The sequence below is a fragment of the Pseudomonas nitroreducens genome (assembly GCF_014204515.1).
Classification (GTDB): Bacteria; Pseudomonadota; Gammaproteobacteria; order Pseudomonadales; family Pseudomonadaceae; genus Pseudomonas; species Pseudomonas nitritireducens_A.
This window is the reverse complement of sequence record NZ_JACHLI010000002.1, coordinates 391,953-434,483: the sequence shown is the minus strand read 5'-3', so window position 1 is coordinate 434,483 and position 42,531 is coordinate 391,953. Positions and strand designations below refer to the sequence as shown.

General features: G+C 65.7%; 36 protein-coding genes and 2 pseudogenes (1 of these 38 cut by a window edge). 7 read left to right on the top strand and 31 right to left on the bottom strand.

The window, feature by feature from the left end:
- Both HNP46_RS04785 and HNP46_RS04780 read right to left on the bottom strand, forming a co-directional pair.
- Positions 1 to 387, bottom strand: a pseudogene (locus HNP46_RS04785) (transposase); the annotation flags it as partial.
- 309 nt (positions 388 to 696) lie between these two features.
- The gene (locus HNP46_RS04780) at positions 697 to 1,110 is read right to left on the bottom strand and encodes a flagellar basal body-associated protein FliL (protein WP_184586352.1); all 414 of its coding nucleotides are present in this window, start codon (positions 1,108 to 1,110) and stop codon (positions 697 to 699) included.
- Between the two features lie 158 nt (positions 1,111 to 1,268).
- Here HNP46_RS04780 and HNP46_RS04775 point away from each other — a divergent pair, with 158 nt between their 5' ends.
- On the top strand, positions 1,269 to 2,246 hold the full coding sequence (locus tag HNP46_RS04775) for an NADPH:quinone oxidoreductase family protein (protein WP_184586351.1): 978 nt from the start codon (positions 1,269 to 1,271) through the stop codon (positions 2,244 to 2,246).
- A gap of 944 nt (positions 2,247 to 3,190) precedes the next feature.
- Here the strand turns inward: HNP46_RS04775 and HNP46_RS04770 are convergent.
- From HNP46_RS04770 to HNP46_RS04740, 7 genes are all read right to left on the bottom strand, one after another.
- Positions 3,191 to 4,714, bottom strand: a complete 1,524-nt coding sequence (locus HNP46_RS04770) for a malonate--CoA ligase (protein ID WP_184586350.1) — start codon at positions 4,712 to 4,714, stop codon at positions 3,191 to 3,193.
- Between the two features lie 9 nt (positions 4,715 to 4,723).
- On the bottom strand, positions 4,724 to 6,043 hold the full coding sequence (locus HNP46_RS04765; RefSeq protein WP_184586349.1) for a malonyl-CoA decarboxylase: 1,320 nt from the start codon (positions 6,041 to 6,043) through the stop codon (positions 4,724 to 4,726).
- Positions 6,044 to 6,072: 29 nt separating this feature from the next.
- The gene (locus HNP46_RS04760) at positions 6,073 to 7,530 is read right to left on the bottom strand and encodes an amidase (RefSeq protein WP_184586348.1); all 1,458 of its coding nucleotides are present in this window, start codon (positions 7,528 to 7,530) and stop codon (positions 6,073 to 6,075) included.
- Between the two features lie 159 nt (positions 7,531 to 7,689).
- Entirely contained in the window at positions 7,690 to 8,685 is a 996-nt protein-coding gene (locus HNP46_RS04755) for an extracellular solute-binding protein (protein ID WP_409372400.1), read from the bottom strand.
- Between the two features lie 60 nt (positions 8,686 to 8,745).
- Positions 8,746 to 9,552 (bottom strand): ABC transporter permease, encoded by an 807-nt coding sequence (locus HNP46_RS04750; protein WP_184586346.1) that lies wholly within the window; start codon positions 9,550 to 9,552, stop codon positions 8,746 to 8,748.
- On the bottom strand, positions 9,552 to 10,478 hold the full coding sequence (locus HNP46_RS04745; protein ID WP_184586345.1) for an ABC transporter permease: 927 nt from the start codon (positions 10,476 to 10,478) through the stop codon (positions 9,552 to 9,554). Before HNP46_RS04745 ends, HNP46_RS04750 begins: the two co-directional genes overlap by 1 nt.
- Positions 10,479 to 10,490: 12 nt before the next feature.
- Positions 10,491 to 11,609: an ABC transporter ATP-binding protein gene (locus tag HNP46_RS04740; protein WP_184586344.1), complete on the bottom strand. Its 1,119-nt coding sequence runs from the start codon at positions 11,607 to 11,609 to the stop codon at positions 10,491 to 10,493.
- 252 nt (positions 11,610 to 11,861) lie between these two features.
- On the opposite strand from HNP46_RS04740, the gene HNP46_RS04735 reads away from it, so the two are divergent.
- Entirely contained in the window at positions 11,862 to 12,764 is a 903-nt protein-coding gene (locus tag HNP46_RS04735) for a LysR substrate-binding domain-containing protein (protein ID WP_184586343.1), read from the top strand.
- A 201-nt stretch (positions 12,765 to 12,965) separates the two neighbouring features.
- Here the strand turns inward: HNP46_RS04735 and HNP46_RS04730 are convergent, their stop codons facing one another.
- From HNP46_RS04730 to trxA, 4 genes are all read right to left on the bottom strand, one after another.
- Positions 12,966 to 13,934, bottom strand: a complete 969-nt coding sequence (locus HNP46_RS04730) for a CDP-6-deoxy-delta-3,4-glucoseen reductase (RefSeq protein ID WP_184586342.1) — start codon at positions 13,932 to 13,934, stop codon at positions 12,966 to 12,968.
- Positions 13,935 to 14,178: 244 nt separating this feature from the next.
- A complete protein-coding gene (gene ubiD / locus HNP46_RS04725; RefSeq protein ID WP_184586341.1) occupies positions 14,179 to 15,645 on the bottom strand; it encodes a 4-hydroxy-3-polyprenylbenzoate decarboxylase in 1,467 nt (488 codons plus the stop codon).
- A 221-nt stretch (positions 15,646 to 15,866) separates the two neighbouring features.
- Positions 15,867 to 17,129, bottom strand: coding sequence for a transcription termination factor Rho (rho, locus tag HNP46_RS04720; protein WP_184586340.1), 1,263 nt, complete (start codon positions 17,127 to 17,129; stop codon positions 15,867 to 15,869).
- A 238-nt stretch (positions 17,130 to 17,367) separates the two neighbouring features.
- Positions 17,368 to 17,694: a thioredoxin TrxA gene (gene trxA / locus HNP46_RS04715; protein ID WP_081519510.1), complete on the bottom strand. Its 327-nt coding sequence runs from the start codon at positions 17,692 to 17,694 to the stop codon at positions 17,368 to 17,370.
- A 190-nt stretch (positions 17,695 to 17,884) separates the two neighbouring features.
- Here trxA and ppx point away from each other — a divergent pair, with 190 nt between their 5' ends.
- Positions 17,885 to 19,387, top strand: coding sequence for an exopolyphosphatase (gene ppx, locus HNP46_RS04710; protein WP_184586339.1), 1,503 nt, complete (start codon positions 17,885 to 17,887; stop codon positions 19,385 to 19,387).
- A gap of 227 nt (positions 19,388 to 19,614) precedes the next feature.
- On the opposite strand, the gene ppk1 is transcribed toward ppx, so the two are convergent.
- Positions 19,615 to 21,819 carry a polyphosphate kinase 1 gene (ppk1, locus tag HNP46_RS04705; RefSeq protein ID WP_184586338.1) on the bottom strand — a complete coding sequence of 735 codons (2,205 nt, stop codon included), beginning with the start codon at positions 21,817 to 21,819 and terminating at the stop codon, positions 19,615 to 19,617.
- Between the two features lie 23 nt (positions 21,820 to 21,842).
- On the bottom strand, positions 21,843 to 22,856 hold the full coding sequence (gene hemB / locus HNP46_RS04700) for a porphobilinogen synthase (protein WP_184586337.1): 1,014 nt from the start codon (positions 22,854 to 22,856) through the stop codon (positions 21,843 to 21,845).
- A 233-nt stretch (positions 22,857 to 23,089) separates the two neighbouring features.
- On the opposite strand from hemB, the gene HNP46_RS04695 reads away from it, so the two are divergent.
- Entirely contained in the window at positions 23,090 to 23,650 is a 561-nt protein-coding gene (locus tag HNP46_RS04695; protein ID WP_184586365.1) for a DedA family protein, read from the top strand.
- Positions 23,651 to 23,663: 13 nt separating this feature from the next.
- On the opposite strand, the gene HNP46_RS04690 is transcribed toward HNP46_RS04695, so the two are convergent.
- Complete coding sequence (locus HNP46_RS04690) at positions 23,664 to 24,902, bottom strand: sterol desaturase family protein (protein ID WP_184586336.1); 1,239 nt, start codon at positions 24,900 to 24,902, stop codon at positions 23,664 to 23,666.
- A 127-nt stretch (positions 24,903 to 25,029) separates the two neighbouring features.
- On the opposite strand from HNP46_RS04690, the gene elbB reads away from it, so the two are divergent.
- Positions 25,030 to 25,680 carry an isoprenoid biosynthesis glyoxalase ElbB gene (elbB, locus tag HNP46_RS04685; protein ID WP_184586335.1) on the top strand — a complete coding sequence of 217 codons (651 nt, stop codon included), beginning with the start codon at positions 25,030 to 25,032 and terminating at the stop codon, positions 25,678 to 25,680.
- 135 nt (positions 25,681 to 25,815) lie between these two features.
- On the opposite strand, the gene HNP46_RS04680 is transcribed toward elbB, so the two are convergent.
- The 6 genes from HNP46_RS04680 to HNP46_RS04655 form a co-directional block, all read right to left on the bottom strand.
- Positions 25,816 to 26,286: a YaiI/YqxD family protein gene (locus HNP46_RS04680; protein WP_184586334.1), complete on the bottom strand. Its 471-nt coding sequence runs from the start codon at positions 26,284 to 26,286 to the stop codon at positions 25,816 to 25,818.
- A gap of 74 nt (positions 26,287 to 26,360) precedes the next feature.
- On the bottom strand, positions 26,361 to 28,262 hold the full coding sequence (locus tag HNP46_RS04675; RefSeq protein ID WP_184586333.1) for a cytochrome c/FTR1 family iron permease: 1,902 nt from the start codon (positions 28,260 to 28,262) through the stop codon (positions 26,361 to 26,363).
- A 128-nt stretch (positions 28,263 to 28,390) separates the two neighbouring features.
- Positions 28,391 to 29,020: a LysE family transporter gene (locus HNP46_RS04670; RefSeq protein WP_184586332.1), complete on the bottom strand. Its 630-nt coding sequence runs from the start codon at positions 29,018 to 29,020 to the stop codon at positions 28,391 to 28,393.
- Between the two features lie 245 nt (positions 29,021 to 29,265).
- Positions 29,266 to 30,027: a TerC family protein gene (locus HNP46_RS04665; RefSeq protein WP_184586331.1), complete on the bottom strand. Its 762-nt coding sequence runs from the start codon at positions 30,025 to 30,027 to the stop codon at positions 29,266 to 29,268.
- A 15-nt stretch (positions 30,028 to 30,042) separates the two neighbouring features.
- On the bottom strand, positions 30,043 to 30,609 hold the full coding sequence (locus HNP46_RS04660) for a mechanosensitive ion channel family protein (RefSeq protein WP_184586330.1): 567 nt from the start codon (positions 30,607 to 30,609) through the stop codon (positions 30,043 to 30,045).
- Entirely contained in the window at positions 30,609 to 32,519 is a 1,911-nt protein-coding gene (locus tag HNP46_RS04655) for an ATP-binding cassette domain-containing protein (protein ID WP_184586329.1), read from the bottom strand. Before HNP46_RS04655 ends, HNP46_RS04660 begins: the two co-directional genes overlap by 1 nt.
- A 47-nt stretch (positions 32,520 to 32,566) precedes the next feature.
- Here HNP46_RS04655 and HNP46_RS04650 point away from each other — a divergent pair, with 47 nt between their 5' ends.
- Positions 32,567 to 33,031, top strand: a complete 465-nt coding sequence (locus HNP46_RS04650) for a TIGR02444 family protein (RefSeq protein ID WP_184586328.1) — start codon at positions 32,567 to 32,569, stop codon at positions 33,029 to 33,031.
- Positions 33,032 to 33,256: 225 nt separating this feature from the next.
- On the opposite strand, the pseudogene HNP46_RS04645 reads toward HNP46_RS04650, so the two are convergent.
- The 3 genes and pseudogenes from HNP46_RS04645 to HNP46_RS04635 all read right to left on the bottom strand — a co-directional run.
- Positions 33,257 to 34,261 (bottom strand): annotated as a pseudogene (locus HNP46_RS04645) (AlgP family protein); the annotation flags it as partial.
- Between the two features lie 680 nt (positions 34,262 to 34,941).
- A complete protein-coding gene (gene rsd, locus HNP46_RS04640; protein ID WP_138519790.1) occupies positions 34,942 to 35,409 on the bottom strand; it encodes a sigma D regulator in 468 nt (155 codons plus the stop codon).
- A 257-nt stretch (positions 35,410 to 35,666) separates the two neighbouring features.
- Complete coding sequence (locus HNP46_RS04635) at positions 35,667 to 36,152, bottom strand: disulfide bond formation protein B (protein ID WP_184586326.1); 486 nt, start codon at positions 36,150 to 36,152, stop codon at positions 35,667 to 35,669.
- Between the two features lie 116 nt (positions 36,153 to 36,268).
- Between HNP46_RS04635 and HNP46_RS04630 the strand changes: the two genes are divergently transcribed.
- Positions 36,269 to 37,354 carry a PQQ-dependent sugar dehydrogenase gene (locus HNP46_RS04630; protein ID WP_184586325.1) on the top strand — a complete coding sequence of 362 codons (1,086 nt, stop codon included), beginning with the start codon at positions 36,269 to 36,271 and terminating at the stop codon, positions 37,352 to 37,354.
- 47 nt (positions 37,355 to 37,401) lie between these two features.
- On the opposite strand, the gene HNP46_RS04625 is transcribed toward HNP46_RS04630, so the two are convergent.
- The 6 genes from HNP46_RS04625 to HNP46_RS04600 form a co-directional block, all read right to left on the bottom strand.
- On the bottom strand, positions 37,402 to 38,634 hold the full coding sequence (locus HNP46_RS04625) for a heme biosynthesis HemY N-terminal domain-containing protein (protein WP_184586324.1): 1,233 nt from the start codon (positions 38,632 to 38,634) through the stop codon (positions 37,402 to 37,404).
- A complete protein-coding gene (locus HNP46_RS04620; protein WP_184586323.1) occupies positions 38,631 to 39,743 on the bottom strand; it encodes a uroporphyrinogen-III C-methyltransferase in 1,113 nt (370 codons plus the stop codon). Before HNP46_RS04620 ends, HNP46_RS04625 begins: the two co-directional genes overlap by 4 nt.
- A gap of 27 nt (positions 39,744 to 39,770) precedes the next feature.
- The gene (locus HNP46_RS04615) at positions 39,771 to 40,529 is read right to left on the bottom strand and encodes a uroporphyrinogen-III synthase (protein WP_184586322.1); all 759 of its coding nucleotides are present in this window, start codon (positions 40,527 to 40,529) and stop codon (positions 39,771 to 39,773) included.
- Positions 40,526 to 41,464: a hydroxymethylbilane synthase gene (gene hemC, locus HNP46_RS04610; protein ID WP_184586321.1), complete on the bottom strand. Its 939-nt coding sequence runs from the start codon at positions 41,462 to 41,464 to the stop codon at positions 40,526 to 40,528. The genes HNP46_RS04615 and hemC overlap by 4 nt, the downstream gene beginning before the upstream one ends.
- 113 nt (positions 41,465 to 41,577) lie before the next feature.
- Entirely contained in the window at positions 41,578 to 42,324 is a 747-nt protein-coding gene (gene algR, locus HNP46_RS04605) for an alginate biosynthesis regulator AlgR (RefSeq protein WP_017521347.1), read from the bottom strand.
- Between the two features lie 4 nt (positions 42,325 to 42,328).
- Positions 42,329 to 42,531 carry the end of a sensor histidine kinase gene (locus tag HNP46_RS04600; protein ID WP_184586364.1) on the bottom strand. It continues 868 nt past the right edge of the window, so 203 of the gene's 1,071 nt are visible here — the last part of the coding sequence; its start codon lies beyond the right edge, outside the window; the stop codon is at positions 42,329 to 42,331.

Below are 42,531 nucleotides of genomic sequence, written 5' to 3'. Positions count from 1 at the left end.
AATTCATTGGTCGTCCCCCGGCAGTAAGGGCGAGCGCGCAATCCAATTTTTTGAGCGACCGTACTCCACAGCCTCTCGGAGAATCTCATTCTCCAGCGTCTTCTTGCCCAACACCCGCTGCAGGGCCTGAATCTCCTTCAAAGCCGCTGCCAGTTGAGAGGCCGGAACGACATCCTCACCAGCCTGGACGGCAAGCAGGCTTCCCTCCTGATAAAGCTTGCGCCACCGAAACAGCTGATTGGCGTTGATTCCATACTGCCGAGCCACCAGCGAAACGCTCTTCCCTGGCTCGTAGGTTTCACGCACGAGGGCGACTTTCTCCTCGCTGCTGCGTCGGCGCCGACGCTCGGGACCAAGCAATTGGCCGCCATCACTTCCATTGGGCATACGCTTAAAACCAGTCACAAGACTATCTCCTAGTTTAAGCGTGAGGCCCTGTCCTCAGATACAGGGGGCCAAACCAGAGAGGAAGATCGAAAGCTCAGAGCCCGTGGCGCAAAGCTTACAGCCCATTCACAGTCAATGCGGAGCTTTCACAAGCTTTCGCCATATTTAGCCCCCCCGAGAGCGCGCTTGGAGCCCTCAACAGGTACAGACAGGTAGCACACGAAGAACGGAGATGATTCGGGGATAGAAATAGGAGAAAAAATTAAATTGAATAAAAATCATATTAAAATCAATGACTTATCATAATGCTTAGGGCTGGACGATCAGGTTGTTGAACAGCAGGTCGTCGACCAGGGGCTTTCCCTCTTCCTGCTGGAGCACGGTCTGTACCTGCTTGAGGGCTTCCTGGCGCAGCTTCTCCTTGCCGTCGACGCTACCGAGGGAGTCGTCGGTCTGCTGGGCGAAGAGCATCACCAACTGGTTGCGGATCAGCGGCTCGTGGTGCTCGACCTTCTCGGAGGCCTCCTTGCCGGTGACCTTCAGCGCGATGTCGGCCTTGAAGTACTTCAGGCGCGGGCCACCGCCATAGTTGCCCACCAGCGCCGGGGTGAGGTCGACGAACACGGGCTTGTTGGCATCTTCCGGCTTGGCTTCTTCGGATTCGGAAGCCATGACGAAGGTGCTGAAGGAAAAGGCCAGCAACAGGGCGAGGAAAGCTCTCAAGGCGATGTCTCCGGATTCAATGGGCAAAGGATAGCCACACTCGCGCCGCCGCCCAAGCTATATCGGGGCATAAGCCCAGGCCATGGTGATTTGCCCCTCAGCCACGCGCTCCTACACTGGCCCACTACTCACAAGAATCCCGGAACGGAGTGCTCCCCATGAAAGCCGTGCTGTGCAAAGCCTTCGGCCCCGCCGAAACCCTGGTGCTGGAAGAGGTCGCCAGCCCCGAGCCGAAGAAGAACGAAGTCCTGCTGCAGGTCCACGCCGCCGGGGTGAACTTCCCCGACACGCTGATCATCGAGGGCAAGTACCAGTTCAAGCCGCCCTTCCCGTTCTCCCCGGGTGGCGAGGCCGCCGGCGTGGTCGGCGCCGTCGGCGAAAAGGTCAGCCATGTGAAACCCGGCGACCGTGTGATGGCGCTGACCGGCTGGGGCAGCTTCGCCGAGGAAGTCGCGGTGCCCGGCTACAGCGTGATGCCGATTCCCGACGGCATGGACTTCGCCAGCGCCGCCGCCTTCGGCATGACCTACGGCACCTCCATGCACGCCCTCAAGCAGCGCGCCAACCTGCAGCCGGGCGAGACCCTGCTGGTGCTCGGCGCGTCCGGCGGCGTCGGCCTGGCAGCCGTTGAAATCGGCAAGGCCATGGGCGCCAAGGTCATCGCCGCCGCCAGCAGCGACGCCAAGCTGGAAGTGGCCAAGGCCGCCGGCGCCGATGTGCTGATCAACTACAGCGAAGGCAGCCTGAAGGACAAGCTCAAGGAACTCACCGGCGGCCAGGGCGTGGACGTGATCTACGACCCGGTGGGCGGCGACCTGTTCGAGGAAGCCTTCCGCTCCATCGCCTGGAACGGCCGCATGCTGGTGGTGGGTTTCGCCAGCGGCACCATCCCGGCGCTACCGGCCAACCTCACCCTGCTCAAGGGCGCTTCGCTGGTCGGCGTGTTCTGGGGCTCCTTCGCCCAGCGCCAGCCGCAGGACAACGCGGCGAACTTCCAGCAGCTGTTCGCCTGGTTCGCCGAGGGCAAGATCAAGCCGCTGGTGTCGCAGACCTTCCCGCTGGAGAAGGCCGCCGATGCGATCAATCACCTGGGCCAGCGCAAGGCGGTGGGCAAGGTGGTGGTGACCGTTCGCTGATTGCCTCGTGGGCGCGGATTGCCTCCGCGTTTCGCGGACAGAGTCCGCTCCTACGAAAGCCAGAAGCCCCGCGAGAGCGGGGCTTTTTCATTCCGATGCAACCTGCTGGAGCGCGCCGCACGCCCAGTTGATCGAAGGCATCGAGCTGGGCGGGTTCGCGAGCAGGAACCAGGCATCCCCCTCGATCCTACAGCCACGCCCAACTGCGGAGCGCTTTTCGTAGGAGCGAGCTTGCTCGCGAACATCCGGCCACACCGGGCCATCAGGATCGTAGGGCGCATAACGCTCCAGCGTTATCCGCCGTGTGGCATCGGCGGATAACCCGTTCCGAGTTATGCGCCCTACATACTTGAAGGCTCCGAGTTGGGCGGGTTCGCGAGCAAGCTCGCTCCTACAGGAAAATCATGCGCCCATGCTCAGCTTTGGCTTTGGCTTTGGCTTTGGCTTTGGCTTTGGCTTTGGCTTTGGCTCTTGGAGACTTCCAGAGAAACGTCCAAGCGCTCCGGACGGCCCCGTTCAGGAGGCCTCGTTGAAGCGCAGTTTCAGGGGTTGAGCGACATGGATGTCGCGAGAGCCGCGATGGGCCAGGGATGGCCCTTCGTGGGGGACGCCTAGTTCGGGCCCCTGAAACTGCGCTTCAACGAGGGTATTTTTCGCCTAAGCGAAAAACCGGATGATCGGGGCAAGACCCTTGCCCACTTTGGGTCGTTTGCCAAAGTGGGTCGCCCGAGGGGGCGAAACAAGAAGTCCGCGCGCACGCCGAAGCGGCGCAGGAAGACCCAACCAGAAGCCAGAGCATCGCGGACAAAGTCCGCTCCTACGCGGGATTGATCCCCGCAGAATCCGGTTGAAACGAATGACGGCGAGAAGGATTTCGCGGAGAAGCTCCGCTCCTACAAAAGCAAAATGCCCCGCATGAGCGGGGCATTTCTTACTCCGAGGATTCAGGAGTAGAGCGCCTTGAACTGCTCGCGCAGCACATTCTTCTGCACCTTGCCCATCACGTTGCGCGGCAGCGCGTCGACCACCATCACCCGCTTGGGCTGCTTGAAGCGCGCCAGCTTGCCGTCCAGTGCAGCGAGCACCTGCGCCTCGGTCGGGGCGTCCCCCTTGCCCGCCACCAGCACGGCGGTCACGCCCTCGCCGAAGTCCGGGTGCGGCACGCCGATCACCGCCGACTCGGCCACGCCCGGCAGGGTGTCGAGGATTTCCTCCAGTTCCTTGGGATACACGTTGAAGCCGCCGCTGATGATCATGTCCTTGTTGCGCCCGACGATCTGCACGTAGCCGCGCTCGTCGACGAAGCCGATGTCGCCGGTCATGAAATAGCCGTCCGCGCGCAGTTCCTCGGCGGTCTTCTCCGGCATGCGCCAGTAGCCCTGGAACACGTTCGGCCCGCGCACCTCGATCATCCCCGGCTCACCTTGCGGCAGCAGGGTCGGCTCAGCCTGGGCAGGGTCGGTGATGCGCAGCTCGACGCCCGGCAGCGGGAAGCCGACGGTGCCGGCGATGCGCTCGCCGTCCAGCGGGTTGGAGGTGTTCATGCCGGTCTCGGTCATGCCGTAGCGTTCGAGGATGGCCATGCCGGTGCGCTCGGAGAAGGCCTTGTGGGTCTCGGCGGTCAGCGGCGCGGAGCCGGAGATAAACAGGCGCATGTGCGCCACTGCTTCGCGGGTCAGGCCGCTCTGGTCGAGCAGGCGGGTGTAGAAGGTCGGCACGCCCATCAGCAGGTTCACCTGGGGCAGCAGGCGGAGCATCTGCGCGGCGTCGAACTTGCTGAGGAAGAGCATCGAGCCGCCGGCCATCAGCAGGCTGTTGCAAGCCACGAACAGGCCGTGGATGTGGAAGATCGGCAGCGCGTGGAGCAGCCAGTCTTCGCTGGTGATCTGCCAGGCATCCACCAGCGCGCGGGCGTTGGAGACCAGGTTGCCGTGGCTGATCATCGCGCCCTTGGAGCGCCCGGTGGTGCCGGAGGTGTAGAGGATTGCGGCAAGGTCGGAAGCCGCACGCTCTACATCGGCGAAGCGCCCCGGCTTGCCCAGTACCCGCGCCATCAGCGAGCCGTCGCCGGCATCGCCCAGGGTTTCCACATGGGCTACGCCGCTGACCTTCGCCAGCTCGCGGGCCTGGGCCTCGAAGGCCGGCGCGCAGACGAACAGCGAAGGCTCGGCGTCGTCGAGGAAATAGCGCAGCTCCTCGCCGGTATAGCCGCTGTTGAGCGGCAGGTAGACCGCGCCGACACGCAGCACGGCGAGGTAGAGCATCACCGTCTCGGGGCTCTTGTCGACCTGCACAGCGACGCGGTCGCCCGGCTGCACACCGAGCTCCACCAGCGCGTGGGCGAACTGCGAAGTGCTGCGCAGCATGTCGGCGTAGCTGTAGCCGCCACCGAACGGGGTGCGGATGAAGGGCTTGGAAAGGTCGCTGGGCAGGTGTTTGCCGACTTCGGCGAAAAGGCTCTGGTTCATGGTGAGGTCCTAGCGTTTTGTTTTCGCCGACAGGGTGGCCAGCTTGCGCACCTCGGGTGAGGCGGTGACCGCGCCCTGGTTGGCGTAGGCTTCGTGGTTCTTTTCGATCTGGCGCAGCTCGTAGCGGTAATTGACCATCAGCCCGGCGGCCTGGCGCAGGCCGCTGGCGGACAGGTCGCCGCGCCAGTTCAGGCGTTCCAGGCGAGCGCCGTTGCCCAGGTGGAAGCGCGCCACCGGGTCCAGCGGCAGACCGGCGCCTGTCTTGGCATGCAGGAAGTATTCGGCGGCCAGCGCCAGCATCGCTTGCTCCGTGCGCGGCGGCGGCGGTGCGTCGGGCTTGAGCGCCTTGAGCAGGTCGGCGGCGGCCACGCCCAGTTGCGCATCGTCGCCCAGGCCATCGAGCCAGCGGCGGAAGCCGGGCACCGGCGACAGGGTGACGAACTGGCGCAGGCTCGGAATCTCCCGCGCCAGCTCCTCCACCACCTGCTTGATCAGGAAGTTGCCGAAGGAGATGCCGCGCAGGCCGTCCTGGCAGTTGCTGATGGAATAGAACACGGCGGTGTCGGGCTCGTCTGCCGATGCATCAGCCGGCTTGCCCTCCAGGATCTCTGCAATCGCACCCGGCATGGAACGGGTCAGCGCCACCTCGACGAAGATCAGCGGCTCGTCGGCCAGGGCCGGGTGGAAGAACGCGAAGCAGCGGCGGTCGGCCGGCTGCAGGCGGCTGCGCAGGTCGTCCCAGTCCTTGATGGCGTGGACGGCCTCGTACTTGATGATCTTTTCCAGGATCGAGGCCGGCGTCGACCAGTCGATGCGCCGCAGCACCAGGAAGCCACGGTTGAACCAGGAAGCCAGCAGGTGCTGCAGGTCGTGGTCCACGGCGGCCAGCTCGGGATTGGCCTTGAGTTCCTGCAGCAGCAGGCGGCGCATGGCAATCAGCTCGGCGGTGCCGCCGGGTGCCTGGTTGAGGCGGCGGAACAGTTCCTGGCGCGGTGGCTCACTGGCTTCGAACAACGCTGTGGTATTGGCCGACGATGGCTCGTCGAGGTAGCGCTGGCAGGCTTGCGCCAGCGCGTCGTGGGGCGGTGCGAAGTCACTCAGCAGGGTGTCGAAGAAGGCTTTCTGCTGGTCCTGCGGACAGTCGCGGTAGGCGCACAGCACCTGCTGCGCCAGGGCCACGCCCGAGGCTTCGCCGTGGCTGGAGATGAGCTTGTGGCAAGCCTGCGCCAGCGCCTGGGCATTGCCCGGCGCCGGCTCGCGCGACTCCAGCAGTTGCCGGCCGCGCTCGGTGATGCTTTGCAGCAGTTCCTGGAAGAAGCTGATGTTCATGCGTCCCCCTCAGCTTGTGGATAAAACGATCAACGCTCCGCCAGCATGGGCGGCGGGCAGCGCTGGTACCAGCGCGAGGCCTGCTCGTAGGCGTGGGCCAGTTGCAGCACGGCCATGTCGGCCTGGTGCCTGCCGATGATCTGCAGGCCCATGGGCAGGCCCTGCTCATTGAAGCCCACCGGCACGTTGGCCGCCGGGCAACCGGACAGCGTGGCCGGGATCACCACTTCCATCCAGCGGTGGTAGGTGTCCATGGACTTGCCGGCAATCTCCTTCGGCCAGTCCCAGGTCTTGTCGAACGGGAACACCTGGGCGCTGGGCAGCAGCAGGTAGTCGTAGCGCTCGAACAGCCGGCTGATCGCACGGTACCAGTCGCTGCGCGCGGCGGAGGCGCGGAACACGTCCATGGCGGACAGTTTCAGGCCATTCTCCACTTCCCAGATCGCCTCCGGCTTGAGCAGTTCGCGCTTGGCCGGGTCGGTGTAGGCCGCGCCGAGGGAGCCGGCGACCACCCAGTGGCGCAGGGTGCGCCAGGTGTCCCAGAGGCGCTCGGGGGAGAAGCCCAGGGCAGTCTCCTCGACATGGCAGCCGATGGCTTCGAAGTCGGCGAAGGATTGGCGGCACAGATCCAGCACGCCCTTCTCCATCGCCAGGTGGCCACCCAGGTCGCCGAGCCAGCCCAGGCGCGCGCCCTTGAAATCACGTTCCAGCGAACCGGCGAACTGCTCGCCGCTTTCAGCGATGGACAGCGGCGCGCGGGCATCGCCGCCGGCCTGTACCGACAGCAGCAGCGCCACGTCGCGCACGCTGCGGCCCATCGGGCCTTCGTAGCCGAGCTGGTCGATGAACAGGTCGGCGCTGTCGTCGAAGGGCACGCGGCCCTGGGACGGGCGGAAGCCGATGATGTTGTTGAAGGCCGCCGGGTTGCGCAGCGAACCCATCATGTCGCTGCCGTCGGCCACCGGGACCATCTGCAGCGCCAGGGCCGCCGCCGCACCACCGCTGCTGCCGCCGGCGGTGCGCTCGGGCGCGTAGGCGCAGCCGGTGGCACCGAAGATCGGGTTGTAGCTGTGCGAGCCGAGGCCGAATTCGGGGGTGTTGGTCTTGCCGATGATGATCGCGCCGGCCGCCTTGATGCGCTCGACCATGATGCCGTCGCGCTCGGGCAGGTAGTCGCTGAACAGCGGCGAGCCGAGGGTGGTGCGGATGCCCTGGGTCAGCGACAGGTCCTTCACCGCGTGGGGCAGGCCGTGCATCCAGCCGCGGTAGTCGCCACGGGCCAGTTCGGCGTCGCGCTGGTCGGCTTCGGCCAGCAGCAGGTCGTCCGGCTGCTGGCTGACGATGGCGTTGACCGCCGGGTTGTAGCGCTCGATCTGTTCGAGGTGCGCCTGCATCACTTCGCGGCAGGAAACCTCGCGCTGGCGGATGCGGTCAGCCAGCTCAAAGGCCTGGAGTTGGACGAGTTCGTTGTGCTTGTTCTGGCTCATGGAGCGCGGCCTTTTTTCATCAGGCTTCCGGCAGGTGGAAGCGTCATTCGGGTTCAGCGACCCGCCGTCGGACGGGGTTTTTTGCGTTCTTCGGGCCGAGCGATGCCGTTGCGCCGGGACAGCACACGCGGGCATCGCTCTGCCTTGTCCCGTGAGGGATCAGCGCATCAGGTTGGTCCAGATACGGTCGGCCAGGCGGATCGCGCCTTCACCGCAGGTCTTGCTGAACACCACCTTGGTGCCCTCGGGGATGTGCAGTTCCGGCGCATCCTTGAGGCTGGCGTCGAGGAAGGGTTCCACGCCCTTGATCGGGCTCTGGTGCTTGAGGAAGTTCTGGGTCATCGCCGAGTTCTCCGGCTGGCTGAGGAAGGCGATGAACTTCTTGGCGTTTTCCGGGTGCTTGGCGCCGGCCGGGATCACCAGGTTGTCCACCCAGGCCATCACGCCCTCTTTCGGGTAGAGGTACTTCAGGCTGGACTTCATCTCACGCGCACGCATCGACGAGCCGCCCCAGAACATCGACATGTCGACTTCGCCCGAGGCCAGGTTCTCGCGGATCGAGCCGGCCTTGGAGCTGTAGGTCTTCACGAACGGCTTCTGGTTCTTCAACAGGGTCAGCACCTGTTGCATCTGCTTGGGGTCCTCGCTGCACAGCGGGATGCCCAGGTAGAGGCTGGCGGTGTCGATCACTTCGCTGGCCGAGTCGAACATGTTGATCTTGCCCTGCAGCTCCTTGGGCGGGGTGAACAGCACCGAGTAGCTATCGGCCGGGCCGCTGTATTTCGCGCTGTCGAGCACCACGCTGGTGGTGCCCCAGATGAAGGGCACGGCGTAGCCGCCTTCCGGGTCCCAGGCGGGTTTCTTCAGGTTGTCTTCGATGTTGGCGTAGTACGGCTGGCTGGCCGGCTCGAAGCGCTCCAGCAGCTTCTCCTGGATCAGGATCGGCACGAAGGCGTGGGAGGGAATGGCCACGTCGTAGCCGGCGCCGCCCTGCTTGAGCTTGGCCAGCAGGGTTTCGTTGGAGTCATAGGAATCCACGGTCACCTTGATGCCGCTTTCCTTCTCGAACTTCTCCAGGATCTGCGGGGTGAAATAGCCACTCCAGCTCACCACGTTGAGTTGTTCGGCGGCGTGCACGTTGGCCACCAGCCCCATGGCCAGCGTGGCCCCTACAGCAGCGATCAGTTTGCTCATCTTCTACTCCGGTATGTGGGCTCAGGCCTTCTTCTTGCCGAGCAGGTAGGACAGGGTTACGAACAGCACGGAAACGCCGAGGATCAGGGTCGACACCGCGTTCACATCGGGCGTCACGCCCATGCGCAGCAGGCCGAAGATGAAGATCGGCAGGGTGGTGGTGCCGGCCTGGGAGACCATCATCGAGATCACGAAGTTATCCAGCGAGACGATGAAGGCCAGCATCAGCCCGGAGAAGATCCCCGGCATCAGCAGCGGCAGGGTGACCTTGCGGAAGGTCCGCCAGGGCCCGGCGTAGAGGTCGGCGGCGGCCTGCTCCAGGGACAGGTCCATGTCGTTGAGGCGGGCACGGATCGGCAGGTAGGCGAACGGGATGCAGAACACCGTGTGGGCGATGATCAGGTTGCCGTAGCCCAGCGACAGGCCGAGGGTGGAGAACAGCGCCAGGGTGGCGACGCCGACGACGATCTCCGGCAGCACCAGCGGCAGCATGATCGCCCCCATGGACAGGCGCAGACCCTTGAACTTGGCGCCGCGCGAGGTGCCCAGCGCGGCCAGGGTGGCAATCACGGTGGCGATCACACTGGCGCACACGGCGATCAGCAGGCTGTTGCCGGCGGCCTGGCGCAGGGCCTGGTTGGCGAAGGCGGCGCGGTACCAGTCGAGGCTGAAGCCGGTCCACACGGTGGCGGACTGGTTGGCGTTGAACGAGAGCACCACCAGCACCACGATGGGCGCGTAGAGGTACAGGTAGAACAGGAAACTCAGCGCGCCGAAGCCACGGAAATCCTGCACGCCCAAGCGACGTTTAGTCAGCAGCGAGAGCATCATTCACCTCCCCGGGCGATGCGCAGGCGTTCGGCGCGCATCGCGTAGAACATCAGCACCAGCATTACCGCGCCCATCAGTACCAGCGACAGCGCCGCGCCGAAGGGCCAGTTCCGCGAGTCGCTGAACTGCCGGAAGATCAGGTTGCCGAGCATCATCTTGGTGCCGCCGCCGAGCAGCTCGGGGGCGATCATCGCGCCCAGGCAGGGCACGAAGGTGAGGATGGCGCCGGCCAGGATCCCCGGACGAGCGATCGGCAGGACCACCTTGCGCAGGGTGCGGATACGCCCGGCGTAGAGGTCCTGGGCCGCTTCCAGCAGGCGCATGTCCATCTTCTCCAGGGTCGCGTAGATCGGCAGCACGACGAAGGGCGCGTAGGTGTAGACCAGGCCCAGCAGCACCGCGCCGTCGGTGTAGAGCAGGTTCAGCGGCTGGTTGATTACTCCCAGGCCCATCAGCGTGCCGTTGACCACGCCGGTGCCGCGCAGCAGCAGGATCCAGGCGTAGGTGCGGATCAGCAGGTTGGCCCAGAACGGCACGGTGATCAGGAAGATCAGCAGGCCGCGACGGTGCGCCGGCTGCATCGCCAGCCATACCGCGACCGGGAAGCCCACCAGCAGGGTGATCACCGTGGTCGCCGCGGCGATGCCGATGGAGCGCAGCGCGATCACCATGTACGAATCGGCGAAGGCCAGGCTGTCGTCGAGCTGGCGCTCGAACAGCAGCGAGACGTAGGCGTCGATGCTGAAGTGCGGGTTCACCCCACCGTAGGGGTTGGCCTGCATCAGCGAGTAACCGACCACGATGAAGATCGGCACGATCAGGAACAGCCCGATCGAGACCAGCGCCGGCGACACGCCAAGGAAGCTGCGCAGCGCCTGGCGCCGCTCCAGCGCATTGCCGGTCGGCGTAGATACTTTGTTCATGCTCACCCCCGCTCAGTCCACCAGGACGCTGGCGCTGCCTTTCTCGAACAGCAGCCCGGCGCGTTGCCCGGCTACCAGGCGACCGCGCTGGCCGGCGCTGTTGGGCGCGCGGACCGTCAGGCGGGTGCCGTCGGCGAGGCTGACCTGGTACTGCAGATCGGTGCCCAGGTAGATCTGCTGGACGACGCTGCAGGGCGTGGCGGACGGCGTGTCCTCGGCCACCAGTTGCAGGCGCTCGGGGCGGATCGACAGGGTCACCTCGGCGCCGACCTTCAGGCCTTCGTGAGCGGGGGCCTCGATCAGCTGGTCGCCGGGGAGGCGGTACTGCGCGCAGTCGCCGGTGAAGTTCTCGACCCGCGCCGGGAGGAAGTTGGTCTCGCCGATGAAGTCGGCGACGAAGCGGTTGCGCGGGTGTTCGTAGATGTCGTCCGGACGACCGACCTGCTGCACCTCGCCCTCGGAGAGCACGGCGATGCGGTCGGACATGGTCAGGGCTTCTTCCTGGTCATGGGTGACGAAGATGAAGGTGATGCCGGTCTTGGCCTGGATCGCCTTGAGCTCTTCGCGCATGGCCTGGCGCAGCTTGAGGTCGAGCGCCGAGAGCGGCTCGTCGAGCAGCAGCACCTTGGGATGCGGCGCCAGCGCGCGGGCCAGGGCGACACGCTGCTGCTGGCCACCGGAAAGCTGGGTCGGCTTGCGCTGGGCGAAGCGTTCCATCTGCACCAGGGCGAGCATCTCGCGGACGCGCTCGGCGACCTGCGCCTTGCTCATGCGCTGGCCCATGGGGTGGGATTCCAGGCCGAAGGCGAGGTTCTCGGCGATGGTCATGTGCGGGAATAGCGCGTAGTGCTGGAACACGGTGTTCACCGGGCGCTCGAAGGGCGGTCGGTCGGCGATGTTCTCGCCGTACAGCTGGATTTCCCCGGAGGTGGGGAACTCGAAGCCGGCGATCATCCGCAGCAGGGTGGTCTTGCCGCAGCCGGAGGGGCCGAGCAGGGTGAAGAACTCGTTATCGCGGATGTCCAGGTCGACGCATTTCAGAGCGACGGGACCGCTCGCCGGGTCGCCGTAGACCTTGCGCACGGAGCGGATGGAGACCGCCGCCGTCTGCAGGCTGTGCAGGGCACTCATGGTGAAACCTCCGTACCTTCCCTTCCGCCACCAGCAGGCGGTCGGGGGATCTTGTAGTTGTTCTGGCAGGACTAGAGACGCTGGATCGCAGCGCTGGCCTTGGGTCAGGCCCAAGTTGTGGTGTTGTTGAAGCGGATATTCGAAGAAAGGTGGTTGAGCGGAAAGCTCAATTTTCTTACATTCGATATTAAAAAAAGTAACAGCTAAAAATCTAACAGCTCGGTACACGAGCGTTCGCCACGAGGCCACACCATGTCGATCCAGCGTCTTCCGCCGCTCAATGCCGTCCGCGCCTTCGAGGCCGCCGCCCGGCTGGGCAGCTATGTCGCCGCCTCGAAGGACCTGCATGTGACGCAGCCGGCCATTGGCCGTCACGTGAAGCTGCTGGAAGACTGGCTGGGCGTGCAGCTGTTCGAGCGCACCCCGCGCGGGGTGAGCCTGACGCCAGCCGGGCAGCGCTACTACGCGAAGATATCCACAGCCCTGCAGCAGATCGCCGACGCAGGCCACGAGCTGGCCCCCGGCGGCACCGCGCGCTGGCTGAAGATCCTGGTGGTGCCGGCCTTCGCCAAGCGCTGGCTGATGCCGCGCCTGGAAACCCTGCGCCAGCAGCGCCCCGGCCTGAAGGTGGCGGTGGAGCCGAACCCGACTTTCACCGAAGTGAATGGCAAAAGCGCCGATCTTGGGATCGTCTACGGACTTCCCGGCGTCTATCCGCAGTGCCACAGCACCCTGGTGAGGCCGGCGGTGTTCCCCGTCTGCTCACCCTCCTACCTCGAAGAGCACGGCCCGCTGACCAGCGTGAACGAACTGGCCCGGCACAAGCTGATCCACGTCGACGACGGTGAATGGTGGAACCTCTGGCTGTCCACCATCGGCCTGGACCTGCGGGTGAGTTCCGACGTGCTCTACGTCAGCAACGACCACGCACTGTCCATGGCCGAAGCAGGCCATGGCATCGCCCTGGCCAACCTGGTGCTGGTGAAGCACCAGCTGGCCGCCGGCACCCTGGTGCGGCCGCTGCCCGAGGAAGTGCCCTTGGAGAGCTACCAGCTGCTGCTCCCCACCGGCGCGGTGAGCGCCGATGTGGCCTGGTTCGAGGACTGGATTCGGGCGGCGTTGCAGGAAGAGTTTTCCAGCGGCCAATCTGCCTGACCGCGTGGGTCACGTGGCTATGCGGGAGCCCAAAGCGGCGTAGGACAGTAGGAGATTCTATGTCTACCCCACTCGCTTGCCTGCGAACGTAGGATGGCGTGGAGCGCAGCGATACCCATCGCTTCTCGCGCACCGACAGCATGGGTATCGCTGCGCTCCACCCATCCTACGTAGGTCTTCACCGGCACCGCTCGGATTGAATCATCCGCGTGGAGCGTAGGCGAACACGTCGGCCCGCATCTGATGCGGGTCCATCCCCGCCGCCACCAGCGCATCCAGGGTGCCGTAGACCATCGCCGGCGAACCGCTGGCGTAGACGCGCAGCCCGGACAGTTCGGCGAAGTCCTCGCACACCGCCTCATGCAGCAGGCCGCAGCGCCCCTGCCAGCCGCACAGGTCGCTGACGATCTGGTGCAGATGCAGGTTGGGCACGCTTTCCCACTGCTCCCAGTGCGGCAGCTCGTAGAAGTCTTCCGGGCGGCGCACGCCCCAGTACAGGTGTACCGGGTGGGCGAAGCCGGTGGCGCGGCAGAATTCGATCAGGCTGTGCATCTGCGCCATGCCGGTGCCAGCGGCGATCAGCACCAGCGGGCCGTCCGGCAGGTCGGCCAGGTGCGCATCGCCGAAGGGCATCTGCACGCGGGCGAATTTGTCGCGCTGCAGCTGCGCCAGCAGGTCGATGGCGCTGTTCTCGCGGGCCAGGATGTGCAGCTCCAGGTCACGCCCTTCCTGCGGCGCAGAGGCCAGGGAGAAGGCCGCCGGGTCGCTGCCTTCGCGCTCGATCAGCACGTACTGGCCAGCGTGGTAGCGCGGCGGCTTGCCGGCCGGCGCGCGCAGGCGCACGCGCCAGACGTCGCCGCCCACCGGCTCGCAGAGGGTCAGCTGGCAGGACAGCTTGCGCACCGGCAGCTCGCCGGGGGCGAGCACGCCGTCCCAGTGCAGCACGCAGTCTTCCAGCGGCTCGGCCAGGCAGGTGAAGAGCTCACCGTGGTCGCGCACCTCGCCGTTCTGGCGCACGCGGCCTTCCACCAGCAGCGCCGCGCAGATATGGCAGTTGCCGTTGCGGCAGCTCTGCGGGCAGTCGTAGCCCAGGCGCCGCGCACCATCGAGGATACGTTCCCCGGGCTGCAGCTCGAGCTGGGCGCCGGAGGGTTGCAAGGTCACTTTCAAGCGCTGTTCTCGTTCTTTTGATTTTGCAGGAGCAACTGGCTCTTCCCGATACTCCGTGCCTGCACTTCCACCCCTCACCCCAACCCTCTCCCTCAGGGAGAGGGGGTATTCCGCGCCGGCTGACACCATGGCTTCAGCCGGCACCGGACGGTCCCCTCTCCCGCTTGCGGGAGAGGGTCAGGGTGAGGGGCTTTTGATCTGCCCACTCGATAGTCAGCTCACTCTTGCGAGATCGCCTGGCACATCAATCGATACCCAGGCTCGCCCAGATTTCGTCGACGCGGCGGGTCACCGCCGGGTCCTTCTCGATCACCCGGCCCCATTCGCGGCTGGTCTCGCCCGGCCACTTGTGGGTGGCGTCCAGGCCCATCTTCGAGCCCAGGCCGGAGATCGGCGAGGCGAAGTCCAGGTAGTCGATCGGCGTGTTGTCGATCATCACCGTGTCGCGCTTGGGGTCCATGCGCGTGGTGATGGCCCAGATCACGTCGTTCCAGTCGCGGGCGTTGATGTCGTCGTCGGTGACGATAACGAACTTGGTGTACATGAACTGTCGCAGGAACGACCAGACACCGAGCATCACGCGCTTGGCGTGGCCGGGGTACTGCTTCTTCATGGTCACCACCGCCATGCGGTACGAGCAGCCTTCGGGCGGCAGGTAGAAGTCGGTGATCTCGGGGAACTGCTTCTGCAGGATCGGCACGAACACTTCGTTCAGCGCCACGCCGAGGATCGCCGGCTCATCCGGCGGGCGGCCGGTGTAGGTGCTGTGGTAGATCGGTTTCTGCCGGCGGGTGATGCGCTCGACGGTGAACACCGGGAAGCGGTCCACCTCGTTGTAGTAGCCGGTGTGGTCGCCATACGGGCCTTCATCGGCCATCTCGCCAGGATGGATCACCCCTTCGAGGACGATCTCGGCGCTGGCCGGCACCTGCAGGTCATTGCCGATGCACTTGACCAGCTCGGTCTTGTGCCCGCGCAGCAGGCCGGCGAAGGCGTACTCGGAGAGGCTGTCCGGCACCGGGGTGACGGCGCCGAGGATGGTCGCCGGGTCCGCACCGAGGGCCACGGCCACCGGATAGGGCTGGCCAGGATGCTTCTGGCACCACTCGCGGAAGTCCAGCGCGCCGCCACGGTGGCTGAGCCAGCGCATGATGACCTTGTTGCGGCCGATCACCTGCTGGCGGTAGATGCCCAGGTTCTGCCGTTCCTTGTTCGGCCCGCGGGTGACCGTCAGGCCCCAGGTGATCAGCGGCGCGACGTCGCCGGGCCAGCAGGTCTGCACCGGCAGCTTCGACAGGTCGACGTCGTCGCCCTCCTCGATCACTTCCTGGCACGGCGCGTCCTTGAGGACCTTGGGCGCCATGTTGATGACCTTCTTGAAGATCGGCAGCTTCGACCAGGCGTCCTTCAGCCCCTTGGGCGGCTCCGGCTCCTTGAGGAAGGCCAGCAGCTTGCCGATCTCGCGCAGTTCGGAGACGTCTTCCGCGCCCATCCCTAAGGCCACGCGCTCGGGCGTACCGAACAGGTTGCCGAGTACGGGCATGTCGAAGCCGGTGGGCTTTTCGAACAGCAGGGCCGGGCCCTTGGCGCGCAGGGTGCGGTCGCACACCTCGGTCATTTCCAGCACCGGGGATACCGGCGCCTGGATGCGCTTGAGCTGTCCGCGCTGCTCCAGGGCAGCGATGAACTCGCGCAGGTCGCGATACTGCATGAGGATCTCGATGGCGGCAGGATGATGCGACAGTCTACCGCCTATCCGCGCCGGGCAGAAACACGAAGGCCGGGTTTCCCCGGCCTCGTGGCATTGCAGAAGCGCGCAGAGTCGCTGACAAATCTGAGCGAAGCGGTTCTGGCTAGACGCCTGGCCTCAGACAGTACTTCGTGTACGGCAGGGGCCAGGCAACAACGCCAGAACAGATTTGCCGGCGACTCTTACTTGCTGCGCTTCATCGAGTCGAAGAACTCGTCGTTTGTCTTGGTCTGGCGCAGCTTGTCGAGGAGGAATTCCACGGCAGCGATCTCATCCATCGGGTGGAGGATCTTGCGCAGGATCCACATGCGCTGCAGCTCTTCCTCACCGGTGAGCAGCTCTTCACGACGGGTGCCGGAGCGATTGATGTTGATCGCCGGGAACACGCGTTTTTCCGAGATGCGACGGTCGAGGATGAGTTCCGAGTTGCCGGTACCCTTGAATTCCTCGTAGATCACTTCGTCCATCTTCGAGCCGGTTTCGATCAGCGCGGTGGCGAGGATGGTCAGCGAACCGCCTTCCTCGATGTTGCGCGCGGCGCCGAAGAAGCGCTTGGGCTTTTCCAGGGCGTGGGCGTCGACACCACCGGTGAGCACCTTGCCGGAGCTGGGGATCACGGTGTTGTAGGCACGGGCCAGACGGGTGATGGAGTCGAGCAGGATGATCACGTCCTTCTTGTGCTCGACCAGGCGCTTGGCCTTCTCGATCACCATCTCGGCGACCTGCACGTGGCGGGTCGGCGGTTCGTCGAAGGTGGAGGCGACCACTTCGCCGCGCACGGTGCGCTGCATCTCGGTCACTTCTTCCGGGCGCTCGTCGATCAGCAGGACGATCAGGTGGCACTCGGGGTTGTTGCGCGCAATGTTGGCCGCGATGTTCTGCAGCATGATGGTCTTGCCGGCTTTCGGCGGGGCGACGATCAGGCCGCGCTGGCCTTTGCCGATCGGGGCGCAGAGGTCGATGACCCGACCGGTCAGGTCCTCGGTGGAACCGTTACCGGCTTCCATCTTCATGCGCTTGTTGGCGAACAGCGGCGTCAGGTTCTCGAAGAGAATCTTGTTCTTCGCGTTCTCCGGACGATCGAAGTTGATCGAATCGACTTTCAGCAGCGCAAAGTAGCGCTCGCCTTCCTTGGGCGGCCGAATCTTGCCGATGATGGTGTCGCCCGTGCGCAGGTTGAAGCGACGGATCTGGCTGGGCGAGACGTAGATGTCGTCAGGGCCGGCCAGGTACGAGGAATCGGCGGAGCGCAGGAAGCCGAAGCCATCCTGGAGAATCTCCAGCACGCCGTCACCGGAGATTTCCTCGCCGCTTTTCGCGTGCTTCTTCAGCAGCGCGAAGATGATGTCCTGCTTGCGCGAACGGGCCATGTTTTCCAGGCCCATGGCATCGGACATTTCCAGCAATTCGGCAATCGGCTTTTGCTTGAGTTCGGTCAGATTCATAGAAGGGACGTAAATACGCTGAAAGGGGAAAAGGGAACAAGCGTGATGCTTGAAGAGCCGCGCCGTAGATGACGGACAGGATCGCTTGGAATTCGAATGGGAAGTGCGTCGGCGACGGCTTGCAGGGGACAACGAAACAATCGTTGTGCGCCCGAATTTAACACCCGAGTTTCAGAGCGTCTAGGGGCAATAACGAAAAAACCCCGCGCATTGGCGGGGCTTTTCAGGACTTCTCGACTTAGATGTTGCTGTCGAGGAAGGCAGCCAGCTGCGACTTGGACAGTGCGCCGACCTTGGTCGCTTCGACGTTGCCGCCCTTGAACAGCATCAGGGTCGGAATGCCACGTACGCCGTACTTCGGCGGGGTGTCCTGGTTCTCGTCGATGTTCAGCTTGCAGACTTTCAGCTTGCCCTGATAGTCCTTGGCGATCTCGTCGAGTACCGGGGCGATCATCTTGCACGGGCCGCACCATTCGGCCCAGTAGTCGACCAGCACGGGACTATCGGACTTCAGTACGTCCTGCTCGAAGCTGGCATCGGTAACATTGACGATATGTTCGCTCATGTATTCTCTCCGTCAATCGGATGCGAAAAAGTGTCCGCCATCATATCCCGCCTCGGCCCACACCGAAAGGCGCAGCCGATTGAGTGTATCTATCGCTGCCGCGGTGACTTCTGATCGGTGACAACCCCTTCATTGGCACCACCTGCCTAAAATGGCAGGATGTCTCCCGTATTTGTCCGGACCTCCCCCTATGCCTCATACCCCTGCCAAGACCTTCCCGATGATCGCGGCCATTGACCTTGGCTCGAACAGTTTCCACATGGTCCTGGCGAAGGCCGATCACGGCGAGATCCGCATCCTCGAACGCATGGGCGAGAAGGTCCAGCTGGCCGCCGGCATCGGCGAGGACCGCCTGCTCACCGAAGAATCCATGCAGCGCGGCTACGACTGCCTGAAGCAGTTCGCCCAGTTCATCAGCGGCATGCCGCCCGGCTCGGTCCGCGTGGTCGGCACCAACGCCCTGCGCGAGGCACGCAACCGCGGCGATTTCATCCGTGTCGCCGACCAGATCCTCGGCCACCCGGTGGAGGTCATCTCCGGCCGCGAGGAAGCGCGCCTGATCTACCTGGGCGTCTCGCACACCCTGCCGGACAACCCCGGCAAGCGCCTGGTGGTCGACATCGGCGGCGGCAGCACCGAATTCATCATCGGCCAGCAGTTCGAATCGCAGCTGCGCGAGAGCCTGCAGATGGGCTGCGTGAGCTTCACCCAGCGCTATTTCAAGGACGGCAAGATCACCCCGGCACGCTACGCCCAGGCCTACACCTCGGCGCGCCTGGAACTGATGAGCATCGAGAACAGCCTGCGCCGCCTGGGCTGGGACGAGGCCGTCGGCGCCTCCGGCACCATCCGCGCGATCTGCCTGGCGATCCAGGCCGGCGGTCACGGCAATGGCGAGATCAATCCGGAAGGCCTGGCCTGGCTCAAGCGCAAGATGTTCAAGCTGGGCGAGGTCGACAAGCTCGACATCGACGGCATCAAGCCCGATCGCCGGCCGATCTTCCCGGCCGGCATGGCGATCCTCGAGGCGCTGTTCGATGCCCTCGAACTGACCCGCATGACCCACTCCGAAGGCGCCCTGCGCGAGGGCGTGCTCTACGACCTGCTCGGCCGCCACCACCACGAGGACGTCCGCGAACGCACCATCAGCGCGCTGATGGAGCGCTACCACGTCGATCCGGAACAGGCGGCGCGGGTAGAGACCAAGGCGCTGGAATCCCTGGATCAGGTCGCCAAGGCCTGGGACCTGACCGACGACGGCCACCGCGAACTGCTGATGTGGGCCGCGCGCGTCCACGAGCTGGGCCTGGACATCGCCCACTACCACTACCACAAGCACGGCGCCTACCTGCTGGAGCACTCGGACCTGGCCGGTTTCTCCCGCGTCGACCAGCTGACCCTGGCCCTGCTGGTGCGTGGCCATCGCCGCAACATTCCGGCGGACAAGTTCAACGAGCTGGGCGACGAGGGCGACAAGCTGATCCGCCTGTGCATCGTGCTGCGCTTCGCCATCCTCTTCCACCACATCCGTGGCACCCAGGAGATGCCGGCCGTAGCCCTCAAGGCCTCCGGCAAGGCGCTCAACGTCAGCTTCCCCAAGGGCTGGCTGGAAGCCAACCCGCTGACCCAGGCGGACTTCGAGCAGGAAGCCGAGTGGATCAAGCGCGTGGGTTACTCGCTCAGCGTGAGCTGATCGCCCCCCGAAACGACAAGGCCCCGCCGCGCAAGCGCCGGGGCCTTTTTCTTTAGGCCCCACCCGATCGCGGACGGAGTCCGCTCCTACAGTAGCAGGTGGCATCGGGGTGCCGGGCGTAGGAGCGGACTCCGTCCGCGATCATTTCCAGCCTGCACGCAACTTGCCGGACGCGCAGAAAAAAGCCCTGCCGCGAACGGCAGGGCTTCGATCATGCCAACGCTGGCTCAGCGAACGCTGATCACCGGCGTGCAGAGGCGCTCCAGCAGGGTCGCCTGGGCGTTGCGGGCGTTCTGGTTGCCGCTGGGGCTCTGGCGCACGTAGCTGCCGTCGGACTGCAGCACCCAGGCCTGGGTGTTGTCGGTCAGGTAGGACTCCAGCTCCTTCTTCACCCGCAGCACGAGTTTCTTGCCCTCCACCGGGAAGCAGGTCTCCACGCGCATGTCGAGGTTACGTTCCATCCAGTCGGCGCTGGAGAGATAGAGCTTCTCCTCGCCGCCGTTGAGGAAGTAGTAGATCCTGCTGTGCTCGAGGAAGCGGCCGATGATCGAACGCACCTGGATGTTGTGCGACACGCCCGGCACGCCCGGGCGCAGACAGCACATGCCGCGCACCACCAGGTCGATCTTCACGCCGGCCTGGCTGGCCTTGTACAGCGCGCGGATGACCTTGGCGTCGGTCAGCGAGTTGACCTTGGCCATGATGTGCGCCGGCTTGCCCTCGGCGGCCTGGGCGGCCTCGCGGTTGATCATCTCCAGCAGGTTCTTCTTCAGGGTGAAGGGCGCGTGCAGGAGCTTCTTCATGCGCAGGGTCTTGCCCATGCCGATCAGCTGGTTGAACAGCTTGTGCAGGTCCTCGCAGAGCGCCACGTCGGCGGTCAGCAGGCTGTAGTCGGTATACAGGCGGGCGTTGCCGGCGTGGTAGTTGCCGGTGCCCAGGTGCGCGTAGCGGCGCAGCTCGCCGTCCTCGCGACGGAGGATCAGCAGCATCTTGGCGTGGGTCTTGAAGCCCACCACGCCGTAGATCACCACGGCGCCGGCCTGCTGCAGACGGCTGGCCAGCTGCAGGTTGGATTCTTCGTCGAAGCGCGCCCGCAGCTCGATCACCACGGTGACTTCCTTGCCGTTACGCGCGGCTTCCACCAGCGCGTCGACGATCTCGGAGTTGGCGCCGGAGCGGTACAGCGTCTGCTTGATCGCCAGCACGCTGGGGTCCTTGGCGGCTTGGCGCAGCAGGTCGATCACCGGGGTGAAGGACTCGAACGGGTGCATCAGCAGCACGTCGAGCTTGCCCAGCACGTTGAACAGGTTTTCCTTCTTCTGCAGCAGCTTGGGGATCGTCGGGGTGAACGGCGGCGACTGCAGCTCCGGGTGGCTGGCCAGCCCGGTGACGCTGAACAGGCGGGTCAGGTTGACCGGCCCACTGACGCGGTACAGCTCCGTCTCGGACAGTCCGAACTGCTTGAGCAGGTAGTTGGACAGGTGCGTCGGGCAGGTGTCCACCACCTCCAGGCGCACCGCGTCGCCGTAGCGCCGCGAGAACAGCTCGCCGCGCAGCGCGCGGGCCAGGTCCTCGACATCTTCGGCGTCCACCGAGAGGTCGGCGTTACGGGTCAGGCGGAACTGGTAGCAGCCCTTCACCTTCATGCCGTTGAACAGATCATCGGCATGGGCGTGGATCATCGACGAGAGGAACACATAGTTGTCGCCGGCGCCGGCGACTTCCTCGGGCAGGCGGATGATCCGCGGCAGCGAGCGCGGCGCCGGGATGATCGCCAGGCCGGAGTCGCGCCCGAAGGCGTCCAGGCCCTCGAGCTCGACCATGAAGTTCAGGCTCTTGTTCACCAGCAGCGGGAACGGGTGGGTCGGGTCGAGGCCGATCGGGGTGACGATCGGCGCGATCTCGTCGCGGAAGAAGCGCCGGACCCAGGCCTTGATCTTCGGCGTCCAGTAGCGGCGGCGGATGAAGCGGATGTCGTGCTTGGCCAGCTCCGGCAACAGGATGTCGTTGAGGATGCTGTACTGGCGGGCAACCTGCTCGTGCACCTGCTCGCTGATGCGCGCCAGCGCCTGGTGCGGCAGCAGGCCGTCGGCGCCGGCCTGTTCGCGGGCGAAGGTGATCTGCTTCTTCAGGCCGGCGACGCGGATCTCGAAGAACTCGTCGAGGTTGCTGGAGAAGATCAGCAGGAACTTCAGGCGTTCCAGCAGCGGGTAGGACTCATCCAGCGCCTGCTCCAGCACGCGGATGTTGAACTGCAGCTGCGAGAGCTCGCGATGAATGTAGAGGGCACTGTCGTCCACGTTGATCGCCGGCGCCGCCGGCTCGGCGGGTGCCGGCGCGGGCTCGACGATCTCGGCGACCAGGACTTCAGTCACTTCGGCGGCGGTGTCAGCTTCGATCACTTCGGTTTCGCTAATGCCTTCGGTATTCATCGCAACTCTCATCGACGGAGGGGTCAGCCCCCTTGTTTCAACTGTTGTGCAGCACGTTTGGCGAAGTAGGTCAGGATGCCATCTGCGCCGGCGCGTTTGAAGGCCAGCAGCGATTCGAGGATCACCGCCTCGCTGAGCCAGCCGTTGTTGATCGCGGCCATGTGCATGGCGTACTCGCCGCTGACCTGGTAGACGAAGGTCGGCGCGCGGAACTCGTCCTTGGCCCGGCGGACGATGTCCAGGTAGGGCATGCCCGGCTTGACCATGATCATGTCGGCGCCTTCGGCGAGGTCAGCGTAGATCTCGTGCAGTGCCTCGTCGCTGTTGGCCGGGTCCATCTGGTAGGTGGCCTTGTTGCCCTTGCCCAGGTTGGCGGCGGAGCCGACTGCATCGCGGAACGGGCCGTAGTAGGCGCTGGCGTACTTGGCCGAGTAGGCCATGATGCGCGTATTGATGTGGCCGGTGGACTCCAGCGCCTCGCGGATCGCGCCGATGCGGCCGTCCATCATGTCCGAGGGAGCCACGACCTGGGCACCGGCTTCGGCGTGGGAAAGCGCCTGTTTGACCAGCACATCGACGGAAATATCGTTCAGGACGTAGCCGTCTTCATCGAGGATGCCGTCCTGGCCGTGGCTGGTGAACGGGTCCAGGGCCACGTCGGTGATGATGCCCAGCTCCGGGAAACGCTCACGCAGGGCGCGGGTAGCGCGCTGGGCGATGCCGTCCGGGTTGAAGGCTTCGGCGCCATCGAGGGATTTCTTTTCCAGCGGGGTCACCGGGAACAGCGCCAGCGCCGGGATGCCCAGTTCCACCAGTTCCTCGGCTTCCTTGAGCAGCAGATCGATGGACATGCGCTCCACGCCCGGCATCGAGGGCACCGCTTCCCGCTGATTCTTGCCGTCGAGAACGAACACCGGAAGGATCAGGTCGTTGGCAGTCAGGACGTTCTCGCGCACCAGACGGCGGGAGAATTCGTCACGACGGTTGCGGCGCAGTCGGGTGAAGGGGAAGGCTCGATCGGCGGGAATGAAGCTCACGGCGTACTCCAGGGCCTGATACAGCAGGCACAGTGTGACAGTTATAGCCCTGAATTATGACCGATTGGTAACAGCAGGTAACAGTGACCCTTGGTCGCGGCATCCTGCCGCAGCGGCAGGTCGCCGCTACGGGCCCTTACAGACTTGCTCCAGGTCAGTCGTAGGAATCGAGGTGCCTTCCCCCCAGGCGACAACCGGGTTAGGCTTCGCGTTCATTTCGCTGCGTTGCCTCGATAATGCTCCAACAATTCCTGCAGGATTTCGGCTACTTCGCGCTGTTTCTCGGCACGTTCTTCGAGGGTGAGACCATTCTCGTGCTGGCCGGCTTCCTCGCCTTCCGCGGCTACATGCAGCTGGAGTACGTCATCGCAGTGGCCTTCTTCGGCAGCTACGCCGGCGATCAGCTGTGGTATTTCCTCGGCCGTCGCCATGGCCGCAAGCTGCTCGCGCGCAAGCCGAGCTGGCAGAAGATGGGCGACAGGGCCCTGGAGCACGTGCGCAAGCACCCGGACCTGTGGGTGCTCAGCTTCCGCTTCGTCTACGGCCTGCGCACCGTGATGCCGGTGGCCATCGGCCTGTCCGGCTATCCGCCGGCGCGCTACCTGCTGCTCAACGGCATCGGCGCCATCGTCTGGGCCACGGTACTGGGCAGCGCGGCCTTCTACTTCGGCAGCGTGCTGGAAGGCGTGCTGGGCAACATCAAGAAGTACGAGCTCATGGTGCTCGGCGGCTTCGTGGTGATCGGCCTGCTGTTCTGGCTGCGTCGCCGCTTCAAGGCCAGCAAGGCCGAATAAGCACGCCAGACGCTCAGACCGCCTGGGGCAGGCGCTCGGCGCGGCGCAGGCCCAGCAGCCCGATCAGACTGAGCAGCGAATAGACCGCCAGCGCCCAGGGCGTCCATTGCGGCAACTCGATCCCGCCCCAGGTGGCCAGTGCCGCCACCGCCGGCACGTTCAGCGCCAGTCGCAGCAACTCCATGCGCAATGCCCAGGCGCGGTTCTCCAGCCAGCAGCCGATGGCATACAAGCCGAAAGCCACCCAGCTCCAGCCGATCACCAGCGGCAGCACCTGCCAATGCTCGCCAACGCCCAGCAGCCAGGTACCCACCACCACGTAGGTGACGAACTGCAACCCGGCGTACCACTGCCGGCCGCGGCTCAGCGGCACCTCGAACTTGCGGAAGGCCGCCAGGTCCGGCTTGGCCATGGGATAGCGCTGGGCGACGTCCGCGGGGCGCCAGCCGGTGCGCATGAACCAGATACGCAGTTTGTCCCACAGGCTTTCCGCGCGGCGAGCATCGTTCCACAGGTGCGCATAGACCTGCAGGTTGGCCCACAGCGGGTTCCAGCTGGCCAGCGGCACGGTCACGCCGAACACCACCGGCTCCTCGTCCAGCTCCTCCTGGAAGGTGCCGAACAGGCGGTCCCAGACGATGAACACGCCACCGTAGTTGCGATCCATGTAGACCGGGTTCTGCGCGTGGTGCACGCGGTGGTTGGACGGGGTGATGAAAATCCACTCGAACCAGCCCAGCTTGGGAATGTGCCGGGTGTGCACCCAGAACTGGTAGAGCAGGTTCAGCGCACCGACGGTGAGGAACACCAGTGGCGGCACGCCGGCGATGGCCATGGGCAGGTAGAAGATCCAGCCGAAGAGGAATCCGGTGCTGGTCTGCCGCAGGGCGGTGGAAAGGTTGTAGTCCTCGCTCTGGTGGTGCACCGAATGCGCGGCCCAGAGCACGTTGCGCTCATGGCCCAGGCGGTGGTTCCAGTAGTAGCAGAAGTCGTAGAAGACGAAGGCGAACAGCCAGACCCAGAGGTTCTGCGCAGACAGCTCGAAGAGCGCCAGGTGCTGCCAGGCGATGGCGTAGGTGAGCACCGCCAGGCCCTTGGTCAGCAGGCCGCTGGTGGTGGACAGCACACCGGCGCTGAGACTGTTCAGCGCATCGCTCAGGCGGTAGGTGCGCATGCCGCGCCAGCGGTCGGCGAGCAGCTCGATCGCGATCAGGAGGAAAAAGAAGGGGACGGCAAAGAGGATGTAGTTCATGGCGCAGCCGAGTCGTTATGCTTATGCCCAAGGATCCTAGTCCCTTGCCTGCCGGCGGCCACGGCCGCCGGCGACAGCCCGGGCGGCATATCGCGACAGCCCCGGCCCCCTCGAACAGGAGCAGTCCATGAAGAAAGTTGCGGTAATCCTCTCCGGTTGTGGCGTCTACGACGGCGCCGAGATCCACGAAAGCGTGATCACCCTGCTGCGCCTGTCCCAGCGCGGCGCCCAGGTGCAGTGCTTCGCCCCGGACATGGAGCAGCACCACGTGCTCAACCACCTGACCGGCGAAGAAGTGGCGGAGAAGCGCAACGTACTGGTGGAATCCGCGCGTATCGCCCGCGGCGAGATCAAGGATATCCGCGAGGCCAGGGTGGAAGACTTCGACGCCCTGGTGGTACCCGGCGGCTTCGGCGCCGCGAAGAACCTCAGCGACTTCGCCTTCAAGGGCGACCAGTGCCAGGTGCAGCCAGACCTGCTGGCCCTGGCCAAAGCCTTCGCTGCGGCGAAGAAGCCGGTCGGCCTGTTCTGCATCGCCCCAGCCATGGCCGCGCGGATCTTCGGCGAAGGGGTGGAATGCACCATCGGCACCGACGAGGGCACCGCCCAGGCGCTGACCAGCATGGGCGCCAAGCACATCGATTGCAGCGTGGAGAACATCGTCGAGGACAAGGACCACAAGCTGGTCACCACCCCGGCCTACATGCTCGCGCAGTCCATCGCCGAAGCCGCCAGCGGCATCAACAAGGCCGTCGATCGGGTGCTGGAGCTGGCCTGAGGAACCATCGATCCTGTAGGAGCGGACTCCGTCCGCGAGAGGTCCGCATCGCGCCGGAAGCCATCGCGGACGAAGTCCGCTCCTACGCTCGGCCAACCCAAATGAAAACGCCCGGCGATGCCGGGCGTTTTCAGGTCAGGGCTTGCGAGCTTCCGCTTCGCGCAGCAGCCGCGTCAGCAGCCGGTCCAGGCCATTGGCGAAGGCCTGGCGGTCCTTGTCGCCATAGGGCGCCTGCCCTCCCCCCACCTGGCCCTGCTCGCGCAGGTCGGTAAACAGGTTGCGCACCGCCAGGCGCTCGCCCATGTTCTTCTCGTCGAACTCGCGGCCGCGCGGGTCCAGCGCATCGACGCCCTTCTTCACCAGGCGGTCGGCCAGCGGCACGTCGCTGCAGATCACCAGGTCGCCCGGCTCGGCCTGCTCCACCAGGTAATCGTCGGCGGCGTCCATGCCGCTGGGCACGACGATGAGGCTGACGCAGGCGAACGGCGGCTTGGCCACGGGCTGGCCGGCGACCATCACCACCTCCAGCTTGCGCTTCAAGGCGAACTTCGCCACCAGCTCCTTGGCCGCACGCGGGCAGGCGTCGGCATCGATCCAGATACGCATAATCGGAAAACCAATCTCCAGAAAGCACGACGGCCAGTATCGCACTGGCCGTCGTCTGTCGCTCGGCTATCGCCTCAGGAGGAGGCAACCTCGGTAGCCTTGCGCCGCTCGGAGAAGTAGCTGCGCCCGTAGAGCACGGCCACCGCCAGCAGTGCCACGGCCTGGGCCGACAGCGAGTAGGCGTCTGCCTTGATGCCGAGCCAGTCGAAGTCGAAGAACGGCACCGGACGGGTACCGATCACGCCGGCTTCCTGCAGCGCCACCACGCCATGGCCGGCGAACACCACCGACAGGGCGCAGAGCAGCGCGGCGTTGATGGTGAAGAACAGCTTCAGCGGCAGCTTGGCCGAGCCGCGCAGGATCACCCAGGCGATGCCGATCAGGATCACCACGGCGGTGCCCGCACCGGCGATCACCGCGTTGTGGCCAGCCGGGCCGGCCTGTAGCCAGAGGGTCTCGTAGAACAGGATGACCTCGAACAGCTCGCGGTAGACCGAGAAGAACGCCAGCACGGCGAAGCCGAAGCGGCCACCGCCACCGACCAGGCTGCTGCGGATGTAGTCCTGCCAGGCGGCGGCATGCCGGCGATCGTGCATCCACACGCCGAGCCAGAGCACCATCACGCAGGCGAACAGCGAGGTGAAGCCTTCCATCAGCTCGCGCTGGGCGCCGCCGATATTGATCACGTAGGCCGCGACCGCCCAGGTGGCGAAGCCGGCGACGAAGGCCAGGCCCCAGCCGACGTGGACGCCGCGCACGGCCGACTCCTGCCCGGTGTTACGGAGGAAGGCGAGGATCGCCGCGAGCACCAGGATCGCTTCCACGCCTTCGCGCAGGAGGATCAGCAGGGCCGAGACGAAGCTGATGGAGAAGCTCAGCGAGTCGCCGCTCAGGGCCTTGGCAGCATCCGCCAGCTTGGCCTTGGCCAGCGCCAGCTGCTGGGCGACTTCGGCTTCCGGCAGGCCGTCACGCAGCGCCTGACGGTAGGCCATCAGCTGCTTCTCGGTGGCCTTGCGCAGGTCGGCGTCGACGTTGTCCAGCGAGCTTTCCACCAGCTCGAAGCCTTCCAGGTAGGCCGCCACGGACAGGTCGTAGGCCTGGTCGTGGTCGCCGGAGCGGTACACGGCGAAGCTCTTGTCCAGGGTCACGGTGGTGTAGTCGATCTGCTGCGCCGGGCCGCGGTGCTCCAGCGGCGGATGGGCACGCAGGGCACGGAAGCTCTCGGCCGCGGCGTCACCATCACGCTCGGCGACTTCCGCCGGGGTCTGGGTCGCCAGGGTCGCCAGCGGGTAGGCGTGGGCCGGGTCGGGCTTGGCCTGGCCGGCGCTGAGGCTGGCGACATAGGACGCCAGGTCCCAGCGCTGGCGCTCGTCGAGCTGGTCGGCGAAGGCCGGCATGTCGGTGCCGGAAACGCCCAGGCCGATGACGTTGCGCAGGTCATAGAGACTCAGCTGATCGAGGCGCGCGCGGTCGGTCAGGTTGGCCGGCGGCGGCTCCAGGCCGATGCCCGCCGGGCCATCGCCCTTGCCGGCGTCACCGTGGCAGATCGAGCACTGCTGGGTGTAGACCTCGGCGCCGCGGGTCGCGTCCGGGGTGATCGCCGGGGTCTGTACCACCTGGTAGATATCGGCGACGCGCGCCTCCAGGTGACGGGCCTGCTGGGCGACCTGCTTGCCCGGATGGCGCTGCTCGATGGCCTGCTTGAGGCTGGCAGCGGCCTTTTCCAGGTCGGCGCGTTCGGCAACGGGCGGCAGGGTGATGATCAACGCCTGCAGGTTGCCGACGAATTCGAGCTGCTCCTTGTACTCGCTCTCGTCCACGACCTTGCCGTCGGTGACGGTGGCCGGGTAGTCAGCAGCGAGATAACTGAGCAGGTGCAGGGCTTGGGAGGGGTCGACAGCCGTGTCGGCTTGAGCTCCAAGGCTGAAAAGGCCGACCAGCGGCAACAGCCAGACGCAAAGTTTGGAGGGGCGCATACGGGAAGGTAAATGAGAATGAAAGAGGTTAAATTGTCACCTCAGGTTTCCGTCTATGCAAGGACAATGTCCCGAAGAGTTGCGCCCGGAGTGCTCGGGCGAGCGCTCCGGAACACGCGCAAACGCCCTCAGACCGGGGCGCGGCGCACGGTGGCGAGCAGCCCGGCGGCGCCCACGAAGAGGGTGGCGAAAGTGCGATTCATCACCTTCTGCTGGCGTTGCGAGCGCAGCGCACGCAGCACGCGGGCGGCCAGGCCGGTGTAGCCGGCCATGACGATCAGGTCGACGGTGATCATGGTGGCGCCCATGATCACGTACTGCATCGCCATCGGCCGGTGCGGATCGACGAACTGCGGCAGCACCGCGAGCATGAAGATCACCGCCTTGGGATTGCTGGCGTTGACCAGGAAGCCGCGCAGCACCAGCGACAGCGGCCGGCCGATGGGGCGCTCGCCGCCGGCGTCCATCACCTGGGGCGCGGCGGTCCATTGGCGATAGGCGAGATAGACCAGGTAGACCACGCCGAACCACTTGATCGCGCTGAAGGCGACCGCCGAAGCCGAAAGCAGCGCACCCACGCCGGCGGCGACCACGGCGATCTGCAGGGCCAGGCCGATCTGCAGGCCCAGGGCATTCCAGTAGCCACGCCAGAAGCCGTACTGCAGGCCGCAGGACATCGAGGCGATGGCCCCGGCGCCGGGCGACAGGCTGATGATCCAGCAGGCGATGAAGAAGGCGAACCAGGTACTGGCGAGCATGTCGGACCTCGTGGCGCTCAGGCAGGCGCAATAATTTGTTACGGGCAGCCAGTGTGCCTCAGTCGCGCCGACTCGCCCAGCGTTGCCGACGAACACCGGGCCCCCTGTAGGAGCGAGCTTGCTCGCGAACAGGATTTCCCAGCCACTCCCGTATTGGGGCAGTTCGCGAGCAAGCTCGCTCCTACCTGCACCCAAAGAAAAAGCCCGGCACCAGGCCGGGCTTTTCATTCATCACGACGAACCGATCAGCTCGGAATGTCCTTGCGCAGCTTCACCGGCTCTTCGCCGCCGCGCTTGCGCGCCAGGGCGCCGCGCAGGCGGATGTTGATCGCCTCCACCGCCAGCGAGAAGGCCATGGCGAAGTACACGTAGCCCTTGGGCACGTGGATCTCGAAGGCCTCGGCGATCAGCACGGTGCCGACCACGATAAGGAAGGACAGCGCCAGCATCTTCAGCGACGGGTGCTTCTCGATGAAGGCGCTGATGGTGCCGGCCGACAGCATCATCACGCCGACCGAGATGACGATGGCCGCGACCATCACCGGCACGTGCTGCACCAGGCCGACGGCGGTGATCACCGAGTCCAGGGAGAAGACGATGTCGATGATCGCGATCTGGATGATGATGCCCATGAAGCCGCGCGACTTGCCGCCGCTCTGGCCGCCCTCTTCCGCCCCTTCGAGGCTGTGGAAGATTTCCATGGTGCTCTTGAACAGCAGGAACAGGCCGCCGAAGAACAGGATCAGGTCGCGCCCGGAGATGCCGTGGTCGAACACGGTGAACAGGTCGGCGGTGAGGCGCATCACCCAGGTGATCGACAGCAGCAGCAGGATGCGCGTACCCATCGCCAGCGCCAGGCCGAAGAAGCGCGCCTTGGGTTGCTGGGCGGGCGGCAGGCGGCCGACCAGGATCGAGATGAAGATGATGTTGTCGATGCCCAGGACGATTTCCAGGGCGGTCAGGGTCAGAAAGGCAACCCAGATTTCAGGGCTTGTCAGCCATTCCATAGTGGGGGATGTCCGTTAAGGGGTGGTGGTGGGGAAATTCGGGCCGCGCCAGCGGCGGATGGCCTTCTGGAAGAACAGGTTGTTCGGCACCTGCAGCAGCGCGCCGGGGGTGCCGTCCTCGGCAACTTCTTCCAGCGTGGTGTAGAGCAGGTTGATGGCGATCACCCGGCCCTTCACGCCGGGCTTGTCGGCGGACTCGATGACTTCCACGCGATCACCCAGGCGGAACGGCCCCATGGTGAAGATCATCAGCGCGCAGAACAGGTTGGAGAGCACGCTCCAGATGGCGAAGAACGCGACCGCCGCGACTGCGGCAAAGCCGGTCAGCGCCGCCCACAGCACGTCGGCGGAGACCCCCAGGCGCTCCAGCACCAGCATCAGCGCCGAGCCCATGATCAGCCAGCGCAGGCCGCCGCGCAGCGGCAGCAGCAGTTCCGGCGGCATCGGATAGCGTTCGCCCAGGCGGCTGATGGCGCGCGTCACGAGGCGCTGCACGCCCCAGGCCAGCAGCAGGATGAGAATGATCTGCCCGCCGCGCAGCAGCGGTTCGCTCCAGGCCACCAGCAGGCTGACGTCATCCATCACTCGCTGGCCTCGAGCTGACGCTGCAGCTCTTCGAGGGTTTCCAGGGCCAGCAGCCAGGACTCTTCCAGCTCGCTCTCACGGGTTTTCAGGGTCGCCTGGCGGGCCAGCAGGTCGCGCAGTTCGTCCTTGCGCGAGGCTTCGTAGAGCGCGCTGTCGCCCAGGCGTTGCTCCAGTTCGGCGAGCTGCTCGTGGACCTTGCCCAGCTCCTTCTCCAGCTTGTCGGCCTCGCGCTTGTGCGGGGCGAGCTGCTGGCGCAGGGCCGCGGCGGCCTGGCGCTGGGCACGTTTGTCGGTCTTGTCGCCGGCCGGGGCGCCGGGCGAAGCCGGGGTCTGCCGCGCGCGGAAGTCCACCAGCCAGCGGGCGTAGTCGTCGAGGTCGCCGTCGAACTCGCGGATGCACCCGTCGGCCACCAGGAAGAATTCGTCGGTGGTGCTCTTGAGCAGGTGACGATCGTGGGACACCACCACCACCGCGCCGGAGAATTCCTGCAGCGCCAGGGTCAGCGCCAGACGCATTTCCAGGTCGAGGTGGTTGGTCGGTTCGTCGAGCAGCAGCAGGTTGGGCTTCTGCCAGGCGATCAGCGCCAGGGCCAGGCGCGCCTTCTCGCCACCGGAGAAATTCAGCACCGGCTCATCGCAGCGCTCGCCACGGAAGTCGAAGCCGCCGAGGAAGTCGCGCAGGGTCTGCTCGCGCTCGGCTGGCGCGATGCGCGCCAGGTGCAGCAGCGGGCTGGCCTTGGGGTCCAGCGAGTCGAGCTGGTGCTGGGCGAAGTAGCCGATGGCGAGGTTCTCGCCACGGGCGAGCTCACCGGACAGCAGCGACAGGTCGCCGGACAGGGTCTTGATCAGGGTCGACTTGCCCGCGCCGTTGGGGCCCAGCAGGCCGATGCGCGCGCCGGGCACCAGCTGCAGCTTGACCTTCTCCAGCACGGCTTTCTCGCCGTAGCCCAGCCGCGCTTCGGAGAGGTTCAGCAGCGGGCTGGAAATCTTGTCGGACTCGCGGAAGGCGAAGTCGAACGGCGAATCGACGTGGGCCGGTGCCAGTTCTTCCAGGCGTTCCAGCGCCTTGATCCGGCTCTGCGCCTGGCGGGCCTTGGTGGCCTGGGCGCGGAAGCGGGCGATGTATTTTTCCATGTGCGCGCGCTGCGCCTGCTGCTTCTCGAACGCCTGTTGCTGCTGGGCGAGGCGTTCGGCGCGGGTGCGTTCGAAGGCCGAGTAGCCGCCGCGGTACAGGGTCAGCTTGCGCTGTTCGAGGTGGGCGATGTTGTCCACCACGGCGTCGAGGAAGTCGCGGTCGTGGGAGATCAGCAGCAGCGTGCCGGGGTAGCCCTTGAGCCACTCTTCCAGCCAGAGGATGGCGTCGAGGTCGAGGTGGTTGGTGGGTTCGTCGAGCAGCAGCAGTTCGGACGGGCACATCAGCGCCTGCGCCAGGTTCAGGCGCATCCGCCAGCCGCCGGAGAAGTCGCCGACGCGGCGGTCCATCTGCTCGGAGGTGAAGCCCAGGCCGGCGAGCAGCTTGCGCGCACGGGCGTCGGCGGTGTAACCATCGGCACTGTCCAGCTCGCTGTGCAGGCGCGCCAGGGCGGTGCCGTCGTGGGCATCTTCGGCCGCGGCGAGGTCCGCCTGGATCTTGCGCAGGTGCACGTCGCCGTCGAGCACATAATCGACGGCGAGGCGCTCGAGGGTATCGACCTCCTGGCGCATGTGCGCGATACGCCAGTCCGCCGGCAGGTAGCAGTCGCCGGCGTCCTGGCCGAGCTGGCCGCGCAGCAGGGCGAACAGGCTCGACTTGCCGGCGCCGTTGGCGCCGATCAGGCCGACTTTCTGTCCGGCGTGCAGGGTGAGTTCGGCACCTTCCAGCAAGCGCTGGGGGCCACGCTGTAGCGTAAGATTTTGTAGTCGAATCATGGCGGCGGAGTTTATCAGCTTCGCCTGGCAATCGCTGTGGGTGCTCTATGTCTGATGATGTCTGGTCGTATGCGCTGCAACTCTACGCCCGGCCTGGGATTGAGGCGGCTTGCCTGTCTCTTCAGGAAGGCGGTGCGGACGTCTGCGTGCTGCTCGCTTCGGCGTGGCTGGGAAGGGCCGGCGTGGCCTTCTCGCCGGCTCGGTCGAGCATGCTGGAAAGCACTGCGAAGGAGTGGCGCAAGGAAGTGATAGTGCCGCTGCGTTCGCTGCGTCAGCACTGGCGCGATTCGGCGCAACAGGATGCACAGCTGGCGGTGCTGCGTGAGCAGGTCAAGCAGCTGGAACTGGCAGCGGAAAAGGTGCTGCTGGGGAGACTGGAGGCGGTGGCGCAGGACTGGCCACGGGGTGAAGCAGAAGATCTGGCGCGCTGGCTGGAGGCCGCGGCGGCTGAAGCGGGCGGCTTGCGCCGCGATGCGCGGGAAACCCTGCGCATCGCGGCGAGCCTCTCCTGAGCCTTAGGAAGCGCTGGAGGAGTTGCTGCTGGCCGGAGTCGCCGGTGCCGGAGTAGCACTGGCAGCCGGGGTGGCGGCCGGAGTGCTCGGCTGGGCAGCCGGAGCGCTCGGAGCAGCCGCAGGGGCAGGCTTGGCAGCTGCGGCAGGCTTGGGCGCAGCCGGCTTCACAGCAGGCTTGGCGGCCGGTTTCGCGGCAGGCTTGGCAGCGGTTTTCGCCGCCGGTTTGGCAGCCGGTTTCGCGGCGGGCTTGGCAGCAGGTTTCGCAGCGGCAGCAGGCTTCGCGGCCGGTTTCGCAGCAGCGGCAGGCTTGGCGGCAGCCGGTTTCGCAGCCGGCTTGGCGGCGGCTTTCGCGGCAGGCTTGGCAGCCGGTTTAGCGGCAGCTTTGGCAGCCGGTTTGGCAGCGGCGGCAGCGGGCTTGGCGGCGGGCTTCGCAGCCGGTTTCGCGGCGGCTTTCGCAGCAGGCCTGGCGGCCGGTTTAGCGGCAGCTTTGGCAGCAGGCTTGGCAGCGGGTTTGGCTGCTGGTTTAGCCGCAGCGGTCTTGGCGGCCGGCTTCGCAGCAGCTTTCGCCGCGGGCTTGGCAGCCGGTTTGGCGGCAGCTTTTGCAGCCGGCTTGGCGGCCGGTTTAGCGGCAGCTTTCGTAGCAGGTCTGGCAGCCGGTTTCGCAGCGGCCTTGGCAGCAACAGGCTTCGCGGCGGCAACCTTGGCGGCCGGCTTCGCAGCAGGCTTGGCGGCGGCTTTCGCGGCGGGCTTGGCAGCCGGTTTGGCGGCAGTTCTGGCAGCTGGCTTGGCGGCAGCTTTAGCCACAGGTTTGGCAGCAGCGGCAACCGGCTTGCGGGTAGCGAGGGATTTGCCAGCGGCTTCCTTCACCTTGGTCACGCCCTGGGCGAGCTTGAGGCTCTCCTGCACATCGCGCTTGAGGTTGGCGATGTAGGCGCGGGTTTCGGTCTGGCGATTCTTCAGGGTCTCCAGGATACCGTCGAGTTCACTGATGCTGGACTTGGCCTTGGCCTGGGCTTTCGCCTTGCCAGCCTTGGTTGCGTCCTGCAGCTTGGTGCGCGCGCCATGCAGCTTCTCTTGCGCCTTGCCGCGTTGTTTCTCGAGCTTGGCGAGCAGCTTTTCGGAATCGACGAGCGCCTGCTTGCAGGCACCTTCGAGGTGTTCGATCAGACTGTTGGACAACTGGTGCAGCAGGTGCAGCGGAGTGGTAACGGGTTTCTTGTTGGCCGACATGACGTGCCTCCTGGCGGACGTGGTTGCGCCCATACTAGCCCCGCTGATGGCCTCTCGCCAATGTCCCGATTGCGCTGCAGGCCGCAGCAGACACCAGTTTCAGAGGTATTCAGCAGTTCGCGAAGGCGCGTTGTTTCGCTCACTCAATGACGCTGGCGCGCGCACTTGGTTCCGTTGGGGGAATCGGCAAAGCCGCGCAAACGCCCGTGGCGCGTGCGTTTGGGGATGAAAAATAAATTTCCAGCGCAGGCCGGAAATGCCCGTCGCAGAGCCTTTCGCGCAACAGGCAGCAGCGCCGATGAAGGCGAACAGGCGAGCTCTCGCGGTGCGCTCGCACGACGCGAGAGTCGTGATCACGCCACCGTAAAATTGCTCTCGCGAGTACGCATTCTCCGTCACCGTTTCGGCCCATTTCAGCAGCGATTCATCGCGTTAAAAAGACGCCGAGAGCACAGGTGCAAGCTGCCGAACGGCGCGAGTTGTTCAGCGTGGTGCGCTCGAAGTGCGAGGCTCGAAACATCGCGGACAGAGTCCGCTCCTACGCGGCGTTCTTGCGAGGGATTGAACCTTGGGGTAGGAGCGGACTTCGTCCGCGATTGGCATGAACTGCACGAATCAGACACAAACGAAAACGGCGCGAGTGCTGAAAGCGCTCGCGCCGTTGTCGGACCGCTCGACGATCAGGCCGTGACGGCTTTCTGCTCGTGGGCGTTGTGCAGCACTTCGATCAGGCAATCTTCCAGTTCGAAGCGTTCGTGCAGTTGCTGGCGCAGGGACTTCAGTTCGCTGGTCAGGCAGGTGCCTTCGCGGCAATCGCCGTTATCGCAACGGTCGTTGAAGTTGAGCGCATTGGCGGTGATGGTTTCCAGCCGCGGGTAGATCTGCTTGGCCAGTTCGAGACCACGGGTGTCGCCGAAGGCCTGGGCCTCGTTCATCAGCTGTTCGTAGACTTCGAAGTGTCCCGCCGACACGTAGTCGAGCAGGAGCTGGCAGAAGCTCTGGAGGTTTTCGGCGTTGGTCTTCGGCGCCTGGACACCGTCCAGGGAATCGAATGCCCGGACCAACTCATGTCGATCCCGCAACCAGCGATCGATCAGCTGGTGTACGCCTCCCCAACGTTCCTGGGCATTACGGCAGCTCTCGAGCATGTTGTCCTCACTTCCCTTTTCGCCGTCCCGGCCAGGTCCGCCCCGGGACAATATTCTGTCGACTCTCGACATCCGCGATGTGTGAAGCTTGTTCGGCGGCGGCTTTCCGACGGAGTGGAAAACCAGAGTATGCCCGCCCGTTGTCACCTACAAGACACCGACGGCGGGAAAATTCATACGGGCGTTTGATCGACAGACCGCGACGCCTCTGGCCTGCGCCGCTGCGGCGCAGACCATGGCGGAATGCGATGCGACGCTCAGCCGCGGCGGCGGAAGAACTGCACGACGGCGAACAGCGCGAAGGCAATGAAGGCCAGCAGGCTCCACTCCGGGATGCTCATGCCGAGCAGGGTCCAGGTGATCTCGGCGCAGTCGGCCGAACCGTGGAACATGGTGTAGAGGATCTGCGTGTAGGGCATGCTCTGGAGCATGAAATCCAGCGGCGGCAGGCAGGACGGCAGCTGGTCCGGCGGCAGGGTCTGCAGCCAGATCTGCCGGCCTGCGGTGCCGGCGCCACCCAGGGCGCTGAGCAGGATCAGCAGCGAGTACACGCGCGGCGCGCGGCCATGCAGCGTGGCGATCAACGAGAACAGGCCGCAGCCGGCAAAGAAGATCCGCTGCAGGATGCACAACGGGCAGGGCTCCAGCCCGACCACGTACTGCAGGTAGAAGCCGGTGCCGAGCATGGCGACGCAGGCGAGGAAGGCAAGGAAGAACAGGGAACGAGGGCTGGCCAGGTTCATGGCGGCTCCACTGAAAAGCGCTGTTGCAGGAAAGGCCGCTACGGTAGTGGAAACACCGCGATCAGTTCAAGGCGAGTGTCTAGACTGGCCGTGGCATTCATCCGGGAATTCCTGCCATGCGTCGTCGTATCCTACTTTGCTCGCTCATTTCAGTGACGGCGACGCCGGCTCTGGCCGACATCGATCTCAGCCAGATTCGCTTGCCAGAAGGATTCCACATCAGCCTGCTCACGGATCAGGTGCCGGGCGCCCGCGCCATGGCCTGGGGCGACCAGGGCACGCTGTTCGTGGGGAGCAAGTCGGCTGACAAGGTCTATGCGGTATCCCCCGACGGCAAGGTCAGAAGCCTCGGTGGCGGATTGCAGATGCCGGTGGGCGTCGCCTTCCACCGGGGTGACCTGTACATCTCCTCGATCAGCCGCATCGTCGTGCTGCGCGACATCGAAGCCCACCTCGACGCTCCGCCCAAGGCCGAGGAACTGCCCGCGCAGTTTCCCAAGGAGACCGCCCACGGCTGGAAGTTCATCGCCTTCGGCCCGGACGACAAGCTCTATGTACCGGTCGGCGCGCCGTGCAACATCTGCCGCCCGGACCGCGAGCAATACGCCAACCTGCAGCGCATGAACGCTGATGGCAGCGCGCGCGAAGTGGTCGCCCACGGCATCCGCAATACCGTCGGTTTCACCTGGCATCCGCAGACGAAGCAACTGTGGTTCACCGACAACGGCCGCGACCTGCTTGGCGACGACAAGCCCGATGACGAGTTGAACAAGCTCAGCAAGGTGGGTGAGGATTTCGGCTATCCCGATTGCCACCAGGGCGACATTGCCGACCCGGAGGAAGGCAAGACACCCTGCTCCGCGTTCACCCCGCCCGTGGCCAGACTCGGCCCGCATGTGGCTGCACTGGGCCTGCGTTTCTATACCGGCGAGCAATTCCCGGCCGAGTACCGCAACAACCTGTTCATCGCCGAGCACGGCTCGTGGAACCGCACGCAGAAGATTGGCTATCGCGTGGCGCGGGTGGAGCTCAACCAGGACGGCACGCTCAAGCGCCAGAGTGTGTTCGCCGAGGGCTGGCTGGACAAGGACGGCAATGTCCACGGACGTCCGGCGGACGTGCTGGTGGCCCCGGATGGCGCATTGCTGGTCAGCGACGACCAGAACGGCGCGATCTACCGCATCCACTACGGCAAACCCTGAAAACGAAAACGGCGCCCAGGGGCGCCGTTTTCACCTTCACGCCTGGATCAGGCGCGCACGGCCACTGGCAGTGAAACCGGCGGCGCCAGCAGGCCGAGGCCTTCCTGGAACAGCTGGTTGCTGCGCTCCACCTCACCCAGCTGCGCCAGCAGGCGCGCCAGTTCGGCACAGGTTTCCGCGCTGCGCTGGCGAGCCAGGCTGGCCTCCAGGTATTCGCGCGCCTTGCCCCACAGCTTGTTCTGCAGGCACAGGCGACCCAGGGTCAGCAGCAACTCGGGGTCGTCGCCATGCTGCTTCAGCCAGCCTTCGGCGGTCTTCAACTGCTGCGCACCATCGCGGCCACGGGCACGGCCGTACAGGTGCACCAGGCGGCTGTCGTAGCCTTCCTTGAGCGCCTTGCGCAACACTTCCTCCGCCTCTTCCGGTGCACCCAGGCGCAGCAGCTGTTCGGCGTAGGCTGCCACCAGCGGGGGTTGCGCGCGAAGGTTCGAGGGGACGTTCTGCCAGCGCTGGGTCAGCGGCTGCAGGCTGCTTTCGCCCTGGCCGACGCCCTGCTCGCCGGCCTCGCCCAGCGCGGCCATCCAGGTGCGGCGCTCCAGGTCGGCCAGCTCGGCGTTCTGCAGTACACGCTCCTTGCGCAGCTCAGGCAGCAGCACGCAAAGCGCCTGCCATTCGTGGAGACTGACGTAGAGCTGCTGCAGCAGGCGCAGCACGGTCGGATGACGCGGGTGATCCTGGTGCAGCTTGTCCAGCACCACGCGGGCTCGGGTGAAGTCGCCACGGTTGATCAGCAGCTGGGCGCGGGTCAGGCCCACGGCCAGCTCGACGCCCGGCTCACGCGCCTGGGCGCGGTCGAGCAGCTCATCGCACTCTTCGGTCTTGCCCAGCTCGTTGGCTGCACGGGCAGCGCCCAGGTAGTGCGGCAGCGGGCGATCGCTCAGCTCGGCGGCGCGGCGCAGATGACGCAGCGCCTGCGCCCAATGGCCTTCGGCGAGGTCGCGCTGGCCATGTTCTTCGGCCAGTTGCGAGCGACGGCGGCGGTTGAAGCGCGACCAGGGGTTCACCACCCGCCCGGACACGCCCAGCAGGCGCAGCACCAGGCGCACGACCAGGTAGATCACCCAGAGCACCACCAGCAGCGCCAGGAAGGTCCACAGGCTGGATTCGTAGCGGAAGCTCTTGTAGGCGATCAGCACGTAGCCGGACTGCTCGGCGATGGCCAGCCCGACCAGGGTGGCCGCCAGGACCACGGCGAGGATCAGCACATAGACGCGGCTCATGGCTGGGTCCCCGCGTCGGGCGCCACCGCCTCCTGCTGCTGCGCCGCGCTTTCGCGGCGCGACAGGTAGGCCTGCAGCGAGCTCAGGGCCGGGCTCAGGTCCGGCGTCTGCACGCTGACGGCCTGGGCGCTCAGCTCATCCAGGCGGGCGACCAGCGCGCGGCTGTCGGCGAGGTCGGCGTTGAAGAAGTCGGCGATGATCTGCTTGGCCTGCTTCAGCGCCTGCTGGTAGACGTCCTGCTTGCCGTTCAGCGCGGCCCACTGGGCCTGCTCCAGGGCAAGGCTCAGGGCCAGGCGCACACGGTCCAGCTGCTGGCCGGAGAGCAGCGGGCGGATATCCTGCCCGGCATTGAAATCGATGCGCACATACTGGGAGACGCGATCCCACCACTCGCTCCAGCGATCGTTGCCGTCGCTCCAGGCGGTATTCGACCCGGCGCCCGCGTCGGAGGGCTTGAAGGCGGGGTTCAGCGGCTGCAGCTGGGCAGCCTGATCACGCAGCGCGCCCAGCTGCAGGAACAGTCCGGTGCGGTCCGGGCGCGGCAGCGTGCGCAGCGCCTCCAGGCTCTTGGTCAGTTGCGCGCGGGCGGCAAAGGCGCCCGGGTCGTTCTGCAGGCGCAGAATGTCGTCGGCGCCTTGCACCAGCTCGGTTGCACTGTCGATGTCCTGCAGGGCGGACAGGCGCAGGGCAGCCAGTCGCAACAGGTGTTCGGATTCGGCCAGGCGCCACTGCTGGCGACCCTGGCCGAGCACCTGCTTGACCTGCTTGGCCAGCTGCTGCTGATCGCCCTGCAGCTCCACCACCAGACGGCGGCGGGCTTCGAGTTCATCGGCGTTGGGCAATTGGTCCAGGCGCTGACTCATCTGCGCGTTGGCGCTCTGCACTCCCTGCGCCTGGGCGCGGGCCTCTTCCAGCTGCGCAGCGCGCTGTTGCTCGGCGTCCTTGAGCTGCTGGACCTGCCAGAGGCCCCAGCCACCCGCGGCGAGGCCGGCGGCCCCCACCAGCAGGGCCAGCAGGGCGATGCCCGTGCCGCCCTTGCGCGCGGCCGGCGCGGCGGCCGGGCTGGACGATGTCGGTGAAGTCTCTTGGGGAGTGACGGCTTCGCTCACAGATCCATCCTTCGCTCAGAAATTGTTCTAGTCGGCGCTTCTCAACGCTTCCATTAGTGCCGTGGCGCTCGCGCCGCGACAATCGATAACCCGCTGCGCGCCCATCTCCCGCGCCTGCTCAGCCACTCTCGGGCTGGGCACGAACAACGGCATGGCGCTGACCTGTGGCCAATCCTCCGCCGCCAGTTGCCGCAGGTTCTCCAGACCCTGCCCACTACTGACCGCGATGGCGTTCAAACGCTCCCCCTGGATTCGCCGCAGCAATTCACCCTGGGGATAACTCGGCAATTCGCGCCGGTAGAGTTCCAGATAGTCCACTGCCACGCCTTGGCCGCGCAGGCGCTCGGCGAGGAATTCTCGGCCACTTTCGCCGCGCATGATCAATACCTTCGGATCATGCACCTGCAAGGCCTGCTCGAACGCCGGCAGGGCCAGCAGCGCTTCGCTGTCGTCGCCGGTCTGCGGGCAGACGACATCCAGACCATAGTCTTCGAGGATAGACGCCGTGGCGGCGCCGACGGTGAACCAGCGCTGGGTCAGCGGCGCTTGCGGCCAGTAGCGGTCGACCCGCTCCAGGCCCAGTCGCGCCGCGGGCTTGCTGACCACGATAACCGCGCAGTAGCGGTCCAGGTCAAGGATCAGGCTGCGCTCGGCGGGCGTCTCTTCGCAGGGTGTGATCGCCAGCAACGGCAGGCAGTCGCCGTGGATGCCGTGTTCGGCGAGGGTCGCGGCGAGCGCCGTGCAGTCCTCTTCGGGGCGGGTCAGCAGCAGCCGCCAGCGGCTCACGGGTGGCCGGCCTCGCCGTAGACCGCGTCGAGGATGTCCTTGGCGCCCTGGCCCAGCAGGTCTTCGGCAACCTTCACGCCGAGGCTCTCGGCTTCGGCGAAGGGCGCGCGGGCTTCAGCGCGCAACAGTTGCGAACCGTCCGGCTGGCCGACCAGGCCGCGCAGCCATAGCTGCTCGCCTTCGAGGATGGCATAGCAGGCGATGGGCACCTGGCAGCCGCCATTCAGGCGTTTGTTCAGCGCGCGCTCGGCGTTGACGCGCAAGGCGGTCTCGCGGTGATGCAGCGGCTGCAGCAGCGCGTGGATTTCCGCATCGGCGCTACGGCACTCGATGCCCACCGCACCCTGACCACCCGCCGGCAGGCTGGCTTCGACGCTGATCGAGGAGCGGATGCGCTCTTCGAAGCCGAGGCGGATCAGGCCGGCGGCGGCGAGGATGATCGCGTCGTATTCGCCGGCATCGAGCCTGGCCAGGCGAGTGTTGACGTTGCCGCGCAGGAAGCGGATCTGCAGGTCCGGCCGGTTGGCCAGCAGCTGGGCCTGGCGGCGCAGGCTGGAGGTGCCGACCACGCTGCCGGCAGGCAGCTCGTCGAGGCTGGCGTAGGTGTTGGAGACGAAGGCGTCGCGCGGGTCTTCACGCTCGCAGATGCAGTACAGGCCCAGGCCTTCGGGGAAGTCCATCGGCACGTCCTTCATGGAGTGCACGGCGATGTCCGCTTCGTTGTCCAGCAGGGCGGTTTCCAGCTCCTTGACGAACAGGCCCTTGCCGCCGATCTTCGCCAGCGGCGCGTCGAGCAGCTTGTCGCCGCGGCTGGTCATCGGCAGGAGGGTCACGGTCAGGCCGGGATGGGCCTGTTCCAGGCGGGCCTTGACGTATTCGGCCTGCCAGAGTGCCAGGGCGCTCTGGCGCGTGGCGATACGGATTTCGCGGGACATGGGCATTTCCAGGCAAAGGAAGCGTGCAAGAAAGTGCCCGCATGATAACAGCTCACGCAAATGAAAAGCCCGGGGGCGGTCCCCCGGGCTCCTGGCGCTGCGGCACTGTGTCGCTACAGGTTGTGCATCAGCCGGCGCACACCGGCAACATGGCGGCGGCTGACGGTCAGCGCATCGCCATTGAGTCCTTTCAGGTACAGCTGGAAGTGCCCCAGCGGGGTGCGCTGCAGGCGCTCGATGCGTTCGCGGGAAACCAGCGCGTTACGGTGGATGCGCACGAAGCGATCACCGAACTCGTCCTCCAGCGCCTTCAGCGGCTCGTCCAGCAGCACTTCGCCGCCGGCGTGGCGCAGGGTCACGTACTTGTGGTCGGCGATGAAGAAGATCACGTCTTCCAGCGGGATCAGCTCGATGCCCTTGCGGGTCCGCGCGCTGATGTGGCTGCGCGGGCCGGGACCACCGGCTGCCGGTGGCTTGGTCAGCGCGGCGAGCTGCACGCGGTTGGGCCGCGAGGCTTTCTTCAGCGCGTCGGCGAGGTCTTCGCTGCGCACCGGTTTGACCAGGTAGCCGACCGCGCTGACCTGGAACGCCTCCAGGGCGAATTCATCATGGGCGGTGCAGAAGATCACCGCTGGCGGGGCTTCGCGCTCGCACAGCTTGGCGGCCACCTGAAGCCCGTCCAGGCCGGGCATGCGGATATCCAGCAGGACGATATCCGGCTTCAGGCTGTCGATCAGCGTCAGCGCTTCTTCGCCGTTGCTGGCGGAGGGCTCGAGGACGCGATAGCCGTCCAGTTGCCCCACCAGCCGGGCCAGGCGCTCTCGCGCCAGTGGTTCGTCATCGACGATCAGGACATTCATAAGCTCAGGCTTCCTGCATGAGACGCGCACATGGATAGCGTAGACAGGTGAAGTGCCGTCCGTCACGGCGCTCGACGGTGAGACTAGCTTTTGGCCCGAAAAGTGCCGCAAGTCTCGCCGCAATATTTTGCAGGGCTTGCTGGGTCCCCTTCGTGGGCAGGGTCTCGGTCGATTCGTCGTACGGGTTGCTCACACGGAGCTGGAACA

What these genes read in the sequence shown, in the direction of transcription:
- HNP46_RS04775 (WP_184586351.1), top strand. Translation starts at nt 1,269, where the DNA reads ATGAAAGCCGTGCTGTGCAAAGCCTTCGGCCCCGCCGAAACCCTGGTG.
- HNP46_RS04770 (WP_184586350.1), bottom strand. Translation starts at nt 4,714, where the DNA reads ATGAACCAGAGCCTTTTCGCCGAAGTCGGCAAACACCTGCCCAGCGAC.
- HNP46_RS04765 (WP_184586349.1), bottom strand. Translation starts at nt 6,043, where the DNA reads ATGAACATCAGCTTCTTCCAGGAACTGCTGCAAAGCATCACCGAGCGC.
- HNP46_RS04760 (WP_184586348.1), bottom strand. Translation starts at nt 7,530, where the DNA reads ATGAGCCAGAACAAGCACAACGAACTCGTCCAACTCCAGGCCTTTGAG.
- HNP46_RS04755 (WP_409372400.1), bottom strand. Translation starts at nt 8,685, where the DNA reads ATGGGGCTGGTGGCCAACGTGCACGCCGCCGAACAACTCAACGTGGTG.
- HNP46_RS04750 (WP_184586346.1), bottom strand. Translation starts at nt 9,552, where the DNA reads ATGCTCTCGCTGCTGACTAAACGTCGCTTGGGCGTGCAGGATTTCCGT.
- HNP46_RS04745 (WP_184586345.1), bottom strand. Translation starts at nt 10,478, where the DNA reads ATGAACAAAGTATCTACGCCGACCGGCAATGCGCTGGAGCGGCGCCAG.
- HNP46_RS04740 (WP_184586344.1), bottom strand. Translation starts at nt 11,609, where the DNA reads ATGAGTGCCCTGCACAGCCTGCAGACGGCGGCGGTCTCCATCCGCTCC.
- HNP46_RS04735 (WP_184586343.1), top strand. Translation starts at nt 11,862, where the DNA reads ATGTCGATCCAGCGTCTTCCGCCGCTCAATGCCGTCCGCGCCTTCGAG.
- ubiD (WP_184586341.1), bottom strand. Translation starts at nt 15,645, where the DNA reads ATGCAGTATCGCGACCTGCGCGAGTTCATCGCTGCCCTGGAGCAGCGC.
- rho (WP_184586340.1), bottom strand. Translation starts at nt 17,129, where the DNA reads ATGAATCTGACCGAACTCAAGCAAAAGCCGATTGCCGAATTGCTGGAA.
- trxA (WP_081519510.1), bottom strand. Translation starts at nt 17,694, where the DNA reads ATGAGCGAACATATCGTCAATGTTACCGATGCCAGCTTCGAGCAGGAC.
- ppx (WP_184586339.1), top strand. Translation starts at nt 17,885, where the DNA reads ATGCCTCATACCCCTGCCAAGACCTTCCCGATGATCGCGGCCATTGAC.
- ppk1 (WP_184586338.1), bottom strand. Translation starts at nt 21,819, where the DNA reads ATGAATACCGAAGGCATTAGCGAAACCGAAGTGATCGAAGCTGACACC.
- HNP46_RS04690 (WP_184586336.1), bottom strand. Translation starts at nt 24,902, where the DNA reads ATGAACTACATCCTCTTTGCCGTCCCCTTCTTTTTCCTCCTGATCGCG.
- elbB (WP_184586335.1), top strand. Translation starts at nt 25,030, where the DNA reads ATGAAGAAAGTTGCGGTAATCCTCTCCGGTTGTGGCGTCTACGACGGC.
- HNP46_RS04680 (WP_184586334.1), bottom strand. Translation starts at nt 26,286, where the DNA reads ATGCGTATCTGGATCGATGCCGACGCCTGCCCGCGTGCGGCCAAGGAG.
- HNP46_RS04675 (WP_184586333.1), bottom strand. Translation starts at nt 28,262, where the DNA reads ATGCGCCCCTCCAAACTTTGCGTCTGGCTGTTGCCGCTGGTCGGCCTT.
- HNP46_RS04670 (WP_184586332.1), bottom strand. Translation starts at nt 29,020, where the DNA reads ATGCTCGCCAGTACCTGGTTCGCCTTCTTCATCGCCTGCTGGATCATC.
- HNP46_RS04665 (WP_184586331.1), bottom strand. Translation starts at nt 30,027, where the DNA reads ATGGAATGGCTGACAAGCCCTGAAATCTGGGTTGCCTTTCTGACCCTG.
- HNP46_RS04660 (WP_184586330.1), bottom strand. Translation starts at nt 30,609, where the DNA reads ATGGATGACGTCAGCCTGCTGGTGGCCTGGAGCGAACCGCTGCTGCGC.
- HNP46_RS04655 (WP_184586329.1), bottom strand. Translation starts at nt 32,519, where the DNA reads ATGATTCGACTACAAAATCTTACGCTACAGCGTGGCCCCCAGCGCTTG.
- HNP46_RS04650 (WP_184586328.1), top strand. Translation starts at nt 32,567, where the DNA reads ATGTCTGATGATGTCTGGTCGTATGCGCTGCAACTCTACGCCCGGCCT.
- rsd (WP_138519790.1), bottom strand. Translation starts at nt 35,409, where the DNA reads ATGCTCGAGAGCTGCCGTAATGCCCAGGAACGTTGGGGAGGCGTACAC.
- HNP46_RS04635 (WP_184586326.1), bottom strand. Translation starts at nt 36,152, where the DNA reads ATGAACCTGGCCAGCCCTCGTTCCCTGTTCTTCCTTGCCTTCCTCGCC.
- HNP46_RS04630 (WP_184586325.1), top strand. Translation starts at nt 36,269, where the DNA reads ATGCGTCGTCGTATCCTACTTTGCTCGCTCATTTCAGTGACGGCGACG.
- HNP46_RS04625 (WP_184586324.1), bottom strand. Translation starts at nt 38,634, where the DNA reads ATGAGCCGCGTCTATGTGCTGATCCTCGCCGTGGTCCTGGCGGCCACC.
- hemC (WP_184586321.1), bottom strand. Translation starts at nt 41,464, where the DNA reads ATGTCCCGCGAAATCCGTATCGCCACGCGCCAGAGCGCCCTGGCACTC.
- algR (WP_017521347.1), bottom strand. Translation starts at nt 42,324, where the DNA reads ATGAATGTCCTGATCGTCGATGACGAACCACTGGCGCGAGAGCGCCTG.